The 57,671-nt window shown below is 38.6% G+C and carries 49 protein-coding genes (2 of these 49 only partly in view); 20 read left to right on the forward strand and 29 right to left on the reverse strand.

The annotated features are described in order from the left end of the window. Together BM207_RS10475 and BM207_RS10480 are read right to left on the reverse strand one after the other, a co-directional pair. Positions 1–385 carry the beginning of an LOG family protein gene (locus BM207_RS10475; RefSeq protein ID WP_090993714.1) on the reverse strand. Its footprint begins 392 nt before the window's first position, so 385 of the gene's 777 nt are visible here — the first part of the coding sequence; its start codon is at positions 383–385; its stop codon lies beyond the left edge, outside the window. Next, positions 382–1,272 (reverse strand): universal stress protein, encoded by an 891-nt coding sequence (locus BM207_RS10480; protein WP_090993716.1) that lies wholly within the window; start codon positions 1,270–1,272, stop codon positions 382–384. The genes BM207_RS10475 and BM207_RS10480 overlap by 4 nt, the downstream gene beginning before the upstream one ends. Before the next feature lie 196 nt (positions 1,273–1,468). On the opposite strand from BM207_RS10480, the gene BM207_RS10485 reads away from it, so the two are divergent. The 3 genes from BM207_RS10485 (at position 1,469) to BM207_RS19260 (ending at position 3,564) form a co-directional block, all read left to right on the forward strand. Next, a complete protein-coding gene (locus BM207_RS10485; protein ID WP_090993719.1) occupies positions 1,469–1,870 on the forward strand; it encodes a hypothetical protein in 402 nt (133 codons plus the stop codon). After that, positions 1,867–3,165 carry an acetyl-CoA hydrolase/transferase family protein gene (locus BM207_RS10490; RefSeq protein ID WP_090993721.1) on the forward strand — a complete coding sequence of 433 codons (1,299 nt, stop codon included), beginning with the start codon at positions 1,867–1,869 and terminating at the stop codon, positions 3,163–3,165. The genes BM207_RS10485 and BM207_RS10490 overlap by 4 nt, the downstream gene beginning before the upstream one ends. Positions 3,166–3,492: 327 nt before the next feature. Then, positions 3,493–3,564 (forward strand): four-helix bundle copper-binding protein, encoded by a 72-nt coding sequence (locus BM207_RS19260; protein WP_245768082.1) that lies wholly within the window; start codon positions 3,493–3,495, stop codon positions 3,562–3,564. A gap of 32 nt (positions 3,565–3,596) precedes the next feature. Here BM207_RS19260 and BM207_RS10500 read toward each other — a convergent pair whose 3' ends face one another. Then, positions 3,597–5,345: an APC family permease gene (locus BM207_RS10500; RefSeq protein ID WP_090993950.1), complete on the reverse strand. Its 1,749-nt coding sequence runs from the start codon at positions 5,343–5,345 to the stop codon at positions 3,597–3,599. A 216-nt stretch (positions 5,346–5,561) separates the two neighbouring features. Here BM207_RS10500 and BM207_RS10505 point away from each other — a divergent pair, with 216 nt between their 5' ends. The 8 genes from BM207_RS10505 (at position 5,562) to BM207_RS10540 (ending at position 20,018) form a co-directional block, all read left to right on the forward strand. Next, entirely contained in the window at positions 5,562–6,137 is a 576-nt protein-coding gene (locus BM207_RS10505; RefSeq protein ID WP_245768078.1) for an RNA polymerase sigma factor, read from the forward strand. 72 nt (positions 6,138–6,209) lie between these two features. Further along, on the forward strand, positions 6,210–7,337 hold the full coding sequence (locus BM207_RS10510; protein ID WP_090993725.1) for a FecR family protein: 1,128 nt from the start codon (positions 6,210–6,212) through the stop codon (positions 7,335–7,337). A 200-nt stretch (positions 7,338–7,537) separates the two neighbouring features. Next, a complete protein-coding gene (locus tag BM207_RS10515; protein WP_090993954.1) occupies positions 7,538–10,993 on the forward strand; it encodes a SusC/RagA family TonB-linked outer membrane protein in 3,456 nt (1,151 codons plus the stop codon). Between the two features lie 9 nt (positions 10,994–11,002). Continuing rightward, entirely contained in the window at positions 11,003–12,469 is a 1,467-nt protein-coding gene (locus tag BM207_RS10520) for a RagB/SusD family nutrient uptake outer membrane protein (RefSeq protein ID WP_090993727.1), read from the forward strand. A gap of 11 nt (positions 12,470–12,480) precedes the next feature. Beyond that, positions 12,481–13,221: a DUF4843 domain-containing protein gene (locus tag BM207_RS10525; protein WP_090993729.1), complete on the forward strand. Its 741-nt coding sequence runs from the start codon at positions 12,481–12,483 to the stop codon at positions 13,219–13,221. A 1-nt stretch (position 13,222) separates the two neighbouring features. After that, positions 13,223–14,785, forward strand: a complete 1,563-nt coding sequence (locus tag BM207_RS10530) for a PKD-like family lipoprotein (protein WP_090993731.1) — start codon at positions 13,223–13,225, stop codon at positions 14,783–14,785. A 21-nt stretch (positions 14,786–14,806) separates the two neighbouring features. Then, positions 14,807–17,416, forward strand: a complete 2,610-nt coding sequence (locus BM207_RS10535; protein ID WP_090993733.1) for a zinc-dependent metalloprotease — start codon at positions 14,807–14,809, stop codon at positions 17,414–17,416. Between the two features lies 1 nt (position 17,417). Beyond that, complete coding sequence (locus BM207_RS10540; RefSeq protein WP_090993735.1) at positions 17,418–20,018, forward strand: zinc-dependent metalloprotease; 2,601 nt, start codon at positions 17,418–17,420, stop codon at positions 20,016–20,018. Positions 20,019–20,111: 93 nt separating this feature from the next. Here BM207_RS10540 and BM207_RS10545 read toward each other — a convergent pair whose 3' ends face one another. Genes BM207_RS10545 through BM207_RS10600 form a run of 12 tightly spaced genes read right to left on the reverse strand, consistent with a single transcriptional unit; the run spans position 20,112 to position 31,890 of the window. Continuing rightward, positions 20,112–21,992: a tetratricopeptide repeat-containing sensor histidine kinase gene (locus BM207_RS10545; protein ID WP_090993737.1), complete on the reverse strand. Its 1,881-nt coding sequence runs from the start codon at positions 21,990–21,992 to the stop codon at positions 20,112–20,114. A 10-nt stretch (positions 21,993–22,002) separates the two neighbouring features. Further along, positions 22,003–23,886 (reverse strand): ATP-binding protein, encoded by a 1,884-nt coding sequence (locus BM207_RS10550; protein WP_090993738.1) that lies wholly within the window; start codon positions 23,884–23,886, stop codon positions 22,003–22,005. Positions 23,887–23,898: 12 nt separating this feature from the next. Further along, the gene (locus tag BM207_RS10555) at positions 23,899–24,519 is read right to left on the reverse strand and encodes a LuxR C-terminal-related transcriptional regulator (protein WP_090993740.1); all 621 of its coding nucleotides are present in this window, start codon (positions 24,517–24,519) and stop codon (positions 23,899–23,901) included. A 51-nt stretch (positions 24,520–24,570) separates the two neighbouring features. Further along, entirely contained in the window at positions 24,571–25,242 is a 672-nt protein-coding gene (locus BM207_RS10560; protein ID WP_143095944.1) for a hypothetical protein, read from the reverse strand. 10 nt (positions 25,243–25,252) lie between these two features. Further along, entirely contained in the window at positions 25,253–25,876 is a 624-nt protein-coding gene (locus BM207_RS10565) for a hypothetical protein (RefSeq protein WP_090993744.1), read from the reverse strand. Between the two features lie 10 nt (positions 25,877–25,886). Then, positions 25,887–26,828 carry a hypothetical protein gene (locus tag BM207_RS10570; protein ID WP_090993746.1) on the reverse strand — a complete coding sequence of 314 codons (942 nt, stop codon included), beginning with the start codon at positions 26,826–26,828 and terminating at the stop codon, positions 25,887–25,889. Positions 26,829–26,840: 12 nt separating this feature from the next. Further along, positions 26,841–27,773, reverse strand: a complete 933-nt coding sequence (locus tag BM207_RS10575) for a hypothetical protein (RefSeq protein WP_090993747.1) — start codon at positions 27,771–27,773, stop codon at positions 26,841–26,843. A gap of 7 nt (positions 27,774–27,780) precedes the next feature. Further along, complete coding sequence (locus BM207_RS10580; protein WP_090993748.1) at positions 27,781–28,566, reverse strand: hypothetical protein; 786 nt, start codon at positions 28,564–28,566, stop codon at positions 27,781–27,783. A 14-nt stretch (positions 28,567–28,580) separates the two neighbouring features. Continuing rightward, entirely contained in the window at positions 28,581–28,919 is a 339-nt protein-coding gene (locus BM207_RS10585; protein WP_090993750.1) for a DUF4870 domain-containing protein, read from the reverse strand. 10 nt (positions 28,920–28,929) lie between these two features. Then, on the reverse strand, positions 28,930–29,907 hold the full coding sequence (locus tag BM207_RS10590) for a hypothetical protein (protein WP_090993752.1): 978 nt from the start codon (positions 29,905–29,907) through the stop codon (positions 28,930–28,932). Beyond that, positions 29,904–30,569, reverse strand: a complete 666-nt coding sequence (locus BM207_RS10595; protein ID WP_090993754.1) for a hypothetical protein — start codon at positions 30,567–30,569, stop codon at positions 29,904–29,906. Before BM207_RS10595 ends, BM207_RS10590 begins: the two co-directional genes overlap by 4 nt. A gap of 4 nt (positions 30,570–30,573) precedes the next feature. Next, on the reverse strand, positions 30,574–31,890 hold the full coding sequence (locus BM207_RS10600; protein ID WP_090993756.1) for an OmpA family protein: 1,317 nt from the start codon (positions 31,888–31,890) through the stop codon (positions 30,574–30,576). A gap of 175 nt (positions 31,891–32,065) precedes the next feature. Here BM207_RS10600 and BM207_RS10605 point away from each other — a divergent pair, with 175 nt between their 5' ends. Then, positions 32,066–32,821, forward strand: coding sequence for a 4-hydroxy-tetrahydrodipicolinate reductase (locus BM207_RS10605; protein ID WP_218155044.1), 756 nt, complete (start codon positions 32,066–32,068; stop codon positions 32,819–32,821). Positions 32,822–32,834: 13 nt separating this feature from the next. On the opposite strand, the gene BM207_RS10610 is transcribed toward BM207_RS10605, so the two are convergent. Both BM207_RS10610 and nhaA read right to left on the reverse strand, forming a co-directional pair. Then, positions 32,835–33,740, reverse strand: coding sequence for a universal stress protein (locus BM207_RS10610; RefSeq protein ID WP_090993758.1), 906 nt, complete (start codon positions 33,738–33,740; stop codon positions 32,835–32,837). Positions 33,741–33,862: 122 nt separating this feature from the next. Continuing rightward, positions 33,863–35,179, reverse strand: coding sequence for a Na+/H+ antiporter NhaA (gene nhaA, locus BM207_RS10615; RefSeq protein ID WP_090993760.1), 1,317 nt, complete (start codon positions 35,177–35,179; stop codon positions 33,863–33,865). A gap of 57 nt (positions 35,180–35,236) precedes the next feature. On the opposite strand from nhaA, the gene BM207_RS10620 reads away from it, so the two are divergent. Next, the gene (locus BM207_RS10620; RefSeq protein ID WP_090993763.1) at positions 35,237–36,550 is read left to right on the forward strand and encodes a TIGR00341 family protein; all 1,314 of its coding nucleotides are present in this window, start codon (positions 35,237–35,239) and stop codon (positions 36,548–36,550) included. 21 nt (positions 36,551–36,571) lie between these two features. On the opposite strand, the gene BM207_RS10625 is transcribed toward BM207_RS10620, so the two are convergent. Together BM207_RS10625 and BM207_RS10630 are read right to left on the reverse strand one after the other, a co-directional pair. After that, positions 36,572–38,413, reverse strand: coding sequence for a chloride channel protein (locus BM207_RS10625; RefSeq protein WP_090993765.1), 1,842 nt, complete (start codon positions 38,411–38,413; stop codon positions 36,572–36,574). Between the two features lie 66 nt (positions 38,414–38,479). Beyond that, entirely contained in the window at positions 38,480–40,003 is a 1,524-nt protein-coding gene (locus tag BM207_RS10630; protein WP_090993963.1) for a bifunctional GNAT family N-acetyltransferase/carbon-nitrogen hydrolase family protein, read from the reverse strand. A gap of 110 nt (positions 40,004–40,113) precedes the next feature. Here BM207_RS10630 and BM207_RS10635 point away from each other — a divergent pair, with 110 nt between their 5' ends. Both BM207_RS10635 and BM207_RS10640 read left to right on the forward strand, forming a co-directional pair. Further along, positions 40,114–41,688, forward strand: coding sequence for a hypothetical protein (locus tag BM207_RS10635; RefSeq protein ID WP_090993767.1), 1,575 nt, complete (start codon positions 40,114–40,116; stop codon positions 41,686–41,688). Between the two features lie 138 nt (positions 41,689–41,826). After that, positions 41,827–43,416 (forward strand): ABC-F family ATP-binding cassette domain-containing protein, encoded by a 1,590-nt coding sequence (locus tag BM207_RS10640; RefSeq protein WP_090993768.1) that lies wholly within the window; start codon positions 41,827–41,829, stop codon positions 43,414–43,416. On the opposite strand, the gene metG is transcribed toward BM207_RS10640, so the two are convergent. Continuing rightward, positions 43,409–45,517: a methionine--tRNA ligase gene (metG, locus tag BM207_RS10645; protein WP_090993770.1), complete on the reverse strand. Its 2,109-nt coding sequence runs from the start codon at positions 45,515–45,517 to the stop codon at positions 43,409–43,411. The genes BM207_RS10640 and metG overlap by 8 nt on opposite strands. A gap of 38 nt (positions 45,518–45,555) precedes the next feature. On the opposite strand from metG, the gene BM207_RS10650 reads away from it, so the two are divergent. Further along, on the forward strand, positions 45,556–46,455 hold the full coding sequence (locus tag BM207_RS10650) for a S66 peptidase family protein (RefSeq protein WP_090993772.1): 900 nt from the start codon (positions 45,556–45,558) through the stop codon (positions 46,453–46,455). Between the two features lies 1 nt (position 46,456). After that, positions 46,457–46,867: a DoxX family protein gene (locus BM207_RS10655; RefSeq protein ID WP_090993774.1), complete on the forward strand. Its 411-nt coding sequence runs from the start codon at positions 46,457–46,459 to the stop codon at positions 46,865–46,867. A gap of 30 nt (positions 46,868–46,897) precedes the next feature. Here the strand turns inward: BM207_RS10655 and BM207_RS10660 are convergent, their stop codons facing one another. From BM207_RS10660 to BM207_RS10695, 8 genes are all read right to left on the reverse strand, one after another. After that, the gene (locus BM207_RS10660; RefSeq protein WP_245768079.1) at positions 46,898–47,344 is read right to left on the reverse strand and encodes a hypothetical protein; all 447 of its coding nucleotides are present in this window, start codon (positions 47,342–47,344) and stop codon (positions 46,898–46,900) included. Continuing rightward, positions 47,328–47,708 carry a phage holin family protein gene (locus BM207_RS10665; RefSeq protein WP_090993778.1) on the reverse strand — a complete coding sequence of 127 codons (381 nt, stop codon included), beginning with the start codon at positions 47,706–47,708 and terminating at the stop codon, positions 47,328–47,330. The genes BM207_RS10660 and BM207_RS10665 overlap by 17 nt, the downstream gene beginning before the upstream one ends. Before the next feature lie 22 nt (positions 47,709–47,730). Then, on the reverse strand, positions 47,731–47,997 hold the full coding sequence (locus BM207_RS10670) for a YtxH domain-containing protein (RefSeq protein ID WP_090993780.1): 267 nt from the start codon (positions 47,995–47,997) through the stop codon (positions 47,731–47,733). 59 nt (positions 47,998–48,056) lie between these two features. Continuing rightward, positions 48,057–49,109 (reverse strand): AI-2E family transporter, encoded by a 1,053-nt coding sequence (locus BM207_RS10675; protein ID WP_090993782.1) that lies wholly within the window; start codon positions 49,107–49,109, stop codon positions 48,057–48,059. Positions 49,110–49,115: 6 nt separating this feature from the next. Then, positions 49,116–50,528 carry a sigma-54-dependent transcriptional regulator gene (locus BM207_RS10680; RefSeq protein WP_090993784.1) on the reverse strand — a complete coding sequence of 471 codons (1,413 nt, stop codon included), beginning with the start codon at positions 50,526–50,528 and terminating at the stop codon, positions 49,116–49,118. A gap of 72 nt (positions 50,529–50,600) precedes the next feature. Further along, on the reverse strand, positions 50,601–51,248 hold the full coding sequence (locus BM207_RS10685) for an outer membrane beta-barrel protein (RefSeq protein WP_090993786.1): 648 nt from the start codon (positions 51,246–51,248) through the stop codon (positions 50,601–50,603). A 17-nt stretch (positions 51,249–51,265) separates the two neighbouring features. After that, positions 51,266–52,048, reverse strand: coding sequence for an enoyl-CoA hydratase/isomerase family protein (locus BM207_RS10690; RefSeq protein ID WP_090993788.1), 783 nt, complete (start codon positions 52,046–52,048; stop codon positions 51,266–51,268). 1 nt (position 52,049) lies between these two features. Next, complete coding sequence (locus BM207_RS10695; RefSeq protein WP_090993790.1) at positions 52,050–52,469, reverse strand: cobalamin B12-binding domain-containing protein; 420 nt, start codon at positions 52,467–52,469, stop codon at positions 52,050–52,052. Positions 52,470–52,665: 196 nt separating this feature from the next. Here BM207_RS10695 and BM207_RS10700 point away from each other — a divergent pair, with 196 nt between their 5' ends. Then, complete coding sequence (locus tag BM207_RS10700) at positions 52,666–54,324, forward strand: glutamine--tRNA ligase/YqeY domain fusion protein (RefSeq protein WP_090993792.1); 1,659 nt, start codon at positions 52,666–52,668, stop codon at positions 54,322–54,324. Positions 54,325–54,362: 38 nt separating this feature from the next. Here BM207_RS10700 and BM207_RS10705 read toward each other — a convergent pair whose 3' ends face one another. Then, a complete protein-coding gene (locus BM207_RS10705) occupies positions 54,363–55,199 on the reverse strand; it encodes an N-acetylmuramoyl-L-alanine amidase (RefSeq protein ID WP_245768080.1) in 837 nt (278 codons plus the stop codon). A 91-nt stretch (positions 55,200–55,290) separates the two neighbouring features. On the opposite strand from BM207_RS10705, the gene BM207_RS10710 reads away from it, so the two are divergent. Beyond that, positions 55,291–56,964 (forward strand): dipeptidyl-peptidase 3 family protein, encoded by a 1,674-nt coding sequence (locus BM207_RS10710; RefSeq protein ID WP_245768081.1) that lies wholly within the window; start codon positions 55,291–55,293, stop codon positions 56,962–56,964. Between the two features lie 209 nt (positions 56,965–57,173). Next, positions 57,174–57,671: the start of an outer membrane beta-barrel family protein gene (locus BM207_RS10715; RefSeq protein ID WP_090993794.1), read on the forward strand. 1,947 nt of this gene lie beyond the right edge of the window; the window shows 498 of its 2,445 coding nt (coding positions 1–498); it begins with the start codon at positions 57,174–57,176; its stop codon lies off the right edge, out of view.

Raw genomic sequence — 57,671 nt, forward strand, 5'->3', positions numbered from 1 at the left:
CTTTTGGCAGGCGAATATTGCATCCAACTGATGCACCGGCGTTCTCTCTTGCGCCCCGATTGGCAGCTTCCATTATACCGGGACCGCCACCGGTGATCGTAGTGAAACCCAGTGCTGCAAGTCCAGAACCGATCTCTCTCGCACTTTCGTAATACGGCGAATCTTCCTTAATTCGGGCAGAACCAAACACTGCAACGCAAGGCCCCAAAAAGTGGAGCATTCTGAAACCTGAAATAAATTCGATAAGCACTTTAATGGCAAAAACCAGTTCTTTTAATCTGGACCGTGGGCCTTCCAAGAAAATTTTTTCGCTGTCCTTTAGAGGAGAGATTGCAGCGGCCGTTTTTAAATTCGACTGTTCTGCCAATGTTTCAGCTACTTTCATATTGGCATTGGCTTAGATAAATCGTTTAAGAAATTCTGTGGGAAAATAACCATGGGGAGTTTCTGGTGGCGGATAAGCTTTGAAGTATGGGTGTCATTTAATAGCTTCCAGCCAAAAGAATGTGGATTGTGGGTAATTCCGATCATATCAGCTTGAATTGATCTAGTGAATTCATTCAAAGTTTTGACAACATTTCTCCCCTTAAGATTTGTAAATGTGATGTTTCCTTCTCCAAGCAAAGCAATGTGATGTCCGAATTTTTGTACTTTATCCTCTTCTATAAAGTCTGGAACGAATACTGGTTTTGATACATGACAAACATGGATTCTGAAGCCAAATGCTTTTGCATATGAGCGCATCAATCTGAGCGCGATGAGATCCTCATTCTTTAAATCTGTGGCAAATACAAAATCTTGGATTAAAAACCCCTTATGGTTTCTTGGCATAATTAGCATCGGGTAATGTATCTGTTTAAGCAATGGCTCAAAGTCGATTGCTGAAAAAATAAGTGGAAGAGATGTTTGGTGGACACCTATAACCAACATTTCAATCTGGATGGAACTATTTAGGTTTTTAAGTGTATGACCGATGGAATCAATAGAGGAATGGATGGTGATATTAGGCTTTTGTTCAACAACATTTCTGGTATTAATAAGCCTGCGCAGTCTTCTAGCTTCTTTTTTTAGGCCACTTTCGCTTGTTGAAGCAATGAGCGACGTATCGACCATTGTTCTTCCTTCTCCTTCCATTGAAAAGACTGCAAACGGAATAAGATAGGAGTTCAATAGCAGGATATCTGCTCTAAGTTGCAAGGCAATGTCTACGGAGGCGTTTGCGGCATTACGCGCTGCCTTTGAAAAGTCGGTAAGTACAATTATTGTTTTCATCTCTTTCGGTTTAACATTTGTGAAGTTCCACAAAGCTGTGTATAGAAATTCTGATGACCGTCACTTATAAAAATGATTGTTCACTGTTATAAATGAGTTGTGTTAAGGTGTGATATATATCAGCTATTTACCTATCAAAAGTCACTATTTAGGTTGGGGATTACATTTACTTTTGATTATTAACTATTTTTTAATCATGGAAATAAACCCAGATCTACAGTTGTCCTCAGAACTTCAGGAACTGTACCTTGAAAATAAAGAGTGGAGGTCGCAAATAGATTTCCTTAAAGACGAATATCGTTTTTTCACAAAATTATTTGCTGCTGACAAGCTGGCCGCGATGAAGCATGCGCCTGAAAAGGTCGAAATGATGGGGAACAGTCTTGACTTGCTGCATCAAAAAATAAAAGACTTAGAAAGTCTCACCAGCGAGCATCAGCACTTGATTGAATCCATTTTGACCGAACCTAAACAACACATAGGCTTTGAATTGATAGAACAAAATGCGTCGATTGGGACTAAAATCAAATTTTTGTTTGAATCTGATAGAGCAATTAAAAAAGATCTTTTCGAACTGGTAGAAGGGATTAAATTATGAACGACCCCATCTATATTTCGGAAGACCTTGCTTTGGAAGTAGTGAAATCTGGCAACCGTGTTTTTATTCACGGTGGCGCAGCTACCCCCGTGTGCTTGGTGAAAGCACTTCAGAGAAGGCATTTGCAGCTAAAGAATGTGGAAATTGTTAGTATAACTACTTTAGGCGACGTCAATTTTGATCACCCAGCATATAAGAGCTCTTTCTTTCTCAATTCACTCTTTGTGTCACACGCCACAAGAAATATTGCTAATAGTGAAAATGGCGATTATGTGCCAATTTTTCTCAGCCAGATTCCACAACTTTTCCGCAAGAACATTCTGCCAATTGATGTGGCTTTGATTCAGGTTTCTCCGCCAGACATGCATGGCTTTTGTTCTTTGGGTACTTCAGTGGATATTGCGCGAGCTGCGGTTGAAACAGCAAAGTATGTGGTTGCTCAGGTTAATCCCTTGATGCCAAGAACACATGGCGACGGCTTTGTGCACATTAGCAAGATCAATTCAATGGTTTGGCAAAGTGATGCGTTGCCAGAGATAGACTATTCGGGACAATTAAGCGAGACCGTTCAAAAAATAGGATTCAATGTAGCTTCGCTGATAGAAGATGGCGCAACTCTCCAGATGGGTATCGGCAGTATTCCCGATCAGGTACTCAAAAATCTAACTAATCATAAGGATTTGGGAGTGCATACAGAAATGTTCTCTGACGGTATTATTCCGCTGATTGAAAACGGCACAATTAATAACAGTAAAAAGAGGCTGAACGTTGGGCGATCTGTAACTTCCTTTATTACCGGAACACGCAAGCTCTATGATTTTGTGAACGATAACCCTTCTATCAGAACAATGGCTATCGACTATGTTAACGATACTAGTATCATAAGACAGAACCCGAAGGTAACTGCAATCAACAGCGCAATTGAGATAGATCTTACCGGACAGGTCTGTTCTGATTCGATGGGTACCTATCAGTATTCAGGAATTGGTGGCCAAATGGATTTTATCCATGGGGCCTCTTTGTCTGACGGTGGCAAGCCAATAATTGCAATTCCCTCCCAAACCAATAAAGGGATCAGCAGAATCGTCCCCTTTCTGAAAGAAGGTGCGGGGGTAGTGACAACACGTGGGCATGTGCATTGGATTGTTACAGAATACGGCATTGTCAATTTGTTCGGAATGAGCTTAAAGCAAAGAGCAAAGGCACTGATAGCGATTGCACATCCGAATCACAGGGAGATGCTTGAAAGATCATTTCAGGAAAGATTCGAATTAGGACGGATAGATGTTTGTTAACCCCGGATAATATTCTTTTTATAAAACCATATCCTTTTTAGATGGTTGTTTTATAAAAACAATTTTATTATGGGATATCATGAATGGAAATCGTGCATTGATGCCTGCCTACAATGTGCGGCCGTATGCAATCATTGTGCAGCTTCCTGCACTCAAGAAGATGATGTAAATATGATGGCTAATTGCATTGCGTTAGACATGCAGTGTGCTGCTGTTTGTTATACGGCGGCGCAATTAATGAGTATGGGTAGCGACAAGGCTAAAGCCATGTGCGTTATTTGTGCCGAGTTATGTGAGGCCTGTGGAAACGAATGTGGTAAGCATGATATGAAACACTGCCAGGAATGCTCACAGCTGTGTTTGGCTTGTGCTCAAGAATGCAGAAAAATGGCAGCTTAATATTTTCTCTATAGCTGTTTTGGGTGATTATTTTACATGATAAGACGTACGCCGCCAAGTTCGGAAATATGATAAGGAAATTTATCGCTGGGTGAACCAATGAACATGAAGTTTTTTGGTATCGCCCATTTTTTCGAGAGCTCATCGATAATTTCGGGGCTAAAAGTTCCCTCGATCTCTATAAAGTCAATGTCAATCTCAGGATAAGCACGGTCCAACACTTCAATGTCGACTTTAAGATGGTCGTTATTGCTATCTTTGTTTGCTAGGTGGACAATTTTGATTTTTTTAGTCACCTCATTCTCCTGCACATAGATCATCACGCTGTTCAATACCGATACATTGTCTCCACGTGTAAAAAAGACCAGTTCTTGAGACACGACACTTACTAATAATCGATGAAGGCGGAGATTGCCGAAGAAAGTCTTGCGCAGCGGATCGCTTATGTGTCTAAGGGAATAGATGAGCCACTTAATAATCACCGCCCGGTTTAACATAATCACAATGATTGCAATTGCCGGTATCAGGTATTTGATGAATACATAAAAGGACACGATGTTAAGTTTCATGTTGCCTAAAAAGGCTGCCACTACAAAAAGAATGGCAATGACTACTGAGATGACAGTCGCCCGTTCTGGTCTTGGGAGCTTTCTTCTCTTTGTTTTTAAGAGGAGGTTGCCAATGCCGAAAAGGGCCATTACCGCTAGAAATGAAAAAGTATATACCCCAGCCAAACTCCCCAGATCACCTCTGGTTACCGCTAAGATAGACAGGCAGAGTATAAAGAAGCCAATGATGATCCGATAGTTTACTCCGCGTTTATTTTTCTGAAGTAAGGAATTGGGCAGCACCCTATCCAGTGCTATCCGTTCTGTAAGGCCGCTTACACCCACGTAGGAGGTTAAAACGGCACCGCCTAAAACTAGCACCGCATCGATGGAAATAAGATAGCCTAACCAACTTCCTCCAGCTGTTTGGGCAATGAAGGAAAGTAAGGATTCCTTATGCTCATTAATAATCCCCATTGGTAAGATGGCAAGGGCTAATATGGCAATAACAGGGTTGAAGAAAGTAACTACTGCCCACATGTTACGCAAGGTTTTTCGGAAAACGCCCTTTTTTTGCTCCTCTACAAAATTGGCTGAACTTTCAAATCCAGATATACCCAACATTGCTGCAGAGAAGCCTAAAAACAGCGCAGTGACTATACCACCTGAACGAACGGGCATATGCCAGTTCTGTTTGAAAATTGACAAGCCATTATTCGCTAAAAAAAGTACGCAGGTTATTACCAGCAGAGTGAGGGAAACCAAGTGTAAAATAAAGATGAATACTGCAACATTAGCAGATTCTCCGATGCCTATAATGCTCAGGATCATAAAAATAGCTAACACCATCACAGTTGCAGCAATAACTGGCAATGCGGGAACGATGTCATGAAGATAATGCATAGCTTCATACGCTGATATAACTGCCGTAGCCATGTATGAAAGTATGGTAAGGCAGGCGGCAAAAGACGCCGTTTGCTTAGTAGTTGTATTTAAAAGTACATTATAGGCTCCACCGTTCAATGGCAAAGCCCCAACAACCTCTCCGTATATTTTCCTGAAAAGAAATAATACCAGCCCAACTACTAATAGCGAAATCCAGGCAAATTGCCCGGCATAGGCAATAGTAAGAGCAGATACATATAAACAGGAGGATGAAATATCATTTCCGCAGATTGATGTTGCCTGTAATTGGGATAGTTTATGGTGCTGGGAAGTAACGGGCTTTGACATAGCGGGTCGGAAAATATTTAGACTTAAATTTACCATTGTTAGGCTTACAATCCAACAAAAAGAAGGGTTAAATGTTTTTAGCAAGTAAATGTATGAAGGCTTATTACACATTTCTCCTTTGGTAAAAAAACGCTACCTTAGTACAATAAAGCGAACTTGCCATAATCTTAATGGCTGAAATCTTGTGTTTCGTTCTCGATAATTAATTATTTCAAAATGCGTAAGATGATCGATTATGATGGGCTTTCTGACCATAAACTTACCGAGTTGCTGTCGGAAGAGGATCGAATTGCTTTTGCTCAAATATTTAAACGCTACAACAAGATATTATTAATTCACGCGTACAAGAAGTTGGAACAGCAAGAGGTTGCAGAAGATATAGTTCAGGAAGTTTTCTCTATGCTTTGGCAAAAAAGAGGAAGCATAAGTATTTCTACCAATTTAGCTGGTTATCTATACGCTTCCGTAAAAAATAAGGCATTAGATGTAATTGCCCGTCGAAAAACCGAGGCCCTCTACGTCGACTCACTTAAACACTTTGTAGGAAGTGGGGTTGCGCTAACTGATCATTTGGTGAGAGAAAGACAGATGAAGGAAATTATTGAGCGAGAGGTTAGCAGACTCCCAACGAAGATGAGGAGAGTATTTGAGCTAAGTCGAAGTCAGCATCTTAGTCATAAAGAGATCGCCTCTGAATTGAAGTTGAGTGAACACACCGTTACAGACCAGATAAAGAAGGCATTAAAAATATTAAGAACAAAAATGGGAATGTGTTTTTTTCTTGTTTTGTAAAAAAGATAAAATTTTTATCCCCCCTTCACTCTACTCAGTCGTCTTGTTATTTGTAAACACTATAAGTGAATAATGACAAGTAAAGAAGCTAAAAATTTATTGAGCAAATATGAGCAGGGGTTATGCAATGCAGAAGAGGTAGCTTGGATTGAAACATGGTACATTCAATTAAATGAGGATAAGCAATTAAATCTTAGCTCCGATGACCTGGATAGATCAGAAGCTAGGATGATGCGGGCTTTAAATATTCAAGAAAAACCAACGGTGACATTATGGAAAAAAGTTGCTGTTGCTGCATCAGTGTTGGTGGTTTCGACTTTAACGTGTTATTTTTTGGCGCCTAGAGCATTTTTACAGGACTCCAACCCCACTCAAATGGTTAACAAAACTATAAAGCCAGGAGGTAATAAAGCGGTGTTAATTTTAGCTGATGGTCGTGAGATTAATTTAGAAGAAACGGCCAGTGGGAAGTTAGCGGAAGTATCGGGCGTAACGATTATCAAAAAAACATCGGGTGAAATCATTTATGATTTAAAAAGCGCTGAAGATGTTGGGGATTCCAAAACCAGGTATCATACCATTGCAACCCCTCGGGGAGGAACATATCGGGTATTATTAGAAGATGGTTCTAAAGTTTGGCTCAATGCGGCTTCAAGTATTAGGTTTCCTGCCTCATTTTCACAAGCAGAGCGGATAGTGGAACTTAAAGGGGAGGCTTATTTTGAAATTGCTAAAAATCCTGTACGCCCATTCACGGTAAAAGTAGAAGGTCAATCAATTCAAGTATTAGGAACAAAGTTTAACGTAAATGGCTATCTAAATGAGGCTGAGCTGGCAACCACCTTGCTCGAAGGAAGTGTTAGGGTGTCTAATCAAGTTGGGAATGTGATATTGAAACCTGGTCAACAATCTCAAAGTACGATTAACGAAAAGATAAAATTGAGAGAAGTTGCTCCAGAAGAGTTCTTGGCATGGAAAGATGGGATGTTTAATTTTAACAGAGCTGATCTTCAAACTGTTCTACACCAATTTGAACGTTGGTACAATATAAATGTAAAATTCGAAAAAAATGTTCCAGAAATATTTTTCACTGGGAAAATTTACAGGAATTTAAATCTTGATGACGCGCTAAACAACCTCACCTTTTTAGGAGTGAGATTTAAAATAGAAAACCGAAACGTAACCGTATTATCCAAATAAACAATTAACCAAACTAGAACCACTAAACCAAAAGCTATGTTAAGAAGAGTACTCGTCAATTAGAAAAAGAAACAGGTTAGTTCATGAATCCACGAAAGTGTTACGAGCACTTCCGTGGAAATTGAGTTAACCCATCGGTAATAACAACCGATAAATAAATGATTATAGGCATAATCCGTAACCCAACATTCACAAACTTAATGAAATTTATCAAAAGTAATACAGGGTATTCTGTACTGCAGAAAAGCCCGTATAACCAAATTTTACGCACCATGAGATTAACCGCTTTATTGGTCGTTTTGTCAATCATGCAACTTAGCGCAAAAAGTTTTGGGCAAATTACCCTGAACATGCAAAAAACTTCAATTATAACGTTAACCAAGGCCATCGAGGCACAAACAGACTATGTGTTTCTTTATAATGAAGACAAGCTGCCGAATGATAAGATTACTATCAACGTCAAAAATGCTTCAATTGATGAAGTGTTATCAAAGTATTTTAAAAAAGTAGGGATAGACTATCGAATTGTGGATAAGAATATTACTTTAAAACCTACGGCTGACATTACATCGAGGCAAGTTACACGTGAGGTTTTAAAACAAGTAGTAAATGTTCGAGGAACAGTAAGGGATTCTCTAGGCAATCCATTAGCTCAAGTAAACATTAAATTAGAGAATAACACGAGCCCGACCTTGAAAGCTGTCGCCATTACAAATGCCGATGGTTTCTATCAATTAACCAATGTTCCGGAAGGGGGAGTAATCGTGTTTTCTGCGATAGGCTATTTGACTAAAAAGGTCACCATTCCAACGGGAGGTGATATAAATAAAACGATCGACGTAGTTTTAAAACAGGAAATCGTCGGATTAAAAGAGGTGACCATTAACACAGGTATTTATACGCGTAAGCTAGATAGCTATACAGGCTCGACATTAGTTATTAAGGGTGAAGATTTGAAAAAGGTAGGTAATGCAAACTTCTTTCAATCTTTAAGAAATATTTCTCCGTCGATGGTATTGGATAATTTTGCTGCGGGTGCTAACCCCAACACCATGCCTGATATTCAGTTGAGAGGTACTTCAACATTTCCTATAAATCCTGATGAATTAGCAAGCGGTTTAAAGGGAAATTACGTAAAAAGCCCTAATGAACCGTTATTCATTTTAGATGGCTTTGAAACCAACGTAGAGCGAGTATTCGACCTAGACATGAACAGAATTGAGAGTGTAACTATTTTAAAAGATGCCGCTTCGAAGGCAATTTACGGGGCCAAGGCAGCCAATGGTGTGGTAGTTATTGAAACAAAGAAGTTAACCAGCGGGAGTGCTAGGGTAGTCTATAACAACGCTGTAGATTTAGAGTTGCCAGATTTAACTAGTTACAATTTAACCAATTCGATAGAAAAGTTGGAAGCTGAAGTTATCGACGGCTTTTATGTGCCAAGAACAGCCTCTGATCCGGCAAGTCATATTGCAGGTCAGCAACTTTACAATGCTCGAAGGAAATTGGCTTTAGAAGGGTTGGATACTTACTGGTTAGCTAAACCATTGCAAAATGGAGTAGGGCAAAAGCATGCATTATCTGTTGAGCTAGGTGGTACAAATTTGAATATCATTGCCGATGTTGCATACCGTAAAGTGAGTGGCGCCATGATTGGATCAAATAGAGAGAATATTTCCGGAAATATTAGTACTTCTTATAGATTAAAGAGCCTGTTATTTCGAAATATAATGTCTGCAATTAGTAATATGGCCGTTGAGTCTCCTTATGGAACTTTCTCAGATTATGCGAGAATGAATCCTTACTGGAGATCGGAAAACCCAGATGGCACTATTCCTTTTTTAGCGGAAATAAATACGGATGGTACCACCGTTGTAAACCCACTTTATAATTCTACTATAAACTCTAATAACAGTACACAATATTTTAATTTCATTAACAATTTTTATCTTGAGTGGACGGTTTTACCGGGTTTAAGAGCAACAACCAGATTGGGTATTGATGTGAAAAACAGCAAAGCTGATGAGTTTTATCCGGCGGGTCATACTCGTTTTTCAAATTACTTTGGTCCTGATCAGTTGTTGCGTAAAGGTTCTTATCAAGTTAACAACGGAAATGGGAATTATTTATCAGGCGATTTAAATATAAACTACGCAAAGGAAATTAATAAGCACGTTATCTTCGGAAACTTAGGTTTCAATGTCAGTGAGCGCAAAAACACCGAATTGATTCATCTTGTGGAAGGGTTTCCAAGCGATAGAATGGACAACATTATATTTGCAAGAGGTTATAGGTTTGAGTCCAGACCAACAGGGGTGGATAATATCAATAGAGAGTTAGGTGTACTAGGTGCGCTGTCATACATGTATGATAATCGTTTCTTGTCTGATTTCACTTTCCGTAGTAATGCCTCTTCACAGTTTGGAGCAAACAAAAGATGGGCAAATTTTTGGAGTTTAGGTTTAGGTTGGAATTTGCATAATGAAGCTTTCTTAAAAGGTAGTGACCTTTTTAAGACGTTTAAATTGAGAGGTTCACTGGGTGCGACCGGAAACTCAAATTTTGCCAGAAATAATGCTATTGCTACTTATACCTATTATCAGAACGCATTTTATCAAAACTTCCCTGGTTCTTCTCTAGCGTCATTAGCTAATCCTGACTTACAATGGGAAAGTAAATTTGACTACAATGCCGGAGCAGATGTGAGTATTGGTAATTTAAACCTTCGGTTTGATTATTATCAAGCATATACAGAGAACTTAATTGCGAATATTTCTACGCCTACATCTACCGGTTTTAATACGGTTAAAGATAATTTAGGCAGGGTTAAAAATACTGGAGTAGAATTATATGCTTCCTATACGGTGTTTAATAAAGGGGGCAATTTTTTAAACTTAAATTTTGGACTGGAGACGAACAAGAACAAGATCGTTCGCCTGTCTAACGCGATGAAGACTTTCAACGAAAACATGGATAAAATCGCAGCGGATCTTGGAAATAGTAAACCTGTAAAAAGATACGAAGATGGCATGTCTATGAACGCAATATGGGTAGTGCCATCGCTAGGCATTGATCCGGCTACAGGTAAGGAGATTTACGTAGATAGAGAAGGTAATACAACGTTCGTTTGGAATGCTAATGACATGGTGGTGGGTGGAAATTCTAATCCTGATTTTCAGGGGACATTCGGTTTTTCTGGTGAATATAAAGGAATTGGATTGAGTGTCGTTGCGCGTTATTTAGGTGGGGGTCAACTGTATAATCAAACTTTGGTTGACCGTGTAGAAAACGCTCTTATGAATTACAATGTTGATAAACGCGTTTTAACTGGTAGATGGACAACGCCTGGGCAAGAATCATTATTTAAACGATTAGGTCAGTATAATATTCCTTTGGGTAATGGTTCGTTCACATCGGCGCAAGAACAAACTAGAGCAACTTCACGCTTTGTACAGGATCGTAATGAAATTGTGGTTTCAGCAGTTAATTTATACTATCAATTCAACCAACAGTTTACTAGACGCTTAGGGATGGAAAGATTAAAAGTTGGTTTTAACATGAATGAGTTAGCCACTTTTTCAAGCATTAGGTTGGAACGTGGTACCAATTATCCATTTGCTAGAACATTATCATTCAACTTATCTGCAACGTTTTAATTAAATAACATGAAACTGAATAATAAAATTATTTTCACAATTCTATTGGTTGCATTGTTTGCTACCTCTTGTAAGAAAGGGTGGCTTGATGTGACTTCATCTTCAGAGATTAGAGCCGAAGATCAATTCACTTCTGAGTCTGGCTTTAAAGATGCTTTAATAGGAGTATATATTGGCATGACTGATAGGTCTTTATATGCAAGCCAACTAACTTGGGGTGCTATGGATTTGATTTCTCATCAATATCAAGCATATCCAGCATCAGCAGGATACTTTCAATTCCAAAATCACAACTACCGCTCAACAGAGGCTACGCCGCAGGTAGACGCTATTTGGAACAAGACCTATAATGTCATAGCCGACATTAATAATGCCTTAGGACATATCGATAAAAATAAGAGTGCGCTCAATCCTATTAGCTATTCGATTATTAAAGGTGAATTGTTAGGCCTAAGAGCATTTCTACATTTTGATTTGATGAGGATTTACGGCCATGGTAACATTTCTGGACGAACAGATTTGTCTGGAAAATTAGCGATCCCTTATGTAATGGTATTCGACAAAGTCACCACACCGCAATTATCCTACAACGAAACTTTTGCGCTATTATTAAAAGACGTCGAAACTGCATCTCAGTTATTAAAAGAAGATCCCATTTACAATAACCCAAGAAAGCCCAGCACCTATTACGCGGAAGTAAACCGTGATGGCTTTTTTAACAACCGAGAGCAACGCATGAACTATTACGCATTAAAAGGATTAAAAGGAAGAGTATTACAATGGATGGGAGGCACGCAAAATTTAGCTGAAGCAGCACTATCGGCAGAAGAGGTTATCCAATACAGCGATGCAAATCTAGCAACCTCAACCGCTGCGGCTACAGACCCACGTTTATATTCGGAGCATTTATTTAATTTAAATGTAATGGGTCTTGAGGATATTATAAATAGATATTTAAATGCTAATGATGCTACAAATAACGATGCATTGCTAATTTTACCCCAAACGGCACAAACGCTTTATGAAACGTCTAATCCTAATATTGGATTGGTAGATATTCGTTATAATACCTTGTTAGCCAGCGGAAACAGGGGTTTGGTAAGTATTAAGCTCAAACAAGTTAGCGCCCAACCGCACCTAAATATTGTTCCATTAATGAAGTTACCAGAAATGTACTATATAGCAGCTGAAAATTACATTAAAACTAATCTGCCGAAGGCCATAGCGTACTTAAATATTGTGCGTAAAAGCAGAGGTATCATTCAGGATATTGCGGCTAACTCTACTCAGCTTCAATTAACCGAAGAATTAACGAAAGAATATCGCAAAGAATACATAAGCGAGGGGCAGTTATTCTTTTATTATAAACGATTAGGGTTCACTACCATTCCTAACTATACGGGTGTAGTCAATGACAACATTTATGTGTTGCCATATCCTCAGGCAGAAATAGAATTTGGACAAAGGAGACAATAAAAGTAATTACAATGAAAAAAATTCAAAATCATTTTCGCTTAGTCATCATGGTGATGATGGGCATTGTATTTCTAGGATGTGAAAAAAAAGATATCGCTGGTTTCTCGGCGGCACCTGCGGTAAATTTCACTAGTAAATCAATGGTTTATTCGTTCTTGACTAACCCTCAAAGCGAGTACATTCAGAACATCGAAGTTCAAATAATGGGCAACGTTGCAGACGTAGACCGCACTTTTTCTGCAGAAGTTATCAATGATTCAACAACAACAGCTACACCTGATCAATATGAGGTAATAGGAGGAGTAATCCCCGCTGGGAGTTTGATGGGCAAATTGGCTGTAAAGATCAAGAATAGTACGGCGTTAAATACCAAAGAAGTATTCTTAAAATTGAAACTTATTGACGGGTTGGATTTAAAAGCTGGCACCAAGGAAAACATTACTTATGTGCTGGGCTGGACCAATAAAATAGTGGTACCTACAACTTGGACTTACTACAATATATTTTTCGCTACAAAAAGCACCCAAGTTTATCGCTTAATTCTGCAAACTACAGGGATAGCGAGTTTAACAGCAGCTCAATATTCGGCAATGGGAGGCGAGGCCGCAGCAATAGCAGCGGGCACTAAATTTGGTGATTATGTTAAACAATGGAATTTAGATCATCCGAATGATCAATTAAAGCATGACGACGGCACAGCTGCTGGTCAAGTAATTGTACCTAAGTACTACACAAAGTCTAAATACAACTAATATGGAAAAAATTAAGAATATAGGTTGGCTGCTTGTTTTAGTGGTGGCCTTGACAACCTCTTGTAAAAAGGACTTGAGCACATTAGACGTAAACCCAATTGCAGGGGTATCCTTAGATAAAGACGGGGCTACCACTTTATCAGTAACTCAGTTTGATCGTTTAGTTGTTAATCCGAAGATAGATTTTAACGGTGCCGACGAAAATAAATTTAAGTTTCAGTGGAAAGTAACATTGTCCAACAACGATACTACTTCTAGTGTATTAAGCAACACCAAAAATTTGGACGCCGAGATATCGATGGTTCCTAGTGCAACCAATCAATTTTATACACTAGTTTTTACCGCAACAGATAAAGACAATGGTTTAAAATACATTACTAGCTGGCCCTTAACTGTTTTCAGCTCTATAGGCGAGGGATTAGTTGTAGCTACTACTGCAGATGGCTTAAGTACGGATTTAAATCATATTATGTCGCCCTTGGTAACGTCTAATTATAACAATGAAAGTGTGAAATTTAATGTTTACTCTGGCGCTAATAATAAAGCGATTACTGGTTTGGTAAAGCAAATGCGATTCACAATTGCTCTTAGAGCGAGCCCAAGAGCCGTTGTAAATACGCTTTTTGCTATAACAGATAATAGTTTAACAAGAATTAACACCGTAGATTTTAGTCTTGCCGGTCAAAATGGAGATTTATTTTATACACCAAAAGCTTCATATAATTTTCAGGCTCTTAGTGGTAAAAACCAGGCAGATGTTTTTATTGAAAGCGGAGGATTAACGATAGCTAATCATGGCATAACTGATAAAATTGCAATTCCATTTGATATTTCAGGTAATATTTCGAACGTATTTGCAATTAATCGTATCAGTAATAATTCAGGGATTAGCTTTAGCTTTTATGACGAGACTAAAGGAAAGTTTATGTATATCCCTGCCATCTCCACGTTAAGTTTTCAGGATCGAAATGTCTATACTCATCCAGATCAAAACACAGCAGTGTTCAACCCTGGGAATTTGCCCAATAAAGTAAATGTTGCCGCTGGCGTAGGACAAGGTGAAGAACTTGTTCATATTTTAAAAGATAAAACAACAGGTAAATTTAACTTATATGTGTTTGATAAGGGATCGTCGTCTTCTTCACCAGCTGTAGCGCCAGTACCAAAGTCGAACTTTGAGTTAAGTAATGCCCCAGGTATTGCTCAGGCTACCAACTTTGTAATTTTGGATAACCAACGTGTTATATATTACACTTCAGGTAATAAAATTTATGCTATTTTATATGGAGGCGCTTCACCAATCTTCGAAGAACGTTATACCGTTGCTACTGGAGAAAGTATTACTACATTGCAAATTTATCAGCAAAGCGACTACCCTTGGGGATCAACTTTCCTTCCAAGTAATAACAATCAGTTAGTAATGTCTACCTACGGAGGCACTGCAGGTACAGGGAAGGTATATATTTTACCAATGATTAATTTAGGAGTGGGAAATATTAATCAAAGCGCCATTAAGATCTTCACAGGTTTTAATAAGGTCACTGCCATTACTTCTAATAAATAAAAGCTAATCACACTTACACAAATGATAAAAAAAGTATTATTGCCATTATTAATAACAGGAGGGATTTTAATCTCTCCCGATTTATTTGCACAGGACAAAAAGGTTGAAAAATCAGATTCAATAACAAGAGCAAAAGCAAAAGCAGACAGCATTAAGGCAGCTCCCAAACAAGGATATGCAACTTTATTAAAAAACCCAAAAAGAGCAGCTAAAGGTTTTGTAAATATTTACCATGTAAAAGAAAAGCTTTATATGGAAATTCCGGTTGGACTTTTAGAAAAAGAGATGTTATTGGCCTCTACCATTTCGGAAACGAGTGATAACTTAAATGGGGTGGTAGGTTCTAAACCTCAAGCTCCCATCCAGGTTCGTTTCCAAAAATTGGATTCGACAATATTACTGACCAAAATAATCAAAGACGCTATCGCACCCCAGTCTGATTTAAATCTGATCAACGCATTGAACAAAAATAGTGCAGGAGCCATTATGGAAAAATTTCCAATTAAGGCTTTTAATCCTAAAGATAGCGCAATGGTAATTGATATGACAGACTTTTTTCTGAACGACAACAAGTTGCTGTCTCCTTTCGGGATGTTCAGAATGAATGTGGGTGGAACACTAAAAAGTACGGAGTCATTTAAAAAAGATCGTTCATTTTTAGGTGAAATCAAGTCTTTCGATGATAATGCCACTATCAAAACACATTTAAGTTACGAATACACCCTACAGCAGGCAAACACAATCTTCGCAAAAGATAAGCCTTTTACTACCGTAATGACCCACTCATTTTTACGTTTACCCGATCAACCGACTAGACCGCGTAAATCTGACACACGTGTGGGTGTTTTCTATACAAGTAAGTATAAATTCTCTAATGATGTGAACAAAACTGAAACAGTCTATTACGCGAATAGGTTTAACCTGATTCCAAAAGATATTGCGGCATATAAACGTGGGGAAAAAGTAGAGCCAGTTAAACCTATAGTTTTTTATGTAGATAGCGATTTTCCATTAGCGTGGAGAGAAACCGTAAAGGGAGCTATTAATGACTGGCAATTAGCTTTTGAAGCTATTGGGTTTAAGAATGCAGTTATTGCATTGGACTATCCAAAAAATGACCCATCTTTTGACCCTGATAATCTAAAGTATAATTGTGTACGATATTCGCCTACTCCAGTGGCTAATGCGATGGGACCATCATGGGTTGATCCAAGGTCGGGTGAAATTATCAATGCGTCCGTATATGTATTTCATGATATTGTGAAATTGTTAAATAACTGGATGTTTGTTCAAATAGCACCAGCCGATGCAGAAGTAAGAAACGTTACCTTGCCTGAACAATACAAATTGGACGGAATTAAATATGTTATTCGCCATGAAATAGGTCATTGTTTAGGTTTTATGCATAATTTTGGTGGTTCATCATCTATTCCAGTTGAGTCATTGCGATCGGCCTCCTTCACTAAGAAATACGGAACAACTTACTCAATTATGGACTATGCCAGATTTAACTATGTGGCACAGCCAGGAGATAAAGAGCGGGGTGTGCAGTTATCGCCACCAACATTTGGCTTGTATGATTATTATGCGACCAAGTGGAATTATCAATGGTTTGATCAAAGAGAAGTGAGCGCATCGAAGGAAGAAGAGATATTGGCTAAAATGGTATCTGAAAAAGCCGGTGATCAAAGATATCGCTACGGTGCACAGGGCAAAGGACTTGATCCGTCCTCGCAAAGTGAAGATTTAGGAGACGACGCAGTTAAAGCTTCAGAATACGGTGTAAAAAACCTGAAATACATTATGTCCAACCTCAATAAGTGGGTCGGTAAACAGGATAACGATTTCGAGTATAGGGTCGAAATTTGGGATAGTATCCTTTCTCAATTGGTAAGATACATTAACCACGTGAATGCGAATGTGGGGGGAATCATCACTAATGAAAAGTTAGTAGGGGATCCGCAGCCTTTGTATGAAGTGGTATCTCGGGAAAAACAATTAGCGGCTTTAAATTTTATCGTTAAGATGCATGAAGATTTAGACTGGTTAGAAAATCCTGATGTCTTGAAGAATCTACCATTAATGGGAACGCCCTCAACCTTGTTGAGAACTCAAATTGCAGAGGCATTGATGCAAACTCCAAATGCGGTCCATTTGTCTTCATTGAAGTCGAAAGAAAAAAATCCTTTCACCCCAGAGCAGGCTGTGGATATGATGTTCGATCTTGCATGGAAATCTGCGAAAGAAAATAAAGTGCCCACTGCTGCGCAAATTGCCTTGCAGAAAGCGTTTCTTAAGACAGGGATTGCTACAGCAAAACTTGTTCCAGCAAATAGGACAGCATTTCATTTAGTTGCAGATCAAGAAGTAAATTTAGTTCATGATTGTAATTTAATTCATCCCAATGATAGATCATTCTCTAAAACAGGTGAAATAGGCATAATGGGAAGGACGTCAGTTAACTTTAATTTAGCCCCAAGTTTGGAAAGTGTATATTTTGTGAAGTTGAAACAGTTGAAAGATATCTTAGAAACTGCTGTTAAAGATAGTACGGATAAAAAAACAAATGCACATTATCAGTTAATGCTAAGTCAATTAAATAGAGTTTTAAACCAAACAATAGGTGGATAAGATGAAAAGATATAAACTCTTATTAATGGCTTTGCTAGTAGCATTTGCAGCACAAGCCCAAACCAAAAAGCCCGATACTCAAGTAAAAACGAATACAACAGCTGTGAGTAATGCAAAGAAAAAAGATTCGGTAAAGACGTTAACGCCTTATGAGAAGATTTTTAAAAACAAAGCTGTGAAAACTGAGAAGGGTATGGTGACTATGCACAAGATAGATGGAAAAGTTTATTTTGAATTTCCTAATACCTTATTAAATAAGCCCATGTTGATGTCGTCGGTAGTGGAGACTGTAAGTAATCCGGGCGACTCTTATGCCGGTTTTCAGGCAAGAGCCCCATTGAATATTTATTTTACCGCTTTAGATTCTACAATTTATATCAAAACAGGGACTTATAATTACAGTTACGACCTTAACGACGAGGGAATAAAAAGAGCTTTGGCAAAAAACGCTAGTGATCCTGTAATTGCTGCGTTTAAGGTGATTGCTGGTTCTCCTGATGGAAAAGCGGTGGTGTTTGAACCTACCAGTTTTTTTGTAAATGGACATCGCTCTACGGATCCATTCAAACCAGTTTCGGGTTTGTATGGACGTAGTAGTAGTTTTAAATCAGACAAGTCGTTGCTGAACGATATTGAAGCATTTAGTGATAATATTACCATCTCTAGTTTGTTAAGTTATGCGGTAACCTCTTCTTTTTTTGGTTTTACATCTGAAGAGGGTAGGGCAGCTACGATTGCCGTTAAACGTACGCTAATGCTGTTACCTGAAAAGCCAATGCAGCCAAGGCTAAATGATCCCAGAATTGGTGTCGCTTTTACTAAATTCAATCAATTATCAGGTTTGGATAATGGCATGAAAGAAGTTTATTATGCTAATCGTTGGAACTTATACCCTAAAGGAACTGCCGTTATAAAGCAAGGCACTTTGGTTGAACCCGCAAAGCAAATTATATTCTATATCGACAATCAGTTTCCAGCAACGTGGATTCCATTCATTAAAAAAGGTGTGGAGCGGTGGAATGATGCATTTGAAAAGATAGGCTATAAGAATGTGTTAGTAACCAAGTTGTATCCCAACAATGATCCGGCTTTTGACCCTAATAACATTAAATACAATTGTATTAAGTATGTGCCCAGTAATAACCAGGACTTGTTAGCTTCAAATTGGGTAGACCCAAGATCTGGAGAAATTTTAAGCGCTTCGATTTTAGTTAGTCAAGGTATTGCTGATAAGATTACGCAGGACTTGTTTTTACATACTTCCGCTGCTGATAAGCGGATGCGTACAGCTAACATTTCAGTTTCAGCTATGGGCGATGCCCTGACCTACATGATCATGCAAAAAACGGGTCAGAATTTAGGATTATTGAAAAATTATGGAGGTTCCGCTTCTATTCCCGTCGATTCTTTGCGGTCAGGTACATACACACGGCAATATGGTATTACCAATTCGGTTATGGACGATGCAGTCTATAATATTGTAGCTCAACCAGGCGATGTTGAGAAAGGTGTAGTCATGACTCAAACTAAATTGGGACGTTATGATAACTATGCAATTGATTGGTTGTATAGGCCAATTTCTGGAGCATCAACTCCTCAACAAGAAAAAATTGTACTAAGCCGATTAATTACAGAAAAGATTGTGGATCCAACCTACCGATATATTAAGATTTCGACTAACGGCATAGCGAATCCCCAAGGTTTGGCCGATGATTTAGGAGATGATAAAGTGAAGTCGCTGAGATACGCTTATCAAAACTTGCAGTATGTAATGGAGCATATGAATAGTTGGGTAGCGGAAGACGATGTAGATTATACTTTTAGAAGTACCAACAATTTTGCCATTATCAATATCAAATTCTACTGGTATTTCACGCAATTGCTGGCCAACATTGGAGGTATGTATCAGCACGAACATTTTGAAGGAGATCCGATGAAAGCTTACGCTGCCGTTCCACGTGATATTCAGCGCAACACTTTGTTATATACGCTAAATGTTCTAGAAAATCTTTCATGGTTTAACAACGAGGAGATGGTACAAAATATGGACGCTATAAATGGTAATGCTTCTGACTATATGCGCCGCATTTTATTCCCCCATATGTTGCGATGGGTAACCTTTGTGGGCTATGCTGAAAGTAAAGACCCAGCACAGAGCTATACGCAGGAGGAATGTGTGAAAGATATTTTTGACTATGTGTGGAAAGATGCCGTGGATGGGAAAGTGACTTCTCCAGAGAAACTTTCCATGCAACAAGCGTTGGTACAGACGCTGATCAGTTCTTCTACTGTGAACGATATTCCTGGTGACAGTCGCAAAGGTAGCGGCAGTTTCACAGATGATGAGATCACTTTTTATAGTATGATGGCTAGTAGATCTCAAAATAAAAAAATGGTAGGTGCCGAAAAGGTTGCAGCATATGGTACTGATGCCAGGATTTTATATCAACCAAATGACATTAGTCATATTTGGTACGGTTGGTTAGTTGAAAACCAAATCATTTTGGAGAAGTTAGTGAAGAATTATCAGGGAGCTGAAAAAGCCAATTACGAGTATATGTTACTACAAATAAACAGAGCGTTAAAGGCAAACAAAGTATAAAATGTTAGGTTAGTTAAGTATGCAATGTATCATCAATAAAATGATGGTTTTGGTTGGATAATTATGTAATTATCCAACCTTTTGCTTTGATCATTAAGCGTTTATTATTACCACGGCGGTGGTTCCCATATTGCCATTTTTCATAATCTTAAAGTCACCACCGATAGATTTCACACGTTGCGCAATGCTATATAAACCTTGGCTTCCAGTTTCTGCTGCACCGTTGTACCCAATTCCATCATCAGATACTTCAATCTGCAGGCCATTGGGGTGCTTACTAAAAGTAATTTCCGCATTTTTTGCCTCAGCGTGTTTGAGGATGTTATTAACTAATTCTTGGATTACTCTAAAAAGCATTAATTGTAACTGCCTTGAGAGGTGATTGACTTCTGAATTTTTCTTACGTGTTACCGTAACCTTTACCATTTGGATTTGGTTAAGCTCGGCCGCAAAATGCTCGGTTGCTTTTACAATCCCATCCTTTTCTAACACAGCTGGAAATAAGTTATGTGCTATATGACGAACATCAGCATGTGTGTTTTCTAAAAGACCACTAACTTTTAAAATTTGTTCCATTTGTTTTTCCTGAGGAAGGTGGGGGATGGATTCCAAACTCAGTTTTGCAGCGCCAATCATCGCCGCCACTCCATCATGCAATTCATGAGAGATTCGGTTTTTCTCTCGTTCTTCCCCTACAATAATTGCGTTTAAAATAGTATTTTCTTTTTCTTGTTGTAGCCTTTTCAGTTTTAGTTTTTGTGCTTTCCGATTGTAAATGAAAACTGCCCCTAGCATGGAAATAAGGAACGCCGATCCTAAAGTTATATCGACTAAATTAGACCGCTGTTTTTGGATCTTCAGCTTCTGCTCAGCAATTTGCTTTTCTTTCTTTTCGGCTTCGTATGCCACCAACAACTCTTGTAAGGCTTTTGGGTTGCCTGTAGTAATTTTTTCTCGAAAGTATCTGTCAGCCTCCTTAAGGTGGATATAGGCCTTTTGGGTGTTTCCTGATTGTTCGTAAGCCAAAGAAAGATGTCTGTTCAAAGTATATAGAATATCATCATTATTTACCAGTTTTGCTTTTTGAAGGGCTTTTACTGCGATCAAGATCACTTGTTGATAATCTTTTAATTCCAGGTAAACTTTAGATAATGAAGTTAGGGAGGCCACTTCTGTGGGGATTTGGCGGGTTTGCTCTGCTAATGCTACAGCATCATTAAAGGAGCTGATTGCTTTTGTATAATCTTTTTCGAAAAGATAGATCTCAGCTAAGGCATAAGCCGAGAGAGACTTGCCAAGAATATTATGGTATTTTTCACTTAAGGCCAATGCTTTTCTGCTTAGCGTTTTAGCCTCTGCTTTTTTGTTTATATTGATGGCAGATACTGCGCTAATAGCTAAAGCTACTGGCAAATAGACTGTGTCGTTTTTGAGCGTAAAGTTCCTGCTCGATTTTTTTGCATAATCATAGGCTGATGAATAATCCAGCCGGCTCAAAAATATATTGGCAATATTAAACTGAATTCTTGCAGCGCCTTCGAAATCCTTTCTGCTGTCAAATATGGTTAAAGTACGTTTAAAATACCGAATGGCTTTTTCTTGTTGAGTCTGGTAGGCATATACCGATGCTAAAAGATTATAGTACCTAGCTGCTGCAACGCTGGTTGTGTCGAGGTCGGCTTTTGTCAACTCTATATTCAATAAAGAATCCGCAGTTTTCAACCTGCCGCTTTGAATAAGATATTTAAAACGACTAGTGTTATAAAAATGTCGGGAAGCGATATTTTGATATTCTTTGGGATGTGATAAGATGACGCTGTCGGAAGTCGCAGACCCGGGCGCCAGGCCTTGGAAGAGTTGCACTATTTCCAATGAATCTTTTGCGGGTAATGATGGCTCTCCTGTGGTTTTCTTCAGGGTACAAGAATTGTTAAATAGTATAAAAATTAAAAGGATTTTGAGATACGTTTTCATAGGGCGATGGCTAATTTTTATCAGCTACCGGTATCGTTGTTGTTGCCTGAGATCCCTTATCGCCAGTAGTTATGATCTTGAATTCTCCACCGATCGATTTTATCCGTTGGGTAATACTATATAAACCTTGACCTCCCGATCCAGTAGATTCCTCATAGCCAATCCCATCATCTAATACATCGATTTGTAATCCATTTGGGTGGTTGCTAAAAGTAATGACAGCATGTTGAGCCTGGGCGTGTTTGATAATATTGTTTACAAGTTCTTGAATCACCCTAAAAAGCATTAACTGCAACTGCTGGGAAAGTTTCTGGGCTTTGCTATCTTTATCGGTTACTTTGACATTTATCAACTTCGTTTCGTTTAGCTCACTAGCAAATTGTTCGGTTGCTTTTACGAGCCCCTCTTTTTCTAGCACGGTGGGAAATAAGTTATGCGCTATATGGCGAACGTCAGCATGGGTGTTTTCTAAAATCCCGGTTACTTTAGCAAGTTGGGCCAATTGTTTTTCTGGTGAAAGATGTGGTATAGACTCCAAACTCATTTTTGCAGCACCGATCATTGCTGCCACACCATCATGCAGTTCATGCGAAATACGGCCTCTTTCCCGCTCCTCACCTAGAATGAACGAATTTAAAATAGCATTTTCCTTCTCTTGTTGTAACCGCTTCAGTTTTAGTTGCTGTGCTTTTCTGTTGTAAATAAAAATACCTCCAAGCATAGTAATGAATAATGCGCTTCCAAGAATCGCATAAAGTAAATTTGAGCGTTGTTTCTGGATTTTCAATTCCTGCTCTGCAATCGTCTTTTCTTTCTTTTCGGTTTTGTATTTAGTATTGAGATCATTGATCCTCTTTTTATTCTCTTCTGGTAGTATTTTATCGTATAGTTCTTTAAATTTTTTATAGTATTCGGAAGAAGTTTTATAGTCACTCGCATTATAGTATATTATTCCTGCGTTCGCATAAGCAGAATAAAGGCCAGTATTATAACCAGATTTAAGGTGTATTTTAATTGCCTCTTCAATGCTTCTTTTCGCCTCTTCATGCCTTCCCTTTTCAGACAACTTAGTTCCATAAATATCTAAAGCATCACCTAATATGCTTAGATACTGAAATTCACGCGCTTTATCAACAGCCTTCTTAATGTAAGATAACGACTTATCTAAGTCTTTTTCTGTGGTCCCCATAATGTAGTTTCCATAACTAAATGCACTTGGATTATGATGCTGCTCTGCAAGTTGAATTGCTTTTAATGCCCATTTTCGAGCTTCTGGAAAATTGTTCGTCTTTTTTACATAGATTGCAGTATTGGATGCGAGATTTGCGATGATGGTTGTGTCTTTTATCTTTTCAAGGATATTATAGCCCTTCTTATAATATTTTATCGCTTCTTCATCGTTTTCGTTTATTCCTAATACCGTTGCCAAATTATTATAAGCATACACTAAAGCCAAGGGATTATCTTGAGTCTCAAGTTCTTTCACGGTTAATAGCATATATGACGCTGCATTATCGTAATCGCCTGACCTGAAATAATTAGCCCCCATTGAATTTAAAATGATCAGATAGGCAGAATTTGGATCTTTTTTATTAACAAGCTCGTACGCTTTTTTATTATAATACTGAGCAGAATCGTATTGAGATCTCACGTCAAAATAGAACCCCAATTGAAAATAAAGGTAATCCATATAAGAAACCTTATGTTTTTTCCCAAATTCGATTGCCTTAAGAAAAAGGTATTTGCAATCTTTGCCTGGAATTTTTATACATTTTTCGGCCTCATCGTACAGAAGTTTAACTTCAGTATCAACTTTTGGCTTGGTATTATATTTTATTTGACCAAATGACACGAAATGAACAAGAAAAAGAAATAATGTAAATGAAAATTTCATAAGTGTATTGTTCTAAATTTTTACCATTCCCTGCATTATCGCCTTTTTTACCATTCCAGCTATGTTGCGAACATCTAGCTTAAGCATAATATTTCCACGATGTGTTTCGATCGTCTTCTCCGATAGGAACAGTTCTTCTGCTATTTCTTTTGTTGTTTTTTCCTGAACAATCAATTGTAAAATTTCTCGTTCACGGTCTGTTAGGTCAGCCTTAAAAGAAGAGGTTTGTGTTTCAAAAAAAACCTGCTGCGTTTTCGGACTAAAATACTTCTCATTATTCATCACGGTTTTAAGTGCTTTCTCAATATCTTCTCTGCCATCTATTTTTAACAAATAGCCGTCAAAACCAGCATTAATAGACGATTTAATAGTTACTGAATCCGAATGACTGGTTAAGGCAATAATTTTCATATCAGGCATTAAACTCTTAATCTCCTGGATAATCTCTCTTCCGTCATCTTTCCCAAAATGAATATCGAGTAATAAAACATCAAAGCTTTCATTCTCCAGAATTTTCTTTAGGCCTATGAAATTTAATGCTCTTTCTGTTTTTTCCACAAAACTGAAAGTAGATAGAAGCACTTCCAAACCGTCTAATACCAGGAAGTGATCGTCTGCAACCAAAATTCTCATTTAACTAATTTTAGATTTATTGTTTCTAAAACTAGTCATTTTTTTTAATAGCTAATTCATTCTCAAATCAATAAAGTAATTTGTATGGGATATTTCTTTAAATGTCACGTAAATCTTTTTTCCGTTTATCACACTTGATTCTTCCAAGAGTAATTTATTCCGGGGTAAATTCACTGGAAATAATGCCGGCAATTTTGCCTCCAGTTTTAGGCGATTAAAATAATAGATGGGCAAAAAATTGACCGGATAATCTCCAACAAAAACATTGGAACTCTCGACCGTTTTTAGATACTTCATGTTAAATTCGGCCCCTTCTATTTTTGAAAATCCTAAATCGTTTTTGTTAAAAATCTTTTTTCTTCCTGTAGGTTTGTAATACTTAGGAAGCGATTTAACCAAGGGGAAAGCTAACTTTTTTCTAATTCTTGTCGTTTGCTCAAACTCTCCCATTGCGCTTAACAAATAGGAGCCATCCGGTTTTCCTATTATCCAATTGTACATTTCGCCCGATGTTCCATAAGCTTCTGGCGTAAAAAGCCAATAGTTAGTAGTTGGATTAAAATAAACAACTAGCTCTCCCTGATAACCAGGTTCACCCGCAGGAATCATCTCATTCTTATATTCCCAAACCCAGGCCTGACTAAAATTCATCGACAGGGGTTGTGCCTTTGTGCAGAACGAGAAGGAAAATGAGATGATCGAGATTAATAGCCAGTTGGTCATGCGTTTAGGTTTAATAGATAAAATCTTCTTTTGAACTTCCTAAGGCTTGAAAAACAGGAAAATTCAAGGTAACTGTGCCTTCATAAACTTTCCATTTTTCAGGGGTTTCTACGTCTGTAGGAAGGCCGATCTTGCCCTTCACTTTGATAATAGTTTTGTCTTTCTGCAGCTTGATAATTTCACCTTCTGCTTCGAATGACATCCATGTTTCTACGCCGCCATTTTCGACTGCTTTCATGATGGAAAATGTAAACCCGTCGTTTTCTCCATTGGTCATTTTTCCGCTAATGGGGCGTAAGGTGGTTAGATCTTTTCCCAAAAAGCCAATCAGAATATTGTCTTGTCCGTTTTCTCCGCCAGAAATTGTGATAGCAAGGGTTTCCTTAGAAGCAGTTATACTTCCGAAGCCATTCTTAAACTGTGCTTGAAGATTTTCACCGTCAACAGTAACGTCAACCAAGGCATTGTTTTTTTCGATGTCGTCTACGTTCATCGCATCAAGCTTATTACCGGAAGCAGCTTTTATGCTTTTCTCTATTAGGGAAGTGGATACTCCATTTTTATCGTCTTTGGATTGGCCACAACCGCACAATGCTAAGAGAAAGATAGCTTGAATACATACATTATTTTTCATTTTATTTTCGCTAGTTCATTGATTTGTATCCTGCTGGGTTGAAATTGTAGCTCCCGTTTTCTATTCCGGTAACTTGCACTTTATAAGTTGGTCCTGAAACTTCCATTAAAGAGTAGGTGATGCCATCAACAGCTATGTATCCTACAAAGAAAATCCCAAGTGCCTCAAACTTTCCGGGTGCTAAACAAACATCGTAAGATGGTCCTAACCAAAAGGTGATGCTCTTACCTTCGGAATCAATGCCCTTGTATTCCTTTTGAACATCTCGCGTGTTTAGATGTGGTCTTTTATTGCCTGTTGGTTTAAAGTTGTTCTTGAACCATTTTTCACTTAAACCCCCTTTGGCATTTGGCCCAAAGTTACCGACACCGGTGGGCGTTTTGGAGATAATCTTACCATACGAGGGATGCGAAGCGTAACCAAAGTACTCTCCATTTCTAAGGAAACTATCCATTGTCATTTCTTGAGCTCCTTCCTGGTCAGCATAGAGCTGCTGAAAAGCCTCATTGGGGAAATAGGACTCATTTTTATCCCAGCTCAGGAAAAAATAGCTACTCCCAGATAGTTCAGGTGTTGAAATCGTAACGGTGAATTTCTTGGTAGGATTTGTGCATATGCAGTTGTTTTTTAGCAGATACTTTTCGATATCAAAATTTACTTTTTTTTCTGGATTTCCTTTTCCTCCGTAGGCTTCATGCAACTGCTGCATTGTTAATTTATATTCATTTTTGAAAACGCATTTTTCCATAACTATGATAGAATTTTCTTTAGCCGAAGAAATCAAATCGGGCCTCTTAAGGATTTGGGATAACTCTTGTTTACTCCACTTAGCAAGTATGATAGCACAACCTTTTTCTTTTTCGCAGAGTGCAATTTGCAGACCGTTTTTCTGCTCCTGAGAGCAAGCTGTTAATGTGAAAAGCAGCGTAATAATTAATATTAAGTTTTTCATGTAAATAAAATTTTAGTTCATTGATTTGTATCCTGCTGGGTTGAAGTTGTAGCTACCGTTTCCTATTGCGGTTATCTGAAATTTAATGGCGGGACCTGAGATTTCCATGACCGTGTGTGTTATACCATCTACCGCTAAGTATCCTAGGTTGAAAAAGCCCAGCGCATCAAATTTTCCAGGTGGCAAGCAAAAGTCATATGATGGGCCAAGCCAGAATACAAGCTGATTTCCTTCATCATCTTTACCAAGGTATTCATATTGAAAATCTGCGGTATTAAGATGTGCTCTTTTTTTACCGGTCGCCTTGAAATTCCTTTTAAATTTGGCTTCGTTCTCTTTATCGTTTCCAAAGTTCATCACACTCATTCCAATAGGCATGTTATTTTTGATTTTTCCAGCTTCGGGATGTGAAATATAGCTTGCGTATTGATGGTTCCTAAGAAATGCGTCGACTGTCATCCCTTCCAGTTCATCGCCATAGAGTTTCTGATAGGCGTCATTCGGCATATAGGCCTCTTTTTTATCCCAACTGATAAAAAAATAGCTGCTACCTGAGAACTCTGGCGAGGAGATTTTTACACTGATTTTTTTGGTTGGATTGGGACATTGCAAACATTGGTTTTTTTTCAAATAGTTCTCCAGATCGAAATCTGTAATTCTCTTAGGTTCACCTTTCCCACCATAATTCGCATGCAACTGCTGCATGGTTAATTTACTTTCGTTTCTAAAGTCACACTTCTCAATTACGAGAATGGCATTGGCTGAGGTAACTAGATCAGGTCGTTTAAGTATTTGGGCAATCTCATTTTCGCTAAGTTTTGTGATTACAATTTCACAGCCTTTATTTTTTTCACACAAGGCAATCTGGAGTTCGCTTTTCTTTTTTTCCTGAGAGCAAGCGGTTAGTGTAAAAAGCAGAATAAAAATTAATATTAAATTTTTCATGGACAGCTTACTTACATTTACTTAAGATGATTTTGGCCATTTGTATGGCGACTGATTTATTTTTCTCATTGTCATCACTCACATCGCTAGCAACTACGAATTGTACACCGTTTTTTAAAACTTGTAGTTCGTTAGTGAAGATGTTCCACCGTGCAGCATCTCCCAAGTCTTCTACGACACGATATCCTTTTGATATATTTTTGAAAGCATCCATCATACTGCTGCCAATTTCCTTCACTTGTTCTTTACTCACATTTTTTTCTTCTGCATTCTTCAACGCTGCATCTGCCTCTGCATTTCCAGAATTTCCTTCCGCTACATCGTTAAGACCGTCTTTTGCTACTTTCATTTCTTCATCTGAAATTGCTCTATAGATGTTTTCAAATGCCGTTAAAGACATGGGTTTGATACTCTTTACCTCAACCACATCTGGTAATGGTAATCCTTTTCTGATTCCAACAGTACTCATTCTACCATTCATAAACTTATATTTAAAGGAGTGGTATTCGGGCTTTTTCATCACTGTATTGCTTTTGGTTTCCATTACCTCTTTTGAAAAACCAGTAGCAGCAAGGACATCGTTTTCAGTTATCAATTCATTATATTTTGTCTGGTATCCCAGCAAGCACTCATTGCCTCCAGAAGCATTGGGGTCGGCTTTTCTTCTGCTTTCTGCATTTGCTATCGCACCATCTAGGTTTATGTCTCCAGCCTCCGAGGTTTGGTTTTTATTTCCTGAACATGACATAAGCCCTAAAAACAGGCTTAGGATTAGTAATTTATTTATTTTCATGGCGGTTTTTTAGATTAAATATTTGCGAACCATTTGTTATATAAGTTTCCCACAACAGGGATTGGTTGTTCTTTTCCGTTGAGGGCATTTAATAAGCCCATTAGCCAAAGAGCCACGAGTACAAATGTTGCCGAAAGGGATAGTATCCATCCTAAATATGGAATGAAATTTACCATGAACAGGGCAAACCCTGTGCACATGAGGCCCAGGCTTTGACGGATGTGATAAGTGCTAAATGAATTTTTCTTATCATTATTCATCACGAAAGCGATGATAAGGCCAATTAGAGTGAGGTAAGCGATAATAGCGATGCTTTTGCCTTCCTCTATCTTGTTTTGAGTATTCTCTATCATAGTTTAAATTTTAGTTTTCTAGTCTTTCTACTTTAGCCTTTGGTTTATCCTCCAGCCTTGGAACATTGGGTTTTGGTTTATCTTCTAACCTTGGAACATTAGGTTTAGGATCTTCCAATCTTGGAACATTAGGCTTCGATTTTTTTCCTGGTTCTATTGGCAGGAGGTCGTCTTTTTTAGGGTTAACTGGTAGGAGGTCGTCTTCTGGTTTGGGGTCATCTTCTAACCTGGGAACGTTTGGCTTGGGACCATCTTCTAGCCTTGGTATATCAAACTTCGGCTTTTCAAAATCCTCCCATGGATCTTTCCTTTCGTTTGCCTTAATACAGGTATAGGTGATCGGGATTTTGTTGATACAAGCTTCTTTAGTAGGCACCTTAATCGTTGCAATAAATAGACCTTCGATTCTTTTTTCATCGATAATCTGTACATCGAATTTTAAACTGATGTACTCATTTCCGAAATCTGCTTTATACAAATCAGGTCTTATCTGCCGCCACTTTACATTAGGATTATTCATTAGAAAGCGTGCGTGGAAGGGATTTGGGAAATTAACATTTCCTGCCTGCGCCATGCCTTGCAACATAGTTTTGAATGGGTTTGATGTCTGTCCATAACAGATATCGCCTGTAACCGTACCAATCTTTACTTGCCATTGGCCATCTGTGGGCTGGAAAGTAGGGTTGAAAGGGTAGATCATGGTAAACCCATCGCCCCCGTAAAGCTTATCTAATTGTGTTCGGGTCATGTCGGTTGTTACGTAACGTTCCCATTTTCCATTGATTTTGGCGTCAACTACGATAGCATTTTCGGGGAGGTTTTGATAGTAACCGTTATTCTTGCCTTCTGCAATGTCGTAATCAGCTGCATCTGCTTCGGAAATTTGAAATATACAGCCGTTACCACCTTCGCAGGTCGCTTGGAGTATTTTTTTGGCATAACCAGTGCCAGATAGTGTTACTAAGAAAAATAATATCAGCGCTCTCATTTAGAAGATTTTAAAGGTTGATTAAAAATAAACTGTGTAAATTCTATTGCTTTTTCTTTACTGACTTGTTCATTTGTGAAATTGCTCGTTACCGTAAAGGAAATTCCTTTAGCAAATACGTGCAAAGCATTTACAGGCGTTTCCCAGTACGCCAATTCTGCAATATTTCCAAGTTTCTCGAACTGTTGTGTTTTTGCATTTGCCGCTAAGTGTTTAGCTTCGCTTATTGCTAAATCCGCATCAAGGGTTTCATCCTTGGTTATCCGATTTATTTCTTCTTGGATAGAGGCGTTGCTTTCGAACTTCTTTTGGAAAGCTTCTTTATTTGTCTTCGTTAGAAAGCCTAATCCCAATGAATTATATCCTTCAACTGTTAAAGTTTTTCCATCAATTGCTTTAATCGTCTTTTCGTCACCAGTTGGCCAACTAAAAAGAACTGCTCGCTTGGTAATATCAGGAGAAAAATTTTCGATATAAACTTTAATTTTTGTCGCATCCGTTCCAGCAATTTCCGCAATACTCTCCTTGGAAATGCTTCCAGGATTTTTCATTATCGAAGTTACCTGAGTCGCGTCGAAATTTTCCGGAGTTTCTACTACCTGACTGCCGCGGTTGCACGCAAACAGCAGCAATAAGGCAAATAGCGAAATAATGTTTTTCATTATTTTATAATTTTATGAATTCGACACGGCGGTTTTGTGCTTTCCCTTCGGCGGTATTGTTGCTGGTAACAGGTTCACCTTCTCCTTTACCGTCGGTAAGGAGCCTGCTCTCGTCGATGCCAAAACCATAAGCTAGTCTTGTTTTAACAGATTGCGCTCTTTTCTTCGACAGGGCAAGATTTGCGGCGCCATCGCCATCGCTATCGGTATGGCCAACAATTTTAAGCTTCACTGATGGGTTTTCTGCTAGCAGGTTTCCAATCTCGGTAATGATTTTAGTGCTTTCTGCCTTGATTTTATCGCTATTCACATCAAATAAAATCTCGTTGGTTACGAATTTACCTTCTGTAAGCAATTTGGTTCTTGTGTCTTCTCCAGCAACTGCATAGCGGATGTTAGCAACCATAAATTCATCTGGATGATCTGCCGTTGAATAATTCATATACTTAGCACCTATTTTAAAGACATTGTACTTTTTACTAGGATTAAAAGCTTGAGGGATATCTAACACTTTATTTTGATTAATATAAATTCTTAATCGGCTCTTTTGACGCCAAATTGAAACTCTTGCAGTCATACCGTCCGAGTAATCCTTACCACCAGAAACTAGATCTTCAATATTAAGTCCCTCATTTTTATTTACTTCCTTGCCATCTTCTACCAAATAAAAACCGGCTTTTTGGTTACTTCCCAGCCAGTTGAACCTGAAATAATTAGGAAGGTGTTCCTCTGCTAAGTCTGCTCTTGGATCTGCCGAAGGCGCGATATATAATTGATATTGGAGGATATTGTTACTTCTGTACCTTGTAAATACATCCATCTCTAGCGTAAAATTCTCAGGCATATCTGTTACAAAATTCGGCTGGAAATAACCGTCTTTTGTTATTGAAAGCCACTTTTGGTTTTTGTTGGCAAAGGTTACAATTTCGGCAGAAGAATTAGTATTCCAGCCCAAAGGGAAATCTCCAACATCTGTGCTAGAGAAATCATCAAATCCTATAACCTTATTTCCTGGAACAAAGTCGAACTTAGAATTGCTTTTTGTAGCTGAACTACTATTGCCAACGGTTTCATTGGCTGCTGCGGGAGAATTGGTTGAGGCCTTTGAATTTTCTTCTTTTTTATCCTTATCTTTCTTTTTAAAGATACTTCCAATACCTTTTTCAAGTTTATCCAGCCCTTTATCAATAGTTCTATCGGTAGTTCTATTAGTTCTTTCTTCAACTTTTCTTTTGGCCGTTTCTTTGGGATTAATTACCTGTGCAACTGCTGCAAAGTTGATTGCAAATGCACATGCGATAAGAGTCATTCTTGTTTTCATGTTGTAGATATTTTAAGTTTATAAGGCAAATTTGGATAGAAAATGAGTTGTCTTTATCGGGGGAATTATGGGAATTTATTATCAGGGAAAACCCTGAGAAGCTATTAAAATGTGGATTTTAGCAGGTTAGAACACATTTTGTTGCTTTTTCACAAGTTTTTCCTATTTTGCGAGTATGAAGATAAAAGTTGGATTGTTGGGGTTTGGTAAAACAGGTAAGGCTGTGGCAGCCGTTATATTGCAAAACCAAGAATTTTCTCTAGAATGGGCTTATAGAAGAACTACGGTATTAGAAAATAGATCTGTTCCGGAATTTCTTGGCTTAGAGAGCGATGAACCGGGATTGATTTATTCGAGTGAGCATATTGAAATATCAAATTTACTGGATCAACATCCAGTGGATGTTATCGTAGATTTTTCTTCAACGGAGGGAATCTACACTTATGGAGTAGAAGCGGCGAAAAGAAAAGTAAAGATTATTTCTGCTATATCGCATTACGGTTACGATGAATTGGAGCTACTTAAAGAACTGGCTAGGGAAACTACCGTATTTTGGTCTCCCAATATTACCTTGGGAGTAAATTACTTGATGTTTTCTGCCAAGTTTCTGCAAAAAATTGCTCCAGGGGCAGACATCGAAATTGTAGAAGAACATTTCAAGCAAAAGGAGGGTGTTTCAGGAACTGCAGTTAAAATAGCACATGCCTTGGATTTGGATGCAGCCCAGATTAACTCGGTTAGAGCGGGTGGAATTGTGGGAAAACATGAGCTTATTTTTGGCTTTCCATTTCAAACCGTTAGACTTATTCACGAATCAATTTCTAGAGAAGCATTTGGTAATGGAGCTATTTTTGTGGCTAAAAACTTAATGGATAAACCCAAAGGGCAATACAATTTTGAGGATCTTCTAAGGCCTTATTTCCAAATCTGATTACGTTGATTTTTTAGGCCATGGTAAAATGAAGGTCAGCGTCTACTGTCTCTGATGCGATATCCATTGCCTTTTTTCGTTTGAAACAAAGCACTGCGAAATCGTTATTTTCTATCATCCGCTGGGTATAGCTTCCAAATAGAAATTCCCATGCATTCCTTTTGCTAGAACCGTTTATGATGATCAAATCTGCGTCTTCATCATGCCCTACACTGGTAATGCCTTCCGCTGCATTTGGATTGAGTGCGACACCCGAAGTATAAAATAATTGGTCTTCGTTCATCCATGTCCTTGCATCCCCGATCATGTCTTTTACCGTCTTGGTTATATGGGGTTCTTGTTTTTCTAGGAGACCGATAATCGATACATTGGCATTGTTCTTTATTAATATCGAACGACTGAAGAAGTATTTGCCTTTTGTGTCTTTTTCCGGTCTTACCGGAAATAAAATATTATTGAAACAATCGAATGTTTTTTCTGCTGGGACAGTTAAAACGGAACAGGGTGCTTGCTTAAATATTCGATAGGAGCTGCTATGAAAAAGATATCTGAAAAACCGATTATCCGTTTCTACCGGGTGAATGATTAAATCGCAATCTAGTTCTCTGGCCTTCTCACAGATACTACTTGAGGTGTTGTTGGTGTCATGATGTAAAGTGCATTTCACTCCATAAGACGTTCTGATCGAATCAGCTAAATCCATAAATACAACTAGTTCTTCTTTGAATAATTGATCATTAAACGTTGAACCTGGACCGGCCTCATCTTCTAATGGGGGGAAATTACTCGCGTCCACTAAATAGAGCAAATGGAGCTCTGCACGATGGCGCTTACACATTTGAATAGCTGTATTAACCGCATTCAGTGAACTTCCTGAATAGTCGACGTTTACAATAATCTTGTTGATTGGATTTTTCATAGCCTTTTTCTTTTACGATAATGCAATGGAGGGACAAATGCCCTGTGAGAGGTCATAATATAACCAAAATTTTAGTAAAAAGCAAATATCAAAGTTAAATTTACCCTTCAACATCCTGGAAATTATTGTTTGGTATCACTACTTCTCAACACCAAAGTGCCCAATATTCCTGCAAAAACGGAGGCTATGAGTATTCCGTATTTCGCTTGTTCTACAAAGGTCGGGTTTTTAAAGGCTAGGCCGCTGATAAAGAGAGACATTGTAAAGCCAATACCTCCCAGAAGCGCTACACCATAAATGTGTTTCCATGTTGCTTCTTGTGGTAAAGCACTTATACCTACCCGTACCATTAACCATGTGAAGAGAAGAATACCTAAAAATTTGCCAACGACTAATCCTAATGCAACACCTATCGAAACGGGGTTAATAATCGAAGCAAGAAAGTCGCTCCCAATAATAATCCCAGAATTGGATAAAGCAAATAGTGGCATAATTAAAAATGCGACCCATGGATGTAGTGCGTGCTCTATCTTTTGTAAAGGTGTTTCGGCGGCCAAGCTCAGATCCTTTACATGCTGAATGGTATGGTGCTGAGCTGAAGTGGTCAGCGTGCTGTTGCTTGGGATTTCTTGTTCGAACTCATGCGTGAGTTTTTTAAGGTTTGTGGCATATACACGCTCATCGATTTTTGTAGCCGCAGGAATGGTAAAGGCCACCAGCACACCTGCAATAGTAGCGTGTACCCCAGAGAAAAGAAAACCAAGCCAAACGCAGATTCCTACAATCAAATAAAAGGCGCTGTTTCGAATGCCCAATTTGTTTCCGATTAGTAAAACGATGAAGAATATTCCAGCGATCCACAGTGCGGCAAAATTCACGCTCACAGTATAGAAGAAAGCAATTACCAATACAGCCCCTAAATCGTCGGCCACAGCAAGCGCTGAAAGGAAAACCTTCATAGAGGAGGGTATATGTTTTCCTGCCATCGATAGTAATGCGAGGGCAAATGCAATATCGGTTGCCATAGGAATTCCCCATCCCCGCATCGAATCCGTCCCATAATTTATAATCACATAAATAAGTGCCGGAATAACCATACCTCCTAAGGCTGCTCCCATTGGTAATGAGGCCTTGCGAAAAGTCGAAAGTTCACCATCCATAAATTCCCGCTTTAGCTCAAGACCAATTACAAAAAAGAAAATGGCCATTAGGCCGTCATTGATCCAGATATGAAGAGGCTGGCTCAGCATTGCTTCCCCAAATCCAACTGTCAGTTTTAACTCCCAGAGATGATGATAAGAGTTAGGTGAACTATTGGCCCATAAAATAGCGATAACGACACTTATTAATAGTACAATACCACTTGTATATTCTAAATGGATAAACCTGTTTACTGGTGCGATAATCTTTTCGATTGGTGATTTCTGGGTCACTGCCATAGCTCAATATATTTCGCGAGTTTTTGTCGGTAAGATACAAAATGCTACCTTAATGTTATGAAAGAAATCTACCAGGCTATCAAAAATTTTATTACCTACCGGTTTAGCTTACACGGCGATAGTGCGGAGGAGGCAGAAATATTCAGTTCCATAAAAAAAAATGTGGAATTCAAAGGTGCAAATCTTTGGACCCTGATCTTTGCAATTTTCATTGCTTCTATTGGATTAAATGTTAATTCAACTGCGGTAATCATTGGCGCAATGCTAGTTTCCCCACTAATGGGGCCAATTATGGGCCTTGGGCTTGGCATTGGAATTAATGATTTTGAACTGGTGAAAAAAGGGGCTAGAAATCTTACTATTGCTACGGTGATCAGCATTGCAACCTCCAGCCTTTATTTCTGGATTACACCATTGCACGACGCCTCCTCGGAAATCCTTGCCCGTACTTCCCCATCAATATGGGATGTTTTTATTGCAGGACTGGGAGGCCTTGCGGGTATCATTGCGGTAACCAGGAAAGAAAAAAGCAATGTAATTCCAGGGGTTGCTATTGCCACTGCCCTCATGCCTCCGCTATGTACTGCTGGTTTTGGAATTGCCACAGGAAATCTTTACTTTTTCTTAGGGGCAATTTACCTCTATTTCATTAATAGCGTGTTCATTTGCCTGGGCACTTATTTGATTGTGCGCTATATGAAATTTCACAAGAAGCAATTTGAGGACAAAGCTTATGAGAAAAAGGTACGTCGTTATATTCTGATCATTACGTTGGTAACCGTAGCTCCTAGTATTTATCTCGCTTTCAGGATAGTTGACCGCAGTATTTTTGAAAGCAACGCCAAAAGCTTTATCCAAAATGAGCTAACCTTTCATGATACACAGGTGATTTCTAAAAATTTTAAATACAGCAGGAAAGGCAATGAAATAGATCTATTGCTCCTGGGAAGGGAGTTAGATGCCGGGCGACTGGACTCTATAAAGAAAAAACTGCCTCTTTATAAACTTGAGGATACAAAATTGATCGTTAGGCAGGGACTGGATGCTAAAAATGAAATTGATATATCCCAGATCAAGGCAAGCATCTTAGAATCGGTTTATCAGGGAGATTCAATTAAGACTGCTAACACAACAAAAATGGATTTAGATCTTCCAGACCTGAAGCAGGAACTGAGGACGCTCTATCCGCAGCTTGTGAGTTATAGCATGGATAACATAATTGTAAAACGATTGGATGCAGATATTCAAGATACCATTACCCTTGCGGTGGTTAATTTTAAGGAGCCTATGTCTGCAAGAGAAAGGGAGAGGCTAAGACTATGGTTGAAAAGCAGAACTAAGGCCGACTCGTTAAAATTATTAACCGATTAATATACAAGACAGACGAATTCTTTATGAGTATTCTTTAAGCATTTGCCTGTAGCTTGTGAGGATCGCAGATTTTGATAAAAATCCGATAAATTTGTTTTGGTGATCGACCACAGGAAGATGCCAAGTGCCGGTTTCATCAAATTTGCGAATGGTATCAGCCATGTCATCATTAGGGTGCGCAAGGGCTGGCGGAGCTTTGATCAGTTTGGAAATTGGCAACGGTTGGTTTGGATCCTTAAAAAGGAAAGGACGAATATCATCAAGACTCATTAACCCACAGAGCTTTCCTTCAAGGTCTACAATCGCAAATGCATTTTTCTTTCCTTTACTAATAATTTCCATCATTTGCTCGGAACTGGCACCAAGGGGGATTAGCTGAGAATCCATATCAATTAGATTGGCAATATTCATCCTATTGAGCAGATTTCTGTCATGTTCTGTAGTAAAGATTTTCCCATCTTCGGCCAGTTGTCTTAAGTCTGGTGAAATTGGAGAAAACCATTTTGCCATTAGATGAGAAATTACCGCAACAATCATTAGTGGTATAAATAGATCATACCCAGAGCTTGATTCTGCAATCAAAAAAATGGCGGTCAGTGGCGCATAGAGCACACCACTCATTACACCAGCCATACCCACAAGCACAAGATTTGTTGTAGGTACATCGTTAATGCCGATTAAGGTACATACAGTAGCGAATAAATAGCCAAGTGTACCTCCTGCAAATAAAGAGGGTGCAAAATTACCTCCGTTACCTCCACTGAAGATCGTTGTAGAAGTAGCAAAAGCCTTTAAGAGACAGACGAACAACAGGAATATAATGACCAGCCATTCACTGAATTTAAAGTAGCGGAAAAAGCTCTGACCTAGCACTTCATCAGTATTCCCATTGGTAAAGGATTTTACTGTTTCATAACCCTCACCAAAAAGAGGGGGAAATAGCACACAAAGCGCAGATAAAATCAGCCCACCGATAACTGCTTTTCGAATTTTTGAAAATTTAAGCCGATGAAACAGGCGTTCCACCCATTGTGACACGATCACAAAATACCTGGCGTAAAGGCCTGCAAAAAGACCAAGTACAATATAAAAAAAGGAATTATGGTAGTCAAATGCCTCTCTCGAGCGGAAAAGGAAGAGAATGTCTTCTTGCAGTGCGATCCGTGATACGAGACTTCCGCACACAGCGGCCACTACCAGGGGAATAAAATCCGTAAAAACTACTCCTGTTAAAAGGATTTCAAAGGCGAACATCATGCCCGCTATGGGTGCGTTGAATGCAGACGCAATACCCGCAGTAGCACCTGCTGCAAGTAAGAGTGTCCGTTCTTTATAATCGAGTTTATAAGTTTGCGCAAAATTAGAGCCTATGGCTGAACCCGTAACGGCAATTGGACTTTCTAAGCCGGCCGAACCCCCAAGGCCCACCGTAATGGCGCTCTGTATAATCTGTGAGTACATTTTAACATGTGAAACAATACTAGAGTTTTGGGCTATTTCATAGAGAATTGCCCCAATCCCTTTTCTGTCTTGTCCATTATACACATACATAACTACCAATGTTGTCAGCACAATGCCAAGGAACGGGAAAACCAAATAAAATAGAGATTGGTATTCCAGATGGACCCTATGACTGATGAAAAAGTGAATGTAGTGGACTAAGGTTTTCAAAAGTACACCCGCCAGTCCGGCAGTCGTGCCTACCAAAATGCCAGAAAGAATAAGGAACTGATTCCTGCTGAGCCTATTCTTTAGAAAATAGATGACAATCTCATAGCTTCTAACCTTTTTGAGACTAGATTTCTGGAAATCCCTTTTAAACTTCAGGAAACTATGGTACTTCTTTTTCTGTTCAATTCTCAATTGGATAATATTTTTTAGTCCATAGGGGAGCGTAAAAAGATAAAGGTAAGAATTATTGCCCAGGTTCTACACCTTGCGGTTTCTTTTCAAGGTATAGAAATCCGGCCTGCGATCTTTTAGGTTTCGTACACTGCCATAGGAGTGGAGTTCATCTAGCAGCTTAAGGTCGACATCTGCCAACAAGATCATTTCTGTGTTGGCAGTTGCCTCGCTTTTTATGCCATTGGATGGAAAAGCAAAATCGCTCGGGGTAAACACAGCCGATTGAGAATAATTAAGGTCAAAGTTTTCCACCTGTGGAAGATTTCCCACGCTGCCTGTAATTGCGACAAAGCACTCATTCTCTATGGCCCGTGCCTGTGCACATGTTCTTACCCGCATGTAGGCATTTTGCGTATCGGTAAGAAAAGGAACAAAAAGTATCTGCATACCTTCGTTTGCCAACAGCCTAGGCAGTTCAGGAAATTCAACGTCGTAACAGATAAGTATGCCAATTTTTCCCGCATCGGTATCGTAGGTTTGCAACATTTCTCCTCCTTCTAGCCCCCAATACTTTACTTCGTCTGGAGTGATGTGTATTTTTTCATAACTGTCAATTTTTCCGTTCCTGTGGCAAAGGTAACCAACATTCTTCAGGCTATTATTCTCATAAAGGGGCATACTGCCCGCAATAATGTTTACGTTGTAGCTTACCGCAAACTCAGAGAACTTTTCTTTTATTCTTTGAGTAAACTGTGCCATAGCTCTCATGGCATCCGCTTCTTTCATTTGATTGAACTCATGCATTAAGGGCGCATTAAAATATTCCGGAAAAACTGCAAAATCTGCCTTATAGGCTGCTATCGCATCTACGAAATGCTCAACTTGCTGAAAGAGTTCGTCTATGGAGTTAAAGACCCGCATCTTCCATTGAACTAAACCAATTCTGACCGTTTTTCTGATCTTTTCGCCAATTTTAGTCGGTGGCGTGTAATAAACATTATCCCATTGGAGTAAAGTTGCGTATTCTTCACTCTGTTTATCCTCGGGCAGATAGTTTTTGAGTACTTTCTTAACATGGAAATCATTACTTAATTGAAAACTCAATACCGGGTCGTAGATTTCCTTCAGTTTTACTTTTTGTATATACTCTTTAGGCCCGTATTCTTGCGAATGCTCATGATAATTAGGGATTCTTCCACCGAAGATAATTGCTTGCAAGTTAAGTTTTTCGCAGAGCTCCTTGCGGGCATCATATAGTCTGCGGCCAAGTCTTAGTCCCCTATAATCCGGATGTACGAAGACCTCAACACCGTAGAGTACATTTCCATCTTCGGTATGGGTAGAGAACGTATAGTTACCGGTAATTTGCTTATAAGTGTGGTTGTCGCTGAACTGGTCGTAATCTACGATAATTGAAAAAGCACTTCCTACTACAATTCCATCAGCAAAAATTACAAACTGACCAAGGGGAAACTTTTTAATTAGCAGGTCAATCGTTTCACGTTTCCACATGCTGCCGTCCCATGAACGGTAAGCTTTTTCCATTGTGCTGAGCAACTGATCAAAGTGGCTCTGTTCTAAATTTTTGATTTCTATCTTCTGGGTCATACCTGTTTCTTTTCGCTTTCTTAGCTGCAAAAACCTGACCAAGAACATTGGTTCTAACCTTATATTTAATAAAAATGCAGTTATATTTGCTAGCATAAATTGCAAATTTGATGATGGGAAAGCTGCGTATTATCATTTCCTTAGTAGGAATCACTTGTATGATTGGTTGCGCAAATAGCGTTAGCCAACAGATTAATCATAACAGATATTTACAAAATTCGAATGTTCATATTTTGAATGATTCGCTTAAACTTCACTTAACCACCCCCGCAGATATCAAATACCTGATTTCCAAGAAGTCTATCAAATCGGCGATGAAGAAAAACAAGGTTAAAACTGTTAATCCAGTATTAGTTTATGGCACAACAGCTTCACCGTCCTATCAAATTCTGGTAACTATTGGAGACAAATTAGAAAAGCGTGGTAAGAATAAATTGGTTTTGGATACTGTTATTGATAATCAAGTTTTACATTTTTTAGGAATTACCAGCGATGAAGAGGCGGCGAACTCTATGGGAACGGATTTGCGAAATATTTACGCAGGGATAAAATCTGGTCACAACTATATGCAGGATACGAGTTCTGTTTTGTCGGTTTTAAATAGATCGATGTCTTCCAATGCCTTTTTGAAAGTACTTTTAGAGATGCAACAATTTCCTATCCCAAAAAATCAGGGAAATAGCTTAGAAGTTCAAATGCAGCTAACTTTTGCATCGTTTTTGAAAAATAATCCTTTATACGATGATTTGGTTAAACAAATAGAGAGTAAGTTTAAGCCTAAAGATAGTGTGATAAGCGTTATTAAGCGGCAGGTAACTTTCGATCATGCTGCGATGGATACAATTGTAGCTAGAGCTCGGTTAACGAACGTAGTAATGATCAACGAAAATCATTTTTATCCGGCTCACCGAACTTTGATACTAGATTTGTTGCCAAAGCTGCGGGCTGAGGGTTACGCGTATTTGGCTTTAGAAGCGTTGGGTACAAGTGCCGACACAGCATTAAATCAACCAAAAACGTATCCTGTTTTAAAAACTGGTTTCTATACGCGAGAGCAAACTTACGGCAATTTAATACGTGAAGCCAAGAAGTTAGGCTATCAATTCGTGGCTTACGAAAATGAGGATCCGAAAAAGGACAGAGAGGTTGGGCAGGCAGAGAACCTCTATCGTAAAACGATAGGGAGCGATAAGCACGCCAAAGTATTAATTGTTGCTGGAGTCGACCACATTTTAGAGCATCCTTTCGCAGGTGGGAAAAAGTGGATGGCTAGTTATTTCAAAGACCTGGCGCAGGTTGACCCATTAACCATTAGTCAAACTCATTTCAATTTATATCGCAATAGTGGTATTGGCAAGTATCAGCTTATTTCTAAAAAAGATCTAAACGGAATAGCGGGAGTGGCTCCTGTTGATTATTTCCTTTTAAACAATAGCCGAGGTGAAGTTTCTTTATGGAAGGATAGGACAAATTATCATAATCGTTTGGACAATACAGTTCAGGTAAGCCTATTCTACAAAAGTGAAATGAAGAATGAAAGCGATTATCGACAGAATGTTCCTTATTTCACCACCCTCATTCCAGCAGGCAAAACTTTGGAAATGCCTTTTAATAAAGGCAATTTGACAGTGTTAGTTGCTTACGACAAGCTGGGAAACGTTTTAGAAAAAAGAACAGTCGAATAAATATCTGATAATTTAGCGATTTTTCTTATTTTTGTCGCTCACCAAAAACGTAGGTTAATGTAAGAGATAATTTCTTTAAAAAAATGGATAGAGCCGAAATGTCGGGCTCATTTTTATTCACAATTATTAAAAGAAATTATGCTTATTCTACAGGGGGCGACCTATACGCATCCAAATAGGGACTTGTTGTTCGACAATTTAAATCTCACCATTCATAAACAAAATAAAGTGGCATTGGTTGGCCACAATGGAGTGGGGAAATCGACGCTATTAAAAATTTTATCAGGGAACCTACAACTTTCGGCAGGCGTGTTAAAAACCGATGCGACGCCTTATTTTGTCCCTCAGCTTTTCGCTCAATATAATGAAGATACCATTGCAAAGGCCTTGGGCATTGAAGAAAAAATTAAAGCTTTATATGAAATTCTTAGTGGTAACGTAACCGATGCAAATCTATCTTTGCTTGATGATGATTGGACAATAGAGGAACGCTGCGCTACAGCTTTAAAACATTGGGACTTAAAGGTGTTGGATCTAAACCAAAAGATAAAAGGACTTAGTGGTGGGCAGAAAATGAGGGTGTTTTTAGCAGGAATGATGATCCATCAGCCTAAAATAGTTCTGTTAGATGAGCCCAGTAACCATTTGGACATAGCAGGCAGAACTTTACTATATGAATATATTAAAACTACCTCGAATACTTTAGTGGTAGTAAGCCACGATAGAACTTTATTGAATTTACTTGATACGGTTTGTGAACTTAGTAAAAACGGCATTACCCGTTATGGTGGAAATTACGATTTTTACCTAACGCAGAAGCGCATAGAGCAGGAATCAGTAATGCTTGGATTAAAGAATGAAGAGAAAGCGCTTCGCAAGGCGAAAGATGTAGAAAAAGCATCATTAGAACGCCAGCAGAAGCTAGATGCTCGAGGGAAGAAGAAACAAGAGCAGGCAGGTTTATCGAGGATTTCTATGAATACTCTTCGTAATAATGCCGAGAAGAGTACTTCAAAACTAAGGAGTGTACATGCAAAAAAAATAGTTGAAGTATCGGCAGGATTAAAACAGCTGCGCACTGAAATATCCGATATAGAGAAAATGAAAGTTGGTTTTGACCACTCTTTATTTAATCGAGGAAAGGTATTGATAAAAGTAGAGGGATTGAATTTTACTTATGACAATACCATGTTATGGCCTGAACCATTAACTTTTAGTATAGGTGCAGGAGAGCGGGTTGCATTAAAGGGAGCAAATGGATCGGGGAAAACTACATTCCTAAAATTGCTATTGGGTCAGTTGCTTCCTCAACAGGGCACCGTAACAAATGTGATAGTAAATGCCATTTACATTGATCAGGATTACGCGTTGATTAATAACGAGCTCACAATTTATGAGCAGGCTCAGTTAAATAATGCTGGCGGATTGCAGGAGCATGAAGTAAAGATTCTGTTGAACAGATTTCTATTTACTAAAGAATGCTGGGGCAAGCCCTGTTTAGCTCTTAGCGGCGGCGAGAAAATGCGTTTAATGCTTTGCTGTTTAACTATTGCGATGCAAAAACCAGAAATGATTATATTAGATGAGCCTACCAACAATTTAGACATTCAAAATTTGGAGATTTTAAAGTCGGCTATTCTGGCGTACGAAGGAGTACTTTTAGTGGTTTCCCATGATGAATATTTTTTAAGGCAAATTAATATTGAAAGAAGTATTACGCTTATCTAATCGTGCTTCCTTCTTCAAACTTAACGCCTGGTGCAACAAATGTTAACCGCCCTTCAGAATCTTCTGCCATTAAAATCATTCCTTGAGAAACAATGCCTTTGATTTCACGAGGGGCAAGGTTAACCAGTAAACTCACCTGCTGACCGATGATATCTTCAGGTTGGTAATATTCTGCGATACCTGATACTACTGTGCGCTCATCTAAACCCGTGTTAACAGTTAATTTTAGCAACTTCTTTGTTTTCTCGACCTTTTCGGCTGCGATAATGGTTGCTATACGGATATCCATTGTGCCAAAGTCGTCAAATTGGATGTTTGGTTTAGCCGGCGCTACCTTTTTATTTGCGGCAATATTCTCAGCTTTACTATTGTTTAATTTATCGATTTGGCCTTGAACAGTTTCATCTTCAATTTTTGAGAACAACAATACTGGTTCGTTTAATTGATGTCCGCGCTTTAACAGGTTTATACTCCCAGCATCAGCCCAAAGGTGACCGCCATAGTTCAGCATTTTCTGTAATTTGCCTGCTGTAAAAGGCAAGAATGGTTCGATTAAAATTTCAATATTGGCTGCAATCTGCAAACTGATATTTAAAATGGTGCGAACACGATCTTCATCGGCTTTAATGACTTTCCAAGGCTCTGTCTCGGCTAGATACTTATTACCCAAACGGGCAATGTTCATTACCTCGCCCAGAGCCTCTCTGAAGCGGTAATTTTCAATAGACGCACTGACCTTTGCCGGCGCAGCTGCTAACTCATCGATAACCGCTTGATCTTGCTCGGTTAAATCCATTAACGTGGGCACTTTCCCGTCGAAGTATTTATGGGTAAGTACTGTTACTCGGTTAATAAAATTACCTAGAATAGCCACTAGCTCGTTGTTGTTTCTGGCTTGGAAATCTTTCCAGGTAAAATCATTGTCTTTCGTTTCTGGAGCCGTTGCCGTTAATACATAACGCAGAACATCTTGTTGATCTTTGAATTCCAATAGATATTCATTTAACCAGACTGCCCAGTTTTTTGAGGTCGATATTTTCTGACCCTCAAGATTTAGAAACTCATTTGCGGGCACATTATCGGCTAAAATATAATCACCATGAGCTATTAGCATTGCTGGAAAAATAACACAGTGGAATACAATATTATCTTTGCCGATAAAGTGAACTAATTTAGTTTCTTCCTCTTTCCAATATGCTTCCCAGTCACATTTATCTGTTGCAACCTGCCGAATGTAATACTCTTCAGCTTTCGGATTCCAAACATCAAGTTTTGCATAATTACAAAGCTCTTTAGTAGCAGAAATATAACCTATCGGCGCATCAAACCACACATATAAAACTTTGCCGTCGGCACCCTTAACAGGCACACGTACGCCCCAGTCCAGGTCTCTTGTCATAGCCCTCGGCTGCAAACCTGCGTTTAACCAGCTTTGGCATTGGCCGTAAACGTTTGGCCGCCATTCTTTATGGCTCTCAATATAGGCTCTTAATTTATCTTCGTATTTATCTAAAGGTAAAAACCAGTTTTTTGTTTCTCTACGTACAGGTGGCTCGCCAGATAGAGTTGATTTTGGATTGATCAGGTCTGTCGCATTTAACGTACTGCCACAATTTTCGCATTGATCACCGTAGGCATTTTCGTTTCCGCATTTTGGGCAGGTACCCGTAATATATCGATCGGCTAAAAAGCTTTGTGCTTTTTCATCATAGTATTGTTCGGTTACTTCTTCAGTGAAAACCCCATCATTATAAAGCTTTTCAAAAAAAGCTTCAGCTGTTTGATGGTGGGTTAGTGAAGAGGTGCGATGATAAATATCAAAAGAAACGCCAAACTCCTGGAAAGAATCGCCAATAATTTTATGGTATTTGTCTACGACCTCTTGTGGGGTTATACCTTCTTTTTTAGCTTTTAAGGTAATTGGAACGCCATTTTCATCAGAACCGCAAATAAATTTTACATCTTTTTTATTAGAACGAAGGTAACGCACATACGTGTCTGCAGGCAAATAAACGCCAGCCAGGTGACCAATATGCACAGGGCCGTTCGTGTAAGGCAGGGCTGCCGTTACGGTATATCTTTTAATTTTATCGTTATCCAAAACTATTTATTTATTTTGCAAAGATATTGTTTTTACCTATGATTAAACAGCCACCTTACTTAAAAAAAGGAGATAAAATTGCAATAGTTTGTCCCGCTAAAAAATTACCCAAGCCTATTGATGGTGCAATTGCGATTTTGAAATCATGGGGACTGGAGGTAATCATTGGTGAAACGGTGAATGCAGATTATCACCAATTTGCTGGAAACGATAATTTAAGGACAGCAGATTTGCAACGGTTTTTAGATGATCCGGAGATAAGGGCTATTATAGCAGGTAGGGGAGGTTATGGTACCATTCGCCTTATTGATGAGTTAGATTTCACAGTCTTTAATGAATATCCTAAATGGTTGATTGGCTTTAGTGATATTACCATTTTATTGTCCCATGCCTTCGCAAAGCTGAATACCCAAAGCATTCATGGGCAGATGCCCTATACTTTTGAAAACAGTACTCCGCAGGCTTTAGCCAGTTTACAAGGAATACTATTTGGTGAAAAAATAAGTTATCAATATGAAAGTGTTTTTGGAAATAGACCCGGCAATGTCGAGGGGATATTAATTGGCGGAAACTTAACCTTGCTGATCGCTGTTGAAGGTTCTGTTTCGGAGATGGATTTTGAAGATAAGATTCTTTTTTTGGAAGATGTCGGAGAACACGAATATTCGATCGATAGGATGATGCGTATTCTAAAAAGGAAGGGAAAACTGAACAAATTGAAGGCATTAATTGTTGGTGCTTTTAATGAGTTGGGAGAAGAGACAATACCTTTTGGGCAAACGCCCGAAGAGGTGATTTGGGAGTTGGTTAAGGAGTATAATTATCCCGTTTGCTTTAACTTCCCTACGGGGCATATTGATGACAATAGAGCGATGGTTTTAGGGAGAAACATTTCGTTAAATATAAATAAACAAGAAGTTCAATTTAAGTATATATAAGATGGCAATTTTAGCTAGTTTAGGTAAGTACCGTAATACGGGCTTATTAATTATTCGGGTAGGCATTGGCGCTATGATGATGGTTCATGGGTATCCAAAAATATCAGGCGGTATAGAGATGTGGAAACAGATAGGAGGCAGTATGCAGCTCCTTGGAATTGATTTTTTCCCTGCTGTATGGGGGTTTCTTGCTGCGACTATTGAAGCTGTTGGTGGATTGTTTTTACTTTTAGGGCTCTTTTTTAGACCAGCTAATATTCTACTCTTGTTTGTGATGATTATAGCATGTCTAGTACATTTATCCGACCCAAAACAGGGTATTATGGAAGCTTCACATGCAATTGAATTAGGCGTGTTGTTTCTGGGATTACTTTTTATTGGTCCAGGCAAATATAGTGTGGATAAGAAATAAATAGGCCGCCCAACGGCAGCCTATTTAAAATTAATACGTTTCGCTATCTGGGGGAATTCCATAGTCTACAAAGGCTACTTCATTTTTAGTTTTTGCTTTTCTACCGGTAAAAAAAGATTTTATCATATTAAAAATTCCGGATAAACTTTCTGCATCTAATGATTTTCCAACTTTTCCAGAGACAAGAGCGCCCAGGGCTTTCGTAACTAAACCAGATCCTTTAAAAAGCGTACTATTCATGATCATTGGGAGCACAATCGACATGATTTTACTGCTAATGTTGGTTTTTTCATCGAACTTTAAAAATCCACTTGGAGTAGCATATTTCTTAATTAAATTGCTTAGGCTAAATTGATTTATATAAGCTTTTGAATCATACTTAAGTTGAACGCCCTTTTGTTTGTAATCAACTTTTAAGAGTTGTATTTCAGTTTTTAGTTCCGCTAAGGTTCGTATGTTTTTATTTGTCTTCATCATCGTCGTCTTTATCGGCTAACTTATCGAAATATTTTGCAATGAACAGATTAACCAGGCCTGGTTCCAAATACTTGTCTTTGATTAGGTAAATAATAATGGACATGATAAAATAAATACCGGCCACACAGCCAAAACCCCGTGTATAAGTGCCCAAAATATCAGAAAGAAAAAGGGCGAGCGTGAAGGTGCCAAATAAAAAAGCAAGCATAAAGCCAATAACCACAGCGCCGCTTGTTATTAAATCTGCGATTAGCTTTGAGCCCTTTTCAACGGCAGTTAGCTTCGTATATTCAATGCGCGTATCGATATAGTCTTTCGCATCCGAGAAAATATCTGCGATACCTTTTTCTTTATTTTCTTCCATTATATATTAAATTTTAGGTAAATCAAACGTTTTCTACTTCACTAGAATATTCGTCTTCTACTTCCCTTAATTTACCTTTGATTGAATCAACAACTTTATCTTTTAAAGTCGCAAGATTATTGATTTCGTCTGCCGCTTTATCCTTAATCGAATCTCCTAAATCTTTCAAAGATTGACTTAGTTTGTCGCGGGTTTCACTTCCCTTTTCTGGTGCAAATAATAAACCTAATGCAGCACCTGCTGCTACACCTGCTAATAGCGCTATTAATACTTTTGAGTTGTCGTTCATGATCTTAAATTTATGTTTAACAATTTTTTATTTACAATGGCAATGCACTTTAAGTTATATTATAACTCATCATGCTCCTGAATTGTTTTTATTCGATCCAATCTTTCTGTTGCTTTCGCGCTTTTTTCATAAATCCGGATCAATAAAAAGAAGTAAGAAAACAGAAGTGGTCCAAAAACTAGTCCTAGTATGCCAAATAAAGGAATACCAATAACCACGCCAATAACCGTAATTACAGGATGAATGTTGCCAACTTTTTTGGCAATCATAAAACGAAGCACATTGTCAATATTGATAATTACGACGAAGCCAAATATTAACATGGCCCATCCGGCAAAGTTGTTTCCATCAGCAATTTGTAGTAAAGCGGCAGGCACAAACACGACAGGTGGGCCTAAAATTGGCACAAATGAAATAAATGTTGTAATTACGCCCCAGAAGACGGGGTCGCTGTAACCTAAGACATAAAAGCATAAGCTTACTAATGAACCTTGTACAATGGCAATAAACCCTTGTCCCACTACATTGGCATAGGTTGTGTTGCGCATTTCCTCGGCAAAACGTTTTGCATTTTGTTCTCTAAAAGGGGCATATTTTAACAGCGCATTCTCGAATGAGTCTCGTTCTACTAACATAAAGTATAGTAAAAAGTACATCAAAAGTAACCCGAAGACTATATTAAACACTCCGGTAATGAGGGAAGGGAATAGCCCGGTTGCCCAAGTGCCTGCTTTTTTCAATCCGTCTTCAATCATTTGAGTAGCATTTTCGCTAAACTCAAATAGATGTTTAATTTTATTAAGGAGATTGGTAAAGTAAATCTGATTATTGTTCAGCTCTGTTATCTTTGCAATTACCATGCTGCTTAGCGCATAAAATGGAAGAACAAGCACAATAAGCGAAAGAAATAGCAATGAAATTGCAGTAAAGCTTTTATTCCATTTTTTTACTTCTGCAAAATGGATATAAGCAGGCCTGAGTATGGTATATAGTACAAGCGTACTTAATATAGATCCAAAAATGCCTTGCAAAGAATAAGCAATTAGACAGCCTAATGCTATAATAATCACCAGGTTTATGTTATTGCGTTGCTTATAGGTAAAGATGGACATGGTATACTAGTTATCCAAGTTTATAGCTTTCATCTTATTATAAAGAGTCTTCCTATCTATATTCAGAAGCTTTGCAGCCTTGGTTTTATTAAAGTTTACTTCTCTTAATACGTTTAAAATAGCTTCGTATTCTGCCTCTAAAGCGGCATTTTTAAGATCCCGTGGTTTAGTAGTATTAATAATTGTATTTCCTACTGCTGCTTCAATGGCTGTAGCTTTTGCATAAGTAGAAATTTCTAAAGGAAGTGCTTTGAGTTGGATTTCTTCATTTTCTGTTAACAATGTGGCCCTCCGCACTACATTTTTTAACTCTCTAACATTTCCAGGCCAGTTATAGGTTAAGAAGCATTCTTCTACTTCATGAGAAAAGGAAGTCACGTTTCTATTAAGCTCATCGTTGGCTATTTTAAGAAAAGTATGAGCAAATACAATAATATCTCTTCCTCTTTGGCTAATAGGAGGCAAGTGAATAGAAAATTCATTAAAACGATGATATAAATCTTCTCTGAACCGCCCCTTTTGAATAGAATCGCTTAAATTTTCATTGGTAGCTACAATAATCCGAACATCAAGTTCTATTTCTTTCGTGCTTCCAATACGCTTTATTTTTCTTTCTTGAACTGTTCTAAGCAACGCAGCCTGAATGTCGTACGATAAATTTCCTACTTCATCCAAGAACAAGGTGCCCCCGTTTGCCATTTCGAAATGGCCAATTTTCGTATACAATGCACCGGTAAAGGAACCCTTTTCGTGTCCAAAAAACTCGCTTCCTGCTAATTCTTTCGTTAAAGAGCCGCAATCCATCGCTACAAAAGGTTTGTCTTTTCTAGGGCTATTTAAATGGATCGTCTTAGCAACGGATTCCTTACCTGTACCACTTTCGCCGGTTAAAATTACGCTGTAGTTGGTGGGTGCAACCAACATGATCTGTTTGATAAGATCTTTTGATGCGCTACTTTGACCAACTACAAACTCATCAGTTTCAATTAGCTGCTTAGTGCTCTTGTCTTTTTTTACATCTGATGCTATTGACTCAGCGTCATTTTGGTTTAAAGCAATTTGAGTTTCAATTGCCTTATTAATCGTATTTAGAATTTCGTCCGGATATAGCGGCTTCGTTATATAGTCGTACGCACCAAGCTTAATCAATTCAACGGCTAATTTAATATCAGAATATCCTGTAATGATGACTACGCCAGTTTTAGGATAGAGGTCTTTTACTTTAATTAAAATATCCTTTCCATCGGTATCTTCTAAACGGTAATCGCACAATACCAGATCAAAACTTTGTTTAGCAAGATATTCCATTGCCGAAGCGCCACTGGTTGCTGTTTCAACAATAAAAGAGTTCCGGGTTAAAAATTTAGATAATAGAAGCCCAATATTTACCTCATCATCTACAATTAATATTTTCTTCATGATAAATGCGTAACCAAATAATATGAGTTAAATATAAGCAAATATTTAGAATGGGCAATAATTTCTACACTGTTAAAAGTCGAAACCTATTCTTAAACCCAAAAAACTTGCGGGAGCTTTGCTTAGCCCGTTTCCATCATTTAAACTACCTACGCCTTCAAATTTTAGGCCCTTCCCTCCATTAATATCGCTTAGCGTTTCATATCTTAAACCAATGTCGAGTTTGCCAAAGCGGACGCCAATACTTGGCGCATAGCCAAAAGTTGAGCCATTTACAAATCCTTCGTTAACGTCGCCCGTTGTCATGTCTATGTTAGTAATCGTATAAATTTTGGTAAAGGTCATCCCCGCTTCACCCATTAAATAAAAATTGTTGCCCAACATAAACCTTGCGCCCAACTTTACTGGAATTAGAATAGAAGGATTTGTGTCGTAGGTTTCGCTTGCTAAATCTTCAGGAAGGAGGCCAATAGCTCCGCCTGTTAAAAGTACATCGAGGTTTTCAGCAATACCTTTCGAAAATCGGAGGGTTAGTCCGCCCCCCACTTTATAGTTATAAAGATCTTTCATGTCGCCCATCGGTAGAGCACCTTCAAGACCGATGCCAAAGCGAAAGCCTGTTACGGGTTTATCTGGTGGGATTGGTCTGGTCTGTGCTTTTGCCGTTACTGCACCTATAAGTACCAAACCGCATAAAAGGCTTAAAATTTGTAATTTCATTATTAATGAATGCTTGGTTAATTTCCTTTAAAAATAGGTTTTCTTTTCTCAAGAAATGCATTAACTCCCTCTTTAAAATCAGCGGTGTCAAAGCATTTTCCAAACTCGTCAATTTCTACATTGAAACCATTTACCTCGGGATTTAAGGAGGCATTGATGGCGTTAATGGCGCTGGCAACCGCCAAAGGGGCTCTTTGTTTAATCTTCGCTAATATTTCTTCGGCTCTCGCAATTAATGCACTTGGTGGTACTACTTCATTTACAAGGCCAATTTGGGCCGCTTTTTCGGCTGTAATCATATCGGCAGTTGTGATCATTTCCATTGCTCTTCCTTTGCCTATTAGTTGGGTCAAGCGCTGTGTTCCACCATAACCGGGAATTAACCCTAATGTCACTTCAGGAAGGCCCAATCTTGAATTTTCTGAGGCAATTCGAATGTGGCAGGCCATAGCTAGTTCTAATCCGCCGCCAAGTGCGAACCCATTGATGGCTGCCACGAAAGGTTTTGGACAATTGGCGATTGCATCAAAAACATTTTGTTGGCCTGTGCGACCTAGTTCTTTTCCTTCTTCCAGGTTATAGTTTTGAAATTCTGAAATATCAGCTCCTGCTACGAAAGCCTTTTCACCCGCTCCAGTTAACAAAACCCCACGAATTTCGTGATGAGTGGTAGCATAGTTAATTATAGCGGCTAATTCTGCGAGGGTTGCCTTGTTCAAGGCGTTCAGCTTCGCCTCACGGTTAATTGTTACATAAAGGATATTTTCCCTTAATTCTGAAAGGATGTTTTGATAAGTCATATTAAAAGTTTCTATGTTCAGCAACCCAGTTTTCGATATAGCTAACAATGGTAGTCATTGGTGTACCAGGAGGGAATAAGCCACCTACGCCGATTTCTTGTAAAGCGGCTACATCTTTTTCGGGAATAATGCCGCCTCCAGTCAGTAAAACATCGGTCAGCTCTTTTTCCTTCATAATTGCGATGATTTTTGGGAAAACCGTCATATGGGCTCCAGAAAGGATCGAGATTCCGATGGCATCCACGTCTTCTTGTAGCGCTGCATTTACCACCATTTCTGGGGTTTGTCTCAATCCGGTATAGATCACTTCCATGCCCGCATCGCGTAAAGAGGTAGCGATTACTTTCGCGCCTCTATCATGCCCGTCTAAGCCGACTTTTGCTACTAAAACCCGTATTGGCCTGTTCAGTGCTTTACTCATAAAACTTGTTATTTGGTTTTCCTAATATGGTGTAAATGTAAATATTTTTGGGCACTATCATGCAACTTGATGAGGGTACTCAAATAGACCGGGATGGCTGATATTTATTCAATCTTGAAAACCCAGATATTTTACTGCTGTCCCTTCATAAGCCCGGTTAATTTATTAACTTTGAGGTTCAAAAGATACAATTTATATGAGTGAAGAAAAATCATTAAACTTTATTGAAGAGCTAATAGAGAATGATTTAAGTAGTGGAAAGACGAAAACTTTGGTTACCCGTTTTCCTCCTGAGCCAAATGGGTATTTACATATTGGCCATGCTAAGGCGATTTGCCTAAATTTTGGGCTAACGCAAAAATACGGTGGATACACCAATTTGCGCTTTGATGATACTAATCCGGTAACGGAAAAAACAGAATATGTAAACAGCCAGCAAGAGGATATTCATTGGTTGGGTTTTGAATGGAAAAACGAGCTTTACGCATCTGATTATTTCGACCAGCTGCATGCCTTTGCGGTAACTTTGATTGAAAAAGGTTTGGCTTACGTAGATCATAGCACAGCTGAAGAAATTGCTGAACAAAAAGGCACGCCGACCGAACCGGGCAAACCGAGCGTTTATCGTGCGCGTACCATCACTGAAAACTTGACTCTGTTCGCGAGCATGAAAGCTGGAGAGCTTCCTGACGGCGCTTGTACTTTACGTGCAAAAATAGATTTAGCCAGTCCGAATATGCTGATGCGTGACCCAATTATTTACCGCATTAAGCATGCGCATCATCACCGTACCGGAGATGCCTGGTGCATATACCCGATGTACGATTTTGCCCACGGACAAAGTGATAGCATAGAAAACATTACTCATTCCATCTGTACGCTCGAGTATGTATCACATCGTGAATTGTACGATTGGTTTATTGAGCAATTGGGTATTTTTCCTTCAAAGCAATATGAGTTTGCCAGATTAAACCTTACCTATACTGTAATGAGCAAGCGTAAATTGCTGCAATTGGTAAATGAGGGTTTGGTAAGCGGTTGGGACGATCCGAGAATGCCTACCATTAGCGGCTTGCGGAGAAGAGGCTATACACCAGAGAGTATTAAAGAATTTTGTGAGCGCATAGGGATTGCTAAAAGAGAGAACTTAATTGAACTAAGCTTGTTGGAGTTTTGTATCCGTGAAGATCTGAACAAGCGTGCTACCAGAGTGATGGCAGTTTTAGATCCTATTAAACTGGTGATTACCAATTATCCAGGAGGACAAGCAGAAACCTTAATTGGCGAGAATAATCCAGAAGCAGAAGATAAAGGCGGAACTAGAGAAATTCCTTTTAGCAGGGAATTATGGATAGAACGTGAAGATTTTATGGAAGAGCCGGCTAAGAAATGGTTCAGGTTAGCCCCGGGTGCGACGGTACGTTTAAAACATGCCTATATTGTTCAATGCCACGACTTTAAAAAAGGTCCGGATGGTGAGGTAACGGAAGTGCATTGTACCTATATTCCTGAGTCAAAAAGTGGCGAAGACACGAGTGGGATTAACGTAAAAGGAACAATCCACTGGGTTAGTGCGGCGCACGCAAAAACTGCAGAAGTGAGATTATACGATCGCTTATTCAGTGTTGAGTCGCCAGATAGTGAGGAAGGTGATTTTAAAGAGTATTTAAATCCATTAAGCATACAAACGATCAGCAATGCTTATATAGAGCCTTATTTGGCAACTCTAGCTGAACATCAACCGTATCAGTTTATCCGAAAAGGATATTTCTGTGTTGATAAGGATTCATCGCCGGATAAGTTGATTTTTAATAGAACTGTTGGATTGAAAGAAGCTTGGAAGCCGAAGGCTTAGTCAAAAGCAAAAAAGCGACCCATGGTCGCTTTTTTGCTTTACAAATATTTCTTATAGAGATTATATAATATCAACTTATCAGATTCGCTTAGGGTTTTAGAATCCCCATCGGGTGCAAAATGTATTTTGAAGGCATTGATGGCGTTGCCGACATTGCTCACATTATAGCCGATAATACGAAGCGCTACAGTTGTATCAAAATCTAGTGGCGGCATGGTTAATATATCATCATACCACAATCCGAAACCATTTATAGCTAAAGTTTTCCAGGGGAAGTTTCTAGGATCGTTTTTACGACCCGGGGCAAAGTCGGCGTGACCTATAAAATTAGCTGTAGGTATCGAATACTTCTTTTTTAAGGTAGCCAACACGGAGCAAAGACTATTAATTTGGGCATCTGTCCACGGATCTGTTGTTCCATTGTTATCCATTTCTATGCCTATTGAGCATGAATTCATATCTGTTACTGTACCCCATTTACCTGCCCCGGCATGATTGGCACGTAAATAATCATTAACCATTTGATATACTTTACCATCTCTGCCAATTACATAGTGCGCACTGGTTTGCGTTCTTTTTAACGTAAAGGTTTTTAAAGTTTGTGCGGTTGAGTCTTGCGCAGTATGGTGGATAATTACATAATTCGGCTTACGGATTCCCATGTTCACAGTGCCTACAAAATGCTGCTCGTTGTTTAATGAGTCGATATATTGTCCGGTTGGGGGCGTAGCCTTAATAATTTTGGAAAAATCTTTTGCCATGCGCTTATATTCTTTATCGGTAGCAGCATATTTTGAAGAGCTACAACTGTTAAGTAATAAAGAAATTGCAAACAAGAAGTAAAGAGATTTAGTTAAGTTTTTATACAGCATCATATATTTTGATTGTGGCAGATTAATTAAAGGGTCTTATTTTTTACTAATTTAGTGCTTTGAAATCATTTCAATAAGTAACAATTTTAATTAGATGAACAACGTGAATAAAAACAGCCTATTATTTTTTGGTTTAATGTCAATTGTTGGACTTTTTGCCTGTCAAAATCCTACACAAACCACCGAGCATAAATCCGATAAAAAGGCAAGCGATACGTTACAGGATTACGTTGATAGTAGAATTAAAATTTACGAAAGGGTAAAATTAACTACCAATTTAAATCAGCTTAGTGCAAGTGAGCGTAAAGTTTTGCCTTTGTTAATTCAGGCTGCGGCTATTATGGATGATTTGTTTTGGAAACAAGCTTATCCACAACGTGATAGTTTATTGAATACCGTGAAGAATGAAAATACAAAGGAGTTTATAAAGATAAATTATGGTCCTTGGGATCGCTTAAACGGTGATAAGCCTTTTGTTGCTGGCGTCGGGCAAAAATCGGAAACAGGAACTTTTTATCCGGCAAATATGACCAAAGAGGCCCTTGAGAAGTCTGATGTTAAAGATAAGTATGGCTTATATTCTGTAATTCGTACAGAAAAAGATAAATTGATTTCGGTTCCGTATCACGTTCTTTATGCCGCTGAGCTCCAAAAGGCGAGCAATTTGTTAAAGCAAGCGGCACTGTTAACTGACGATGCCGGATTTAAGAAATATCTAAACTTAAGGGCTGAGGCTTTGATAACTGATAATTATAAGGCCAGCGATTATGCGTGGCTCGATATGAAAAACAACGGGTTAGACATCATTATCGGGCCGATAGAGAATTATGAAGACAAGTTGTTAAATGCACGAGCAGCTTTTGAAGCCTACGTGTTGGTAAAGGATAAGGATTGGAGTAAACGATTATCGAAATATGTTTCGATGTTGCCAGCATTACAGAAGGAGCTTCCTGTTGCAGAAAAATATAAAAGAGAGGTTCCCGGGACCGACTCCGAATTAAATGCTTACGACGTGGTTTACTATGCTGGAGATTGTAATTCGGGTTCAAAAACCATTGCGGTGAATTTACCGAACGATGAGGAAATTCAACAAAAGAAAGGAACCCGTCGCTCGCAGTTAAAAAACGCCATGCTCGCTAAGTTTGATAAAATTTTGGTGCCGATTGCCAATGAATTAATTGCCAAAGACCAACAAAAATATATCAAGTTTGATGCATTCTTTGCAAATGTAATGTTTCATGAAGTGGCTCATGGACTGGGAATAAAAAATACGGTTAATGGAAGTGGGACTGTTCGTAACGCTTTAAAAGAGCAATACTCATGGTTAGAGGAAGGAAAAGCGGATGTTTTGGGTCTTTACATGGTTACTGGATTGCTTAAAAAAGGAGAATTGACAGGGGATATTAAAGAATATTATACCACGTATATGGCTGGTATTCTTCGCTCTGTTCGTTTTGGCGCATCAAGTGCGCATGGAAAAGCGAATATGCAGTGTTTCAATTATTTCAAAGCACAAGGAGCTTTCGAAAGGGCAAATAGTGGAACATACCGCGTTAATTTCGAGAAATTTGCAACCGCTATGAACGGATTGAGTGGAGTTATTCTTGCTTTGCAAGGGAATGGGGATAAAGTTGCGGTTGAAAAAGCACAAAAGGAAAATGGAGTTATCGGCGCAGAATTGCAGTCAGATTTAAATCGTTTAAGTAAAATCGGTATCCCTGTTGATATTGTTTTTGACCAGGGAGTTGATGTATTAGGTGTGAAATAGTTGTTGTCTTGTATGCTTTTGGAGGAACAAAGAAAAAATGAAAATTTCTTGTAACCTTTTTTCGCTACTTGTCGTCTATATCATACAAACTAAAATAAGAGGGATTTTCTTCCTCTTAAGCTAAGCTAAAATTTTTGGAGTAAAAACCAATCGTGTGCGAGCACGTGGAACTTTTATGCTTAATTTTTAACCTAATAAACAACTAGTACATGAAGAAGATTTACTATTTATCGATTATCCTACTCACTATTTTTACCACAGGGAAGGTGCGAGCTCAAGAAAAGGCTGTTCAGGGAACAATAAACGGGTTTGTTTTCGATGAGAGCCAAAAACCGGTCGACTACGCAACTATTGGACTTTTTAAGGCAACAGATTCATCATTGATAAAAACTACCTTAAGCGGCGCGGAAGGGAAATTCCAACTGGTGGGAATAAAAACAGGAAACTACTACCTAAAAGTAAACTTAATGGGGTTTGCCCCGTATAAAGGGAATGAATTTAGTTTAACAGAAAAATTGCTGAGTTTGGATTTAGGTAAAATTATTATTCAATCGCAGGGTAAGACCTTAAAAGCTGTGAGTATTACAGCAGTGAAGCCATTAATTGAAAGGAAAACAGATCGTTTAGTGATGAATGTTGAAAATAGCAGTGTGGCTATTGGGTCAACGGCCTTAGAAGTATTACAAAAGGCTCCGGGAGTTACAGTT

This window comes from Pedobacter insulae, assembly GCF_900113525.1.
Lineage (GTDB): Bacteria > Bacteroidota > Bacteroidia > Sphingobacteriales > Sphingobacteriaceae > Pedobacter > Pedobacter insulae.

Coding starts and splice junctions, on each gene's coding strand:
- BM207_RS10650 (WP_090993772.1), top strand. CDS start 45,556: ATGATTAAACAGCCACCTTACTTAAAAAAAGGAGATAAAATTGCAATA.
- BM207_RS10560 (WP_143095944.1), bottom strand. CDS start 25,242: ATGACCAACTGGCTATTAATCTCGATCATCTCATTTTCCTTCTCGTTC.
- BM207_RS10610 (WP_090993758.1), bottom strand. CDS start 33,740: ATGAAAAATCCAATCAACAAGATTATTGTAAACGTCGACTATTCAGGA.
- BM207_RS10545 (WP_090993737.1), bottom strand. CDS start 21,992: ATGAAAACGTATCTCAAAATCCTTTTAATTTTTATACTATTTAACAAT.
- BM207_RS10570 (WP_090993746.1), bottom strand. CDS start 26,828: ATGAAAAACTTAATATTAATTATTACGCTGCTTTTCACATTAACAGCT.
- BM207_RS10595 (WP_090993754.1), bottom strand. CDS start 30,569: ATGAAAAACATTATTTCGCTATTTGCCTTATTGCTGCTGTTTGCGTGC.
- BM207_RS10505 (WP_245768078.1), top strand. CDS start 5,562: ATGCGTAAGATGATCGATTATGATGGGCTTTCTGACCATAAACTTACC.
- BM207_RS10490 (WP_090993721.1), top strand. CDS start 1,867: ATGAACGACCCCATCTATATTTCGGAAGACCTTGCTTTGGAAGTAGTG.
- BM207_RS10530 (WP_090993731.1), top strand. CDS start 13,223: ATGGAAAAAATTAAGAATATAGGTTGGCTGCTTGTTTTAGTGGTGGCC.
- BM207_RS10540 (WP_090993735.1), top strand. CDS start 17,418: ATGAAAAGATATAAACTCTTATTAATGGCTTTGCTAGTAGCATTTGCA.
- BM207_RS10515 (WP_090993954.1), top strand. CDS start 7,538: ATGAAATTTATCAAAAGTAATACAGGGTATTCTGTACTGCAGAAAAGC.
- BM207_RS10575 (WP_090993747.1), bottom strand. CDS start 27,773: ATGAAAAATTTAATATTAATTTTTATTCTGCTTTTTACACTAACCGCT.
- BM207_RS10555 (WP_090993740.1), bottom strand. CDS start 24,519: ATGAGAATTTTGGTTGCAGACGATCACTTCCTGGTATTAGACGGTTTG.
- BM207_RS10535 (WP_090993733.1), top strand. CDS start 14,807: ATGATAAAAAAAGTATTATTGCCATTATTAATAACAGGAGGGATTTTA.
- BM207_RS10630 (WP_090993963.1), bottom strand. CDS start 40,003: ATGACCCAGAAGATAGAAATCAAAAATTTAGAACAGAGCCACTTTGAT.
- BM207_RS10705 (WP_245768080.1), bottom strand. CDS start 55,199: ATGATGCTGTATAAAAACTTAACTAAATCTCTTTACTTCTTGTTTGCA.
- BM207_RS10525 (WP_090993729.1), top strand. CDS start 12,481: ATGAAAAAAATTCAAAATCATTTTCGCTTAGTCATCATGGTGATGATG.
- BM207_RS10635 (WP_090993767.1), top strand. CDS start 40,114: ATGATGGGAAAGCTGCGTATTATCATTTCCTTAGTAGGAATCACTTGT.
- nhaA (WP_090993760.1), bottom strand. CDS start 35,179: ATGGCAGTGACCCAGAAATCACCAATCGAAAAGATTATCGCACCAGTA.
- BM207_RS10700 (WP_090993792.1), top strand. CDS start 52,666: ATGAGTGAAGAAAAATCATTAAACTTTATTGAAGAGCTAATAGAGAAT.
- BM207_RS10600 (WP_090993756.1), bottom strand. CDS start 31,890: ATGAAAACAAGAATGACTCTTATCGCATGTGCATTTGCAATCAACTTT.
- BM207_RS10660 (WP_245768079.1), bottom strand. CDS start 47,344: ATGATGAAGACAAATAAAAACATACGAACCTTAGCGGAACTAAAAACT.
- BM207_RS10480 (WP_090993716.1), bottom strand. CDS start 1,272: ATGAAAACAATAATTGTACTTACCGACTTTTCAAAGGCAGCGCGTAAT.
- BM207_RS10580 (WP_090993748.1), bottom strand. CDS start 28,566: ATGAAAATAAATAAATTACTAATCCTAAGCCTGTTTTTAGGGCTTATG.
- BM207_RS10500 (WP_090993950.1), bottom strand. CDS start 5,345: ATGTCAAAGCCCGTTACTTCCCAGCACCATAAACTATCCCAATTACAG.
- BM207_RS10685 (WP_090993786.1), bottom strand. CDS start 51,248: ATGAAATTACAAATTTTAAGCCTTTTATGCGGTTTGGTACTTATAGGT.
- BM207_RS10695 (WP_090993790.1), bottom strand. CDS start 52,469: ATGAGTAAAGCACTGAACAGGCCAATACGGGTTTTAGTAGCAAAAGTC.
- BM207_RS10710 (WP_245768081.1), top strand. CDS start 55,291: ATGAACAACGTGAATAAAAACAGCCTATTATTTTTTGGTTTAATGTCA.
- BM207_RS10590 (WP_090993752.1), bottom strand. CDS start 29,907: ATGAGAGCGCTGATATTATTTTTCTTAGTAACACTATCTGGCACTGGT.
- BM207_RS10585 (WP_090993750.1), bottom strand. CDS start 28,919: ATGATAGAGAATACTCAAAACAAGATAGAGGAAGGCAAAAGCATCGCT.
- BM207_RS10485 (WP_090993719.1), top strand. CDS start 1,469: ATGGAAATAAACCCAGATCTACAGTTGTCCTCAGAACTTCAGGAACTG.
- BM207_RS10670 (WP_090993780.1), bottom strand. CDS start 47,997: ATGAACGACAACTCAAAAGTATTAATAGCGCTATTAGCAGGTGTAGCA.
- BM207_RS10675 (WP_090993782.1), bottom strand. CDS start 49,109: ATGTCCATCTTTACCTATAAGCAACGCAATAACATAAACCTGGTGATT.
- BM207_RS10680 (WP_090993784.1), bottom strand. CDS start 50,528: ATGAAGAAAATATTAATTGTAGATGATGAGGTAAATATTGGGCTTCTA.
- BM207_RS10640 (WP_090993768.1), top strand. CDS start 41,827: ATGCTTATTCTACAGGGGGCGACCTATACGCATCCAAATAGGGACTTG.
- BM207_RS10620 (WP_090993763.1), top strand. CDS start 35,237: ATGAAAGAAATCTACCAGGCTATCAAAAATTTTATTACCTACCGGTTT.
- BM207_RS10550 (WP_090993738.1), bottom strand. CDS start 23,886: ATGAAATTTTCATTTACATTATTTCTTTTTCTTGTTCATTTCGTGTCA.
- BM207_RS10565 (WP_090993744.1), bottom strand. CDS start 25,876: ATGAAAAATAATGTATGTATTCAAGCTATCTTTCTCTTAGCATTGTGC.
- BM207_RS10520 (WP_090993727.1), top strand. CDS start 11,003: ATGAAACTGAATAATAAAATTATTTTCACAATTCTATTGGTTGCATTG.
- BM207_RS10605 (WP_218155044.1), top strand. CDS start 32,066: ATGAAGATAAAAGTTGGATTGTTGGGGTTTGGTAAAACAGGTAAGGCT.
- BM207_RS10690 (WP_090993788.1), bottom strand. CDS start 52,048: ATGACTTATCAAAACATCCTTTCAGAATTAAGGGAAAATATCCTTTAT.
- BM207_RS10510 (WP_090993725.1), top strand. CDS start 6,210: ATGACAAGTAAAGAAGCTAAAAATTTATTGAGCAAATATGAGCAGGGG.
- BM207_RS10655 (WP_090993774.1), top strand. CDS start 46,457: ATGGCAATTTTAGCTAGTTTAGGTAAGTACCGTAATACGGGCTTATTA.
- BM207_RS10665 (WP_090993778.1), bottom strand. CDS start 47,708: ATGGAAGAAAATAAAGAAAAAGGTATCGCAGATATTTTCTCGGATGCG.